Here is a 57671-nt window from a genome sequence, read left to right as displayed (position 1 = left end):
GGAAGCGCAATCCAGAATAATAATTTTAATAGGGGACGCGCCTCCTCATCCAAAACAACGTGGAAAAATTTCAAAAGAAATGGCGGAAAACGCCGCCAAAGAAAGAAATATAAAAATACACGCGATGATATTGCCATCAAAATAAAAAAACGGAGTTTAAAATGAATATTATTAACGCGATAATACTGGGTATTGTTCAAGGACTGACGGAATTCCTGCCCGTCAGCAGTTCGGGTCATCTTGTGCTTTTACAAAAAATATTTAAGATACAGGAACCTTCTTTGTTTTTTGACACGATGCTTCATGTTGGAACATTGCTCGCCGTTATGACTGTCCTATGGAAAGACATTTTTGAAATTTTAAAAAAACCCATTCAAAAACTGACGGGCTTCTTGATTTTAGCGACAATTCCCGCAGTAATCGCGGCTCTTCTTTTTAAAGACGCTATCGAAGAAATTTTTACTTCGGGGAAATTTTTAGGCTTTTGTTTTTTAATTACAACCGCACTTTTAGTTACAGCGGAATTGCTTTCAAGGCGAAATAAAAACGCGAATCCCGCCGCAGAACAGGACGAAACCGGCGCAAAGATGACTTGGCTTCACGCGTTATTTATCGGCGTAATGCAGGCGCTTGCCATTCCTCCGGGTATTTCGCGCTCAGGCGCGACAATTAGCGGTTCTCTCTTTTGCAAACTTGACCGAGGTTTTGCCGCGCGTTTTTCGTTTTTAATGTCCATTCCAGCCATTCTTGGCGCCGTTGTTATGCAAACTAAAGATTTGTTTAAAGGCGGCGCGGCGGACAGCATTAGTTTTGGGACTGCGGCTATTGTCGCCGGGACGATTACATCGGCGGTTGTCGGTTTTTTCGCGGTTAAATTTATGCTGAAGATTATTAAGGAGAAATCGCTTTTTGGGTTCGCTATTTATACTGGAGTGCTGGGAGCGCTTGTTTTAATTGATCAGATTTGGTTGCGCTTTTTCTTTTAGATGGTAGCGTTAAGATTTCTCACAAAGAACACAAAGGACGCTAAATAATAGCACGGCGAAGCCGGGTAGATGATTAATGCCACATAGCGTAGCACCAACAAATGCCGCTGTTTGTAATAAAGCAAGGGAACCTTTAGGTGACCGCCAGTGCGAACGAACATATGGCGAACCAAGAAAAGGATAAGGGGATATCCAAGAAATAAGAAAATAACCACGGAGTACACGGAGTTACACGGAGGAAGAGAATGTTTTCATACCAAAACTCCGTGAAACTCCGAATACTCCGTGGTTAATTCTTATAAAATTAACGCATATGCTAACTTACACTATGTTTTACTATTAATTAGCGTCCACAAGATCAAGGTAGAGACTGGCCCCGATTGAACCTTTGCTTGCGCTAGTTAAGACGCCTTTGACAGACAGTGAAGCGGTTTTACTCAACCTAATAACACTGTCTTGATTTGTATAGAATCTGCAGTACACATAGTCCCTAGATGCAAAATAAAAACTGGATTCGTTAGTTGTAAGATCCTGTGTCAATGTGACAACATACTTGTATGTAGTTCCATTGATTGGCTTTCCAAATTCTTTAACATCCGAAAGTTTTCCATCAATACCGAAAATAGAACCTTTTGCGTAGTTATTAATAAAATCTGAGAACTGCAAATCGGTAAAATTTTTCATTATTGAGTAAACAAACGTAATGTTAGCCATAGCCGCCTTTTGGTAATTGTCATATTTAGCAGGGTCATTGGCAATTTCAATCATTTTTGAAGAAAATTTTGCAGTTACGCCATCATAATCGTAAAAACCGAATGCTGTTAATTTAACCCATCTTCCATCTTTATCCTTTTGAATTAAATTTTCATAAGAATACTCCAATTCGCCCGCTTGGTTTTTCTTAATATTCAGTTCATATTGAAGCGGAGTCGTAAGCGCATAACCTGTTATACCAACTTTGTAAACATTATTGTAGAAATCTATTCCCAGATACGGCATATTAGGGTATAGTTCCGCCATTGCCCCATAAACTGCAGGGTACATCTCCTTTTCCTGTGGAAAAACATCTTTTACCGTCGCTTTTGACGCAGTAGCACCGCTGGCTAAACCTAATACAATAAAAACGATGAGAGCTCCTACCGCAATAATGTGCAGTGTACATTTTCCTTTCATACATATCTCCTTAAAATGAATTTTTTATATAGTAAGCCTTCTACGAAGGCTCCTATACACAAGAAAAATAAATCAAGCCAATCAAATGTTCCGGGGATTTTTTCCGATAACTGGCTTATCTCAAATGCAAATCCAATTCCATAGAAACACGTTATATAGACCGTCTGTTCTTTTGTTTTATAAAACCAGAGAAATCTTAAGAATAAAATTGCCGATACAAACCATAACATATCCGGAAGATGGTATTTTAAAAAGTCAGATGATATTGACGGCTTTAACGGTATTAATACGGTTTTAAGAAATTGATGATTTGGTATCCATGAAAAAAGAATAATATTATTTAAATCTCTAAATAAAAAATATATGACTATTCCTATAAAAAGGGTAAATAATGATAACAAACTATAAAACTCTCTAATTTTATTCATACACTTGCCTTGGGTATTTTTAAAGAAACTTTCTCATTCTTTATAAAATACCAGTTAATCATTACGTAATATATACTATATATTCCGATACGGATTTTGTCAATAGGTTAATCGTAGTGTTTAATAAAATAAATCTGCCAAAAGGTCATATAGGTATGGACGGAGAGGAATTAAAGTCTGCTTTAGGGCAAAATATCAAGAATTTAAGGGTTCTCAGGCAATATTCCCAAGCGGAATTAGCCGAAAAAGCTGATATTTCCATCATCTATTTAAGTAATATTGAAAGGGGGAAAAAGTTCCCAAAACCGGCTATTTTATCGCAAATAGCGGAAAGTCTTGACGTGGAAATTTACGAACTTTTTAAAACTAACCATATACCAGTAACTCAAAACGTCAATAAAAAATATATTAACCGCATCTCTAAAGATATTACCCAAAAAGTAATCCAAGCGATGGAAATTGGGTTTAAGAAATATATAAAATAAGGCAGAGATTTGGCGGAATTATAAATACCCACCTAAATTATTATCTTGAAATTATTTCTATTTTACCTTATTATTTATAAGTGAGAGTTTTCAAGAATACATGGTTTACTCGGTTTGCTGATAAAGAAGGTATCGCAGATGGCGAATTAAAAGAAATGGTAAACTATCTTGAAGCGGGACAGGCAGAAGCCGACCTCGGCGGTGGTGTGTACAAAGTACGAGTTGCAAGGTCTGGCGAAGGAAAATCGAGAGGGTATCGGGTAATTGTATTTTTTAAGAGCGAGGAACGGCTGTTCTATGTTTATGGTTTTTCCAAATCAGACAGAAGCAACATAGACCAAAAAGAAACAAGGGAGTACAAAGCACTGGCAAAAAAATATCTGAATTTATCCGATGAATTAATTGAGAAAGCAATACAATCGGGTAAATTTGTTGAAATTTAGGAGTTTATCATGGGGAAAAAATATTACAGTGAAGCGCTCAAAGCTGTTCACGAATCAGCTAAAGATTTATATGAAATAGGCGCTATTTCCGATAAAGAAATGAAGGAATTCGACGAAGGGTGCTTTGTCAAAGAACCTGATAAAAATTTTGAAACAGAAAAAACATTTGAAGTAAAACACGCTACGGCTTAAATTATTGAAAATTATGAATTGACTGCCGTTCACGGGTAAAGCTAAAATACAAATTCAGACCATAAGCCTAAATTTCATTTTCCCTTAAACTTCACCCTCAATATCCTCATACAATTAAGTATCGCCAATAAGCAGACTCCCACGTCGGCAAAAACAGCTTCCCACATTGAGGCAATTCCAAACGCGCCAAAAACAAGAAAAACAATTTTAACGCCTAACGAAAAAATAATGTTTTGCCTAACTATTTTACATGTAAATCGCGATATATCCACCGCCTGCGCCAACTTTGAAGGCTCGTCTGTCATCAGTACCACATCCGCGGCTTCGATTGCCGCGTCTGAGCCCAACGCGCCCATAGCGACGCCGATGTCCGCTATCGAAAGAACTGGCGCGTCGTTAATGCCGTCCCCTACAAAGGCAAGTTTGCTTTTCGCATTTTTCTTTTCTATTAATTTTTCCAATATTTCTACTTTTTCGTGCGGCAGTAACCCGCCGTAAAATTCATCTATTCCCAATTCAGAGGCGACATTTTGCGCGATGGACGGATTATCCCCCGTAAGCATTACCGTTTTTCGTACTCCCCTCTCTTTCAACGCCGATATTGCGTACCGGCTGTCGGGTTTAATCTCATCCGAAATAACGATAATTCCGGCAAATATCCCATTATACGCGATATAAACTTTTGTTCCCGGTTTATCACACTCATTAAACTTTATCCCCATTTTTTCCATCAGTTTTTGGTTACCCGCTAAAATGGTCTTTCCCTCTTTTACTACGCTTACTCCGTATCCTGAATATTCCGTATATTCTAAAAGATTTGATTTTTCCGCTTCTTTTCCGTATTCCTTCATGACAGATAACGCTATTGGGTGATTGGAAAACGATTCCGCGTTAGCCGTCAATTCAAGCAATTCGCCCTCGGTAAATCCCGCTTCAGGCTGAATTGACGTAACTTTAAAAACGCCTCGCGTTAATGTTCCGGTTTTATCAAACACTGCCGTATCAAGTTTGTTAAACGCTTCCAAAAAATTGCCGCCCTTAACTAATATGCCGTTTTTTGCGGCGGCTCCGATACCGGCGAAAAATCCCATTGGAACCGACAAGACTAAAGCGCACGGGCAGGAAATTACAAGGAAGACAAGGGCGCGGTGTATCCAAAGCGTCCACTCAGATGCAAAAATCAGCGGCGGCAGAACGGCAAGCAACACAGCAAGCATTACGACAACGGGCGTATAGTAACGGGCAAACCTTGTAATAAAGTTCTCTGTTTTCGCTTTTTTACTTGCCGCGTTCTCTACTAAATTAATTATTTTAGAGACGGTAGATTCGCCGAATGTTTTTGTAACTTCAATCGTTAATTTCCCGCTTAAATTAACGCTGCCGGATAAAACTTCGCTTTTTACCTCCGCTTTTTTTGGAACAGATTCACCCGTCAATGCGGACATATCAAGCATAGAAACCCCATCCGTAACAATGCCGTCTAAGGGAATTTTCTCGCCCGGTTTAACGATAATAAAGTCTCCTATACAAACGCTGTCAGGAGACGTTTTAATAATTTCGCCGTTCTTCAATAAATTAGCGTAATCAGGCCTTATGTCCATCAAACTTGTAATTGATTTTTTTGACTTAGCAACCGCCCTTTCCTGAAAATACTCGCCTATTTGATAAAACAGCATAACGCCCGCGGCTTCAGGATATTCGCCGATCGCGAACGCTCCTAGCGCGGCAACGCACATTAAAAAATTCTCGTCAAACACCTGTCCTTTAAACAAATTACCTAACGCCCTCAATATTATGTCAAATCCAAGCAAGAGATATGCCGCGGTTATAAGAGTAAAAAAAATATAACTATCCTGCAAAACTTTACTAAGGATAATTCCGGCAATTAAAATGACGGCTCCGGCAATCATTCTAATAATATTTTGTTTTTCATTAAGTTCAACGTTAAATTGTTTTTTCGCGGCAGGTTTGCAGTCATCAGCGCCACAACAGTTACACGCCATTTATTATTCCCCCTTTTTATAAAGCTAAAATACGACAGCAGGATATTCCCGTTGTTACTCCTTTATATGTTCAAATCCCTTCTCAAAAATATCTTTCACATGTTTGTCGGCAAGCGAATAAAAGACAATCTTGCCCTGTTTTTCATATTTAACAAGGTTTGACATCCGCAGTAATTTTAATTGATGGGAAACCGCTGATTTTGTCATGTCCAGCAAGAACGCCAAATCGCATACGCACATCTGTTTGCAGAAAAGCGCCCATAAAATCTTTAGGCGGGAATTATCAGAGAACATCTTATACAGATTCGCCAAATCATAAAAATCCTTATCCTTAGGCATTAACGCGCGAACCTGCTTTACTACCCCTTCATGGATAACGTCGCAATCGCATGTAAATTGATTATTCTTTTTCATTTTTACGCCCCCATCTTATCAAAATAACGCTTTAATGATTGAACACTTGTACAACTATTAAAATATATAAGATTTTAATATTCTTGTCAAGCTTTTTTATTATTTAAATGAATTTTTTAAGCAGATATTCGTTGTTCCAAATAACAAGATTTTAGCTAAAAACAGTTGAAAAATATAGTTTTTTATGATAAACCTTCATTTAGGATGGTTTATGGGACAGCAAATCATAGATTTTTGGGAAATTAATTCCGCCGTAATATTACCGCTTATTAAAAATTTAGCGGCGGCGGTGATTATTCTTATCCTCGGCTTGAATCTTTCCAAAGGGGCGCGCAAGCTGATACAAAAAGCCAATTTAAGGATGCCGCAAAGCGACGGGACGGCGCTTCCGCTTCTGCAAGCGGTTATCCACTACGGAATCATCATTATCTGCGTTATCATAATTCTCAATATTTTCGGGGTAAGCACGGCAAGCCTTATCACAGTCCTAGGAGCTGCGGGCGTGACAGTCGCTCTCGCGTTGAAAGACACTCTTGGAAATATCGCCTCCGGGATAGTCCTCATTTTTTTAGGAACTTTCCGCAAGGGGGAGTACGTTGAATTCGGCTTATTTAGCGGAACCGTAAAAGAGATAAATTTGTTCACCACGATTCTGGAAACCCCCGACGGCATTTTCATATCCGCTCCCAATTCCAGCATCTGGGGCAGCCCTTTAAAAAATTATTCCCGAAACGGAAAACGCCGCATGGAACTCTCAGTAGGCATAGCCTACTCAGATTCCGTTGACGCGGCTTTTCAGGTAATGCAGGGCATCATCGACGCGGAAAGCCGTTTCTTAAAAGACCCCGCCCCCGAAATTTTCCTGCAATCCCTTGAAGACAATTCAGTAAAAATCACAATCCGCGCCTGGGCGACAAATCAAGATTACTGGAATATCTACTGGAAAATGAATAAAATAATCAAATCAAACATTGAAGAAGCCGGCCTGCACATCCCGTTTCCGCAGCGCGATGTTCACATTATACCTAATACACCATAGCCGCTAAAACCGCGTCTATCCACTTGCTCGCTTCAGCGAAATGAAGCGGCCTTACTGACAAAAATTCCATCAGCGATTCGCGGTAGTTTCCCGTGTAGTACAGCGTCTGCCCTAAATAAAAACGGGCGCGGGCTTCTATGTCTCTTGAACGCGGCAGTGATAAATAGCGCTGTAAACTGATCTTGGCTTCTTCCCACTTAAATGTTACAAAGTACTCGGTAATTATTTGAAATAAAGCCGATTCCTCGCCGCCTGTGGGAGCGACCAAATCTACCGAAAAAACACGCGGCCTTTTTAAGTTTATAGGAGCCTTGGAAGGCATTTTTGTATCACGCAGTATATTTGAGGACGTTACGCTTAGAGGAATCTGATCGGGGATCTCCGTCATGAAATAACTGTCAGGGACAGTGTTGCGTAACGTAAGGACAGGCAGGGGAATCGGGCGCAAGGTACGCTCCGTAGGCTGTTCGCTTGTTACGGTAACAGGCGTTACGGTCGCGTTTACTCCCGGCTTAATTCCCATGTTGCCGCTCGCTATTTCATCTTCATAAATTACGGCGTAATACCACGTAAGTCCCGGAACTGGAACGGGATAATCAACAAAGGGGGAATCTATTCCCGACTGTACAAGAACGGCGTTGAGCAAGTCTTGGGAGCGGGTTATTGGCTGCATACTGCGGTAGAGGATCGCGTTTCTGCGCTGGCCTTCCCTGTTAAAAGTGATAATTACCCTTTCACCGTCCTGGCTTGCCTTTAAATTGGAAATACCCTGAACCGGTTCTGTTGCGGCTGAAGGAGTTTCAGGCGCGGCGGCAGTTTCTTCCTGAGACTGGACGGGATTAAGGCTCGTACTGTTTATTCTGGGAAGAATAATGTCGTAACGCTGGCCGGAAGTATCGCTTGCCGCGACATAGTAATAAAGGTTTTCCATGTCATCGGCGTCGTCAATATAATACTGCTCCCCGTATCTAACAATTACAGGCTTGATATTCGCGGGGATAGAACCTGTGAACGGGCGCGCGGAGCGGAACACGTAAACCGGACCGCGAGCGTCGGGGGAATCTACCCATGTAAGCCTTATCAGATTATTTCTGGATTCGACCTTTAACTGCGTTACATAGGGGGTATGATCCCTGCTTTGGGCGAAAATACCGGCACTAACCGTCAGAAACAGGGTAAAAATACTCAGAAAAAACCTTTTTTTCATCTATTTATATTTTAATCCTCATATTGCAATCTGTAAAGACCTGAGTAAATTCCATCTTTAATGATAAGCTCCTCATGACTGCCCTGCTCTACCAGACGGCCGCCTGACAGAACAAAAATACAATCCGCGTCCCTAATCGTAGAAAGCCTGTGGGCGATGACAAACGAAGTTCTTCCGGCTAATACCCTCTTTATCCCAAGCTGAATCAATCTTTCCGTTTCGGTATCAATAGAGCTTGTCGCCTCATCAAGAATTACTACGCGCGGGTTATGGGCGATTACGCGGGCGAAACTTATTAACTGCCTTTGGCCGGTGGAAATATTCGCGGCTTTTTCTGAAAGCTCAGTCTTATAGCCGTCGGGCAGAGCGGAAATAAATTCATGCGCGTGAACTGTTTTCGCCGCCTCAATTATTTCTTCCTGTGAAAGATCAAGCCCAAGACTGATGTTCTCCTCTATCGTGCCGGAAAATAAAGTTACGTCCTGAGTGACGGGCATTATGCAGCGGCGTAAATTATCAAGAGGGATATTTTTAATCGGCACGCCGTCAAGACGGATTTCACCGCCGTCAATGTCCCACAGGCGGGCAAGAACATTGATGATGGTGGTTTTACCCGCGCCCGTATACCCGACTATCGCCGCCATTTCCCCCGGCTTTACGGAAAATGTCAGCCCCTTTAAAACGTCTTCTCCCGCCTTGTACGCAAAATGCACATTGTCAAATTCAATATGGCCGCGGGCGGCCGTTATTTCCACAGTTCCGTTATCGGGGATTTGCTCATCCGTGTCCATCAGCTTAAAAACTTTTTCCCCGCCAGCCATAGCCGATTGAAGCATTGTGTATTTTTCGGCAATGTCGGTTACAGGTTGAAAAAACATTTGAACAAGATTGATAAAAGCGATTAACGCTCCAAGAGATATCGAGGACGAGAGCGCCATTTTCGCGCCGACTACAATAACGACCGCCATTGTCAACGTGGAAAGCCATTCGACTATCGGCCTGAACGTGGCGAACACGTACATCTCTCCAAGATTCGCGTCAAGAAACTCCTGATTGCCCTCTTTAAATTCTTTTAAACTTTTTTTCTCCTGCCTGAAAAGCTGCACCACCTGCATTCCGGCAAGCCTTTCGGCAAGATACGCGTACACTTTGGAAGACGCGGTTCTTTGCCTTCTGAACGCGTCACGCGCTTTTACCCTGCTTATTAAAGTTACAACAAGCACGGGCGGCAGAGTGATAAGAACGACAACTGCCATATGCGGCAAAAGCACGAACATGGTCGCGACAGCCCCGATCATTATCGCAATATCTTTTAAAAAAGCGACAAGCACGGTTGTAAAAAACTCGTCCATTGTTTGCACGTCGCTTGTCAATCGCGTAACGATTCTTCCGACTGGGTGGCGCGAAAGATAGCCCGTTGACTGGGAGAGAGTTTTTTTAAAAAGAGAAAGACGCATGTCTTTCATTACGCCCTGAGTCATCAGGTTTGAAGTCCATGTTTGCAAAAAAGTAAAACCAAAAACAAAGACCAGTATTATCAAATAAAGAACGCACCCGTGGACAAGAAAGGGAATATTTTTTTTAAGTATGGCTTCGTCAATAATCTTCTGGAGTAAAACGGGAATATATAGTTCTCCAAGAGTCGATATAACAAGCGCGGCAAGAGTGACGATTACGATTTTTTTGTATGGTTTTAAATACGACATAATACGCCTCACAAGGCGGCTGTCGTATTCTTTTGTTATATTGTCAGTTTCAAAATAACTGTCAGTCATTTGTTCCCGCCCGAGACTCCAGTTTTTGAAAAGCCGCCATCCTGCTGTAGAAGCCGCCCTCCGTTACAAGCCGCGACGGGCTTCCGTACTCAAGAACTTTTCCCTTATCCAAAACAAGCACATTATCAGCGTATTTAAGGGAGGAAACCCTGTGCGAAATAATAATTGTCGTCTTTCCCTTTCTTTCCCTTCTTAAAGCCTCCAGTATTTTTAACTCTGTTTCGTTATCAACCGCGGACAGGGAATCGTCTAAAATAAGGAATTCGCTGTCCATGATGGCGGCTCTTGCGATTGCAGTCCTTTGCTTCTGGCCTCCTGAGAGCGTTAAACCGCGCTCACCTACAAGCGTATTTTTTCCGTCGCGGAAAAATCCCAAATCTTTGTTTAAAGAAGCAAAGGAAACAGCGTTGTCAACCGCCGCATCTTTTTCGTTAGGCGTTTGAAATTGGCTGTCGTCCAAACCGTAGGCGATGTTATTCGCTATTGTGTCAGAAAAAAGATAGCTGTCCTGGGGGCTTACCGCGAAAAGTTTTCGCAATTCTTCCAAAGGCCAATCAAGCGCGTCAATGCCGAAAATTTTTACGCTGCCACGAGGCGGATCTATCATCCGCGTAAATGTTTTTATCAGCGTCGTCTTTCCCGACCCTGTTCTCCCCATGATTCCAAGCCACTGACCGCGCTCAATTTTTAAATTAATTTCTTTTAAGACAGTCTCTTCTTCACGGTACGAAAATTCAAGGTTTTTGATTTCTAGGGCGGGAACCCCTTGCGTACTTTGCGCGGTTGAGGTATTTTCACCGTCGCGGATAGAGGGCGTTGTGTTTAACACTTCGTTTATTCTTCCAAGACTGACGGCGCCGCGCTGGATCACGTTTACCATAAAGCCAGCCCCCATCAGCGGCCATATCAGCATGGACAAATATCTGAACATGGCGACAAGGCTTCCTGGAGTCATTAAACCGTTTATTACGCGCAGGCCGCCGATACCGAGCATGATTAAAACCGTAAACCCGGAAAGAAGACTGATAAAAGGAAAAAAGAAACCAAACAGGCGCACAAGCTCCATGTTCGCTTTTTGGTAGTCTTCATTTGAATCCGCGAATTTTTTAATGAACCACCATTCTTTAACAAAGGACTTTATCACGCTGATGCCGGCGAAAGTTTCCTGCGCGTTATCGCTCACTTTTGAATATGATCTCTGAACGGCTAAGAATTTTTTGCCTACCATGCTTCCAAAAAGAAGAATCAATACCGTAACTAAGGGCAAAGGGATTATTGAAACAAGGGCTGAACGAGCGTCTTGGATAAAAATGATTATTAATATGGAAGTCGCCATAAAAACAAAATCAAATAGGGCGACAATCCCCATTCCAATTGACATCCTAACCGCGTGAAGATCGTTTATCGCCTTCGCCATTAAGTCACCGATTTTATTTTTCTGATAAAAGTCCCAAGAGAGTTTTTGAAGATGTTCGTATAACGCTTCGCGCAATTCGGTTTCTATGCGCCTTGAAGATCCGTTGATAAAATAGCGCCATAAAAATCGGCCTAACGAGACAACCGCCATTATGGCGACCATCCACAGAGAAAGAATAAATATTCTACGCCACTGGAAATTACCGCTGGAAATAAGGTCTATTACGACGCGGATAAATTGCGGAATAGCTATCTGCGCCGCGTCTACGATTATAAGGAAAATAACGCCTGTAATATATTGCGCTTTATAACGCGATAGATACGGAAGAAGCGCCTTGTATTCCTTCAAAGAGATATTGGGACGGCTCATGGTCTCTTTTTAGCTTCTTCTTGCTTCTTATGATCTGTCTCAAGTTTGGCTGACCAGATTGCCAATTTCTTTTTTATTTCATTAGCTTCTTCACTTTCGGCAAGAACAATGTGCAAACGGCGTAACGCGCCAAGGAAGTTTATACCCGTTTTAAAATCAAGAATTTGCCCCGTAGAAAGTTCGTATTTTTCACGGTAACGGTCAGCCGCCTGCGCTATAAGTTTTTTTACTAATCTAAGATGATACACGGTGGAATCATAATATTCCGCGCCGGGAGCAGTGTTCTCGTAAACATTTTTTAAATTAATTATATTTTTCGCGGTTACGGCAAAACGGCCTTCAATATCGACAAATGTCCATCTCCATTTTGAATTGTCGCCGTAAGCCTGCTCAAGCATATCAATAGCAAGCCCCATTTTACAAATTAGGTTATATCTTTGATCCTGATTAAAAGATTCTATCATTGAAAGTTTTTCCTCATAATCGGAGAAGGGGGCGTCTATTAAATTAGTGACTACTTCTTCAAGGTAAATTACCGCCTTGTAAAGCGATTTTCTCGCGTCGTTTAAAGCTTCTTCATTTTTATTTTTTAAGACAGTTTGTGACATTCCGTTTATAACGATATAATATGAAGACAAATTTAGCATCTCGTCGCAAAGGGCAAGTTTTTGTATGGGTGAATTTGACGTGTTCTTTCTCGCTTCCACAAGAAGTTTTTTTTCAGTATCCAATAACGCCCGCGTCATTGCCACATAAATTTTTACTTTATCGTAGTATATCGACTTTTCCTGGTCGGTAATCTTCGCCATCAACCGCTCCGTTTTCCGTATTTACGAATCAAATCGTCAGCATGGGCGATTGCGGCTTCTCCCGCGTCCCCAGCCAACATCCTGGCAATCTCCTTTTTCCGTCCTTCGGCGCTTAATGGCCCGATTCCGGTGTAGGTTCTGCCCCCTTCGGTTCTTTTTTCTACCTTAAAATGATTATCGGCGCGAACAGCGATACTCGCTAGATGTGTTACGCAAAAAATTTGCTTAAATTCGCCGATTTTTGTCAGATATTCGCCGACTTTCAGGGCGACTTCCCCGCCAATGCCTGTATCTATCTCGTCAAATACGAGGGTTTCAACGCTTTCCGTCTCATCGCGCCGCGTATCGGACAAAAGGGCGGTTTTAATCGCCAACATTACCCTTGAAAGTTCCCCGCCGGAGGCAATTTTCGCGAGGTCTTTAAGCGGCTCGCCGGTATTCGCAGAAATTAAAAAGTCGATGTCTTCTGTTCCATAAGGCCCGTAAGAAGTCTGCCCTTCATTTTTCCTCGGTAAAACCGCCGCCTGAAAACGCGCGTTAGGCATTCCGAGGTTTTTTAAAATCTCCGTTATTAGTTGGCTTAATTTTATCGCGGCGGCCGTCCGTTTTTCTTTTAAAATTTGCGCCTTTGAAACAATCGCTTTTTCCAAAACGCCAATCGCCTCTTTTAACTTGCCCCTGTTTTCTTCCGCCCCGCTGAGGGCTTCTATCTCCGCCTGCGCGGTTGTTTTGTACAACAGTATCGCTTCTTCTTCATTCCCCGTCTGGCTGTCTTTGGCGTACTTCTTTTTTAATTTATTTAAAAACGCAAGACGTTCATTTACTTCATCCAGCCTTTGCGGATCAAAAGCGAGGCTCTCTTTATAAGAGCGGAATTCCCCGGCGATATCCTCCGCTTCATAGTACAGGTTTTCAAACCTTCTGTTTATTTCCCCAAGAGACGAATCAACAGCGGACGCGCCGTCAAGGGCGTTTTTCGCCCTTCGCGTAAGGCTTAACGCCGACTGCTCTCCCTCCATAAAACAGGAGGCCGCGGTATTGATAAAGCCCGCCAATTTTTCAAAGTCCGATAATTTTTGCGCTTCGTTTTCCAGTTCTCGAAACTCCCCCGTGTGAATAGCGGCTTTGGTAATCTCGTCCACCGCGTAATTTAAAATTTCAAGCCTGTCTTCCCTCTCGCGCTCGCTCTTTAGGGAAGCTTCCATAGTTTTGCGCTTGTCTGTCAGTTCCACAAAAAGCGCGGAAAATTCTTTAACATCGTTCTCAATTCCCGCAAAACTGTCCAAATAGCGGCGGTGGCTGTCCTTGCGAAGGAGGGACTCGTGGTTATGCTGACCGTGAAGATCGAATAACAGCCCCATGAACTCCGATAAATCCTGCCGCGTTACGGGAACATTTTGAATAAAAACAGAACCCCTGCCCGACGTTTTAATGCTTCTGCGCGCTATAACTGTGTCTTCTTCACATTCAATATCGCGCGCTTTTAGCCATTCATTCGCGTCGGCGTTATTCTTGCTTACTGATATTACTGCGGAAACTGCGGCTTCTTCGCATCCTGAGCGGATAACGTCAGTCTCCGCCTTCGCGCCCATTAAAAAACTTAAAGAGCCGACAATGATAGATTTGCCCGCTCCCGTTTCACCGGTAAGAACGTTAAAGCCGCGGCGGAAAGAAAGCGTAATGGAATCAATAAGAGCGTAATTTCTAATAGAAAGCTCTTCAAGCATTCGCGTCCCCTGACCAGAAAAGTTTCGTTCTTAACGCCTGATAATAAATCGATTGCCCGTTAAATATCAATTCAGCGCCAAAGGCGGCCTGCTTAATATGAACTTTATCTTTACATTCAAGGGGGAAGGTGTCCTGCCCGTCTACCATTAATATTACGCCCGATCTTTGCTCTTCGGCTACTGTTATTGTAAGCGTTTTGCGCGAATTAAGAACAAACGGCCTGTTTGTAAGGGGAAACGGGCAGATTGGGTTAAGTATCAGCGCTTCCATTTCCGGGTCTAAAATAGGCCCGCCCGCCGACATGGAATAGGCGGTTGAGCCTGTGGGAGTCGCGACAATCAGCCCGTCGCACCTGTAAGAGACCAACTGTGCACCTGTTACATGCGCGTTAAGTTTAATAAGTTTCGCTATCTCCTTGTAGGAAACAACGGCGTCGTTAAGGCAGAAATAATTTTTTATTATTTTAGAATCGCGCTCAACGGAAATTTCCATCATGCATCTGCGATTGGGGGCAATCTCTCCCTTTTCCCATCTTAAAAAAACGTCAAGCCAGTCATTTTTATTTACTTCCGCGATAAAGCCAAGCGTCCCAAGATTGATCGGCATAATAGGCACTCCCAACGGGGCGACGCTTCGCGCCGTATACAGAACAGTACCGTCCCCGCCGAGAGAAAAAGCTATGTCCCACTTGTCATTCGGAAGCGGGGATCCTTCTTCTGACAGGCTTGTAGATTTGTCCTTAATGTGAAATACGGTAACTTCCGCCTTGAGTTTTTCCAATTCAGTTTTTATTTCATCCGCGGCTAATACCGTGTTTTTTTTGACGACATTTACAAATAGAATTACCTTTTTACCCATAACAAGCTCCTATGGAAGAGTCATAATAAGACGCGACACACGCTCCACATCCCCAGAACGCAGCCGCGGATACATCGGGAAAAGAACCGTCCGCATTACAAGAGAGTTGCTGACAGGGCAGTTGTCGCAATGAGCGCGGCCTGCTATCGTATTTTCAAACGCGTTCTCAACTTCGATTTCTTTTTTTCTCGCGTAAGCGGTTACGTCTTTAAGCCCCGTTTCCAAAACAAGCGAGAACGCATAATTGCAGTATTCATTTTCATTAATCGGGATAAAACGTTTGTGCCTTGTCCTTAGGCTCGCCTGAATATAAACCTGCGCGATTTCATGTCTTCTTGTAATATTGCGGTGCAACTCTTTAAATTGAACAATGGCAAGCGCGGCATTAATGTCAGGCAGAAAATACTCATCGGCTAACCCGGCGAAATTACGCAGTAACATTCCTTCTTTCCTATTCATCGCAAAGAGCAAAGCGCCCCCGCCACTGGTGAGCATATCTCTTTCTTCAAGACCCAGTATGCAGAATACTCCGCTAAACTTTACATTTGGCTCTTCTTTTTCAGATTTGCCTGTTGAAGAAGGCGGCGCGTCGTCCTGCTGTTTGTCTTTTTTTATAGGTTTAAGCCAGCTTCCGTAACTTTGCGAAATATCTTCTATTACGGGAATGCCCAATTCGGCAATGGAGGCTGAGTCGGGAGTAAAGCCTAAAGTGTGATGAAGGACAATGGCGCAAACCTCAAGCCCTTGCGGTTTTTTGGCGACTGTATTTTCGATTAGTTCCCTGTTCATGCACGGGAAATCATAACTCACGTCGCAGTACAAGGGCGTTATGTTTAAATCTTGTAACACCTGCAAATAATACCTCGGAGAAAGCGCGGAAATCACCGCCGCTTTGTTAGCAGCCGCTTGTCCTTCCGCGGAATTATCCTGCGGGTTGCCCGCGGGGTTGCCCGAAAGGGCTAACGCTTTAAGCGCCGTAAACAAAGCGACGGCGGGGCTTCGCAGGGCGAGGGCATAATCAAAATGAAGCTGTTCTTTCGCGGTTTGAATCAGCAGGCGGCTACGCTCTCCCGGACCGATTTTTTCTTCCACCATTGCCGTTAAGACAGAATCCATTTCTTTGCGCCTGATTGTGGGAGAATAAATTTCTATTTTCATGCGTTACCCGAAATCAAACCCGTATTGAGCTATCTTCTAAGTTCGGAAATTTTCTTAAGTTCTTTCGGATTAAAGAGGTCTCTTATGTCAAGAATAATTAAATATCCTTCTTCCTGGTGAACAACGCCCTGAATATACTCAGCGCCAATGCCTGAAAACATCTGAGGCGGCGGCTGAATGTCGTCTTTTTCTATTGTTACTACCCGTGAAATCCTGTCAATAATGATCCCTAATTTAATCCCGTCTATATCGACAATAACAAAGCCTGACAATAATTCATCTTCTTCGGAAACCGCCAATTTCTTTAAATGGAACCTTTTATGCAGGCTGATAATTGGAATAATTTCGCTTCTAAGGTTGAATATTCCCTCCACATAAATTGGCGCGTTGGGAATAGAACGGATTGCCTGTACGCGGACAATTTCCTTAACGTCCATTATATTAACACCGTATAGTTCTTCTCCGAGGTGAAAAGTAACTAATTGACTAGACTCTGATTTATTAATTTCTGCTTTTGTCGCCACTTGGAATATCCTCCATCTTTATTCTAATATATCATACATTTGCATTAATGATCAAGTAGAAATTTATTCTTTAACCCAAATCTGGCCAAATCCCAAAGAACCCAGCCTGACTGACGCTGAATATACGTCGGCAGAGGAAATTTTAACTGCAAAAACACGATAAATTGCCCCAGAATACTCAATTTCCACGTTAAAACCCGAATTTTTAAGAAGCGCGGCAGTTTTATTTGCGGTATCTTGCGATGAAAACGCCCCAATTTGCAACTTATAAACCTTGCCGGAGTGTCTGTCAGGAAGACATGGAATAATCTTTAAAGCCTCCGGTTTTACAGGCTCAAGCCTTGCCTGCCGCGTTTCCTGATTTTGGGCAGACGGCTGATTTTGAACAGTCTGCGACTGGTTGGCGGAAACTCTTAAATCTGAAGATGGAGCCGACCTTCTGGAAACAGGTTCATTCATATCCGGATTTAACGGCCATATATCTCTTTTTGGCCTTTCTGTGGAAGGCAAATTTATCACAGGCTGATTCGTTTGAGTAGTATCCGCAGGAGCGCTTGCCGGAGCCTGATCGGATTGGGCTGGTTGTGCAGATGTTTGAACTGCCTGTGCAGACGCTTGAGCTGCGGCTTGAGCCTCTTTCTGAGCCGCGGCTTGAGCTTCTCTCTGAGCCGCGGCTTGAGCCTCTTTCTGCGCCGCAGCCGCTTTAGCAGCTTCACGCCTTTCTCTTGTCTCTCTTGCCTCCTTTGCTTCTCTTGCCTCCCGCGCTTCCCTCGCCTCGCGGGCCTCTCTTGCCTCTCTTAACTCCCTTGCCTCACGCGCTTCCCTCGCGATCCTTGCTTCTCTGATTTCACGTTCTTCCCTAATAGCCCTTAATTCCCTTGCTTCACGCGCTTCCCTTGCCTCTCTCGCGTCACGCGCTTCCCTAGCTTCAACAGTCATAACCATTAACCATGCGAGGAATTCAGGATCATTGCCGTTAGCGCCGGAAATAAACGCGTCTCTGGCAGTTGGATCATTTACAAAAAATTCAGGATAGTAACCATCACTGGGTTTCGCGTCCGGCGAAGTTTGAGCGCTTGCGGTTCCATTATCGCCTGTACCGGCCTGCTGATCTCTGACAACAGGCTCCTGTCCGGTTAAAGGCGTTTGTGCTGCTGTCTGCGCTGCGGCCTGTCCGGCTGATTGCGGAGTCGTCTGCGTAGCGGCTTGCCCGGCTGACTGCGGAGTCGTCTGCGCGACGGTTTGTCCGGTTGATTGCGGAGTCGTCTGCGCGGCGGTTTGTCCGGTTGATTGTGGAGTTGTTTGAACTGCCGCGTCAGGTTGTCTTGTTTCTCTGGCAATAATAGCAGGTTCCAGCAAATCAACTATTGGTTCCTGTTGGCGCGGCGGCTGTGTCACAGGGCGCGGCGGAGCGTTTACGGTAAGAATTACCTGGTCGCCGGCTTTTATCTGTAAAGCCCCCGCGGCAGCCGCCGAAATATCAATCATTCTGTTTAATGAAGGATCGATGCGCTCAATAATAGTTATTTCTATTTCTTTGCCATTTTTTGGATTTGAAATTTTTACCTTTGAATTAAGCGGAAGACTTGGATGCGCCCCTACAAATCCCTGTTGAGTCATCTGTTGGCTGGCAACTCCGCGCACGGAATAATCACCCAGATTCGTCTGAGCTGAAAGATGGGATACTATTGACGCGCATAAAAAAGCAAAAAAAAGCCGTTTCATCGTGATAACTCCTGTTATTAAGCCCTCCATATATATTTTAAGGAATATTAATTTCTTTTGCAAGAAAATACCCCTAACTCCGCCATAACTAAATTAAAACTCTTCCAAAGCCTCGCGAGCTTCCCTTGCCTCACGCTCTTCACGAGCAATCCTCGCTTCACGCGCTTCTCTTGCTTCCCTTTCTTCTCTCGCCTCACGAATTTCCCTTTCTTCACGCTCTTCGCGGGCAATCCGCAATTCACGTATTTCACGCGCTTCCCTAGCCTCGCGAATCTCACGTTCTTCACGCGCCGCTCTTGCCTCGCGCGCTTCTATAGACATCGCCATTAGCCATGCCAAATACGCTCCATTACTTTGCGGTGTAGATGCGGCAGGCGCGGTTGCTTGTGCAGGCGCTCCCTGTACTGGCGCAGGCGCCTGTACTGGCGCAGCCGCCGGTGCGGGCGCAGTTGCCGGTGCGGACGCAACCGTCGGTGCGGACGCTGGCGGCGGATAATATACAGGGTTAGGATTTGTGTTAATTACAATTATTCTGTCACCGTTATATGGTTCGTTTCTTGAAGAAGCGGGAGGATAAGGATAACCGGGAGTATACGTTGGAGGATTAACGGGAGCGACGGGAGTGGTAATTGGAGTAGAATTTGTAACCACGACATTTATCCCAGGCAACTGGCTTGATGTTACGGTGGTACCAGGCGCGGTAGTTGTTTGTACAGGAACTGACTGCGAAACGCCCGGCTGAACGACAACGACTCCTGGCGTTTGACCCGAGCCAGTTTGACCTGAGCCAGTTTGACCATTTCCCGGATTCGCCGTCGCGACTCTCGACGCTGACGTGCTAGGCGCCGACGTACTTGCCGCCGCCGCATTTACAGAAATTGTAACAACTCCGCCTTTTTTTAACTCCAGCGCTTTAAACGCCGCCGCCGAAAGATCGATAATCCGGCTTGGCGAATTGCTTATTCTATTTGTAATTTTTACGTCTACTTCCTTGTTAGCGGCTTCATTTTTTACTCTTATGATTGTATTTAACGGAAGCGAAGAATGCGCCGCGACAAGTCCGTCGTCTTTCATTTCCTGAGTTGCGACTCCAGATTGGGTAAAATTTCCCAATCTTACCTGCGCCCCAAGTGGTAAAAACAGGGTAAAAATAAGAAAAAATGTAAAAAATAACTTTTTCATCATAATTTTTTGTCCATTAACTTAAGTTTAAGGAATTAAAACGCGGATTTCAAGAAAATATCTAATTTTTTGCAAAAATCTTGAGAAATTATTCGCCAAGACCTCACACTAAGATCACAAAGAGACAAAGAACACAAAGGGGGAAAAGGGGTTTATGTCCGTTATCTTATCGTGAAGTCCACGCCTAGCCTTCGGACAAGAACCCCCTCTTCCCTCTTCTTTGTGATCTTCTCTTCCTTAGTGCTCTTTGTGAGAATCTCTTCCCTATTCTCCCTTTGTGAGAAATATTTTCGAAAAATTTTTCAAAAACGGTCAAGCAAAACCGCCACCTCGCGCCATATATAGGTATGTCAATTTTTGATATAAAACCTTGTTTCCGGGAGTAAACTATGCCGACAGAGAAAAGTAAAATGAACACGGAAAAGAGCATTGATTCAGACTCAATGCGTACTTCGTGGCACCCTGCTTTTGTGGAAGCCCTGCAAATGGAGCTTCAAGAGTATCAGGACGTTCTTGAATTCCATCCTGAATACCAGCTTACTAGTGAACCTTTACGGATAGACTGCGTTGTCATAAAAAAGGCAAAAAATATCGTTATTAAGAAAAACATCGCAGTCATATTCAGAGAATGGAATCTGCTTGAATACAAAAACCCGGGGGATTATGTTTCGGTAGCCGATTTCTACAAAGTCTACGGTTACGCCTGCCTTTACGCGTCGTTTAACAAAGTGCCCATAACCAGTCTGACAATCTCTTTTGTTGAAAGCCGTTACCCTAAAAAACTGCTGGAACATTTAAAAAATGAGCGGGGTTATAATGTTGCGGAAACCGGTTTAGGGATATATACTGTAATCGGGGACATAATACCCATACAGTTAATTGACAGCAGCAGGCTTTCAGCGGAAGAAAACCTGTGGCTAAAAAGCCTTAGCAACAAACTGGGGTATGAGGAATTTTCGCGGGTAAGCGATGAAATAGAACGGCAAGGAAAAGCGGCGCGGTTAAGCGCGTATTTTTATGTAATATCCGGAGCAAATAAAAAGGCGATGAAGGAGGTAATAAAAAAAATGAAAAATACGTTTAATCAAGTGATTGAAGAAACGGGCTTGGCCGCCGAATGGGAGGCCAGAGCCGAAGAACGAAAATCGTTAAGTATTGCGCAAAACATGATTAATATGGGTTTTCCTATTGAAACCGTTATATCGGCTACACAGCTTGATCCTGAAAAGGTGAAAACTTTGTATCAACAGGCGTAATGCGCCAAAAATTCGCCAAGAAGTTTCACACAAAGGACACAAAGGTACAAAGAACACAAAGAGAAACAATGAGCAATGTTGTTGTTCGTTATCTGTGCGTGAAGCCCGCGCATAGTCTTCGGACAATGATTCCCTCTTCTTCGTGCTCTTCTCCTCCTCCGTGTTCTTCGTGTGAATTTCTTCCCTAATTCTTCCCTCCCCTTCCCTATTCATAAAAAAAGCCTGACCGTCTGACCACTCCAGAGTGGTCAGATGGCCAGGCTTCGCGCTTTTTTGAAAGCGTCCGGCGCCTAATTTAGACGCCGGATGTTATCCGCTATTACCATGTATGCGCAAATGTAAATGTCACACTCGCGTTAGTATCTGTCTCTAACGTAATAGTAAAATCTCCTGCCTGCCACCAATCAAAGTCTGTAGCAATATTAAGGGTTTTTGTAAGGGTACTAACAGCTCCAGTTTGTATTGGAGTAGTTTTATTTGTATCAAAATACCAGGTAAAGGTATTAGCGCCGGCTTCACTACTCAATGTTACTTTTATATCAAGAGTGCCAAGTGATGGGTCATAAGTTGCATAAGTATTTGCAAGAGTAGTGTTAATTACTGGATCACCATTATCAGGTTTGTAATCAAAAGAGATATTGAATAATCCGGTAAGAACTAGCGTTCCGGCTGAGAAGCCTGTTGCAGCGCTCCAACCAGTTGCCGCCGCTACGTCAAATGTTACGGCGTAGGTTCCAGGTGTTGAGGGAACTGTGGTACTAGACGCGTATGATGTGGGAGCTATACCTTCGTAATGTATAGTTATCGCGCCTGGGGATGTAATATCAAGATCACTGTCTGTCCTTGTTATGCTTACGGCGATAGCACTGTCTGCCTTCTGCACAAGGTGGTCAAAAGTGTAATGGGATACTAATGGGGTCTTATTAAGACTAAGTGTTAGCGTTCCGCCGTCTAGACCGGTTTTCGCTTTCCAACGATCAAGATCCGCCGCTATGTCATAGGTTACAGTGTATTTTCCTTCAGCATTGGGGAAAGTTTCCTGTTTTGTGTATGATGTGCCACCTGTACCTTCGTAATAAATCGTTATTGTACCTTGAGATTTAGCAGTGGAGATCGGGGCTATTTCTACCTCCTGAAAGGGGATACTTGTTTGGGTCAGGTGTGAAACAGTAAAGTCAGTCTCTGTTGGGGTTGAATTTTCAGTCCATGTCGCGTATAAGGTATTCGGTCTTAATACCACGTCGGAAGAGACCATTGGCGTAGTCGTGCTAGTTTTAGAATTATAGAGCCATTCATTGAAATGATATTCTGCGCGATTAGAATGTTTAGGAGAGCCTGAAATATAAGTATTATCACCATACGTAAGACCGTGATTAATTGTTGTAGATGTAATACGGTCAGTAGCCGTCTCTCCTTCATCATCACCATAATTAAGGGTTATTGTGTGTCTGTTACTTCTTAGCGTAGGCAATGTCGCAGGCTCGTATTTGCTTTCAAAACCGGCATAAATATGGACTATTTCCTGTACATAAACAGTCTGGAATCCGTCTTTTCCCAGTTCAAGAGACATTTTGTAATAACCGGAAGGAATAGTCGCGTTTGTGCCGTTATTATTATTACCAGTTAGTAGATCTTCAGTTAATTTATTAAAATTTGCAAAAGTATCAAGTTTTAACGTAGCGGTTTCATATCCTCCTGTTGTTAACGCTGCTGTTGGCACTTTCCATGAAAACGTACCTGTACCCTCATAACCAAGTACATCGCCAACAATTTGGTGTAGTACAATAGTTACATCGGTTTCCGAGGTAGTGTCTATAGTACCAGTTCCCCATGCCAAATAATTTGTGGTTGAAGGATTATTGGTAGAACAAGCGGTAACTGTAATAATATATTCGGTATCGATATCTAATGTTAGATCATCTGCAAAAGCGGTATACTCAAAATATCCCTCAAAAGGCGTATTATCAAGGTCCATATTAACACCAGAACCTGCGCTAGTGTCGTGGACTGTCATTATAAAGTAAGGAAAATCACTCACTTGGCTAATGCCTGTGGTTAAATCAGGCCTAATCGTCCTTGCGTTTGAATTCTCATCCACAGGATTCAACCGAACCAATACTTTTCCATCAGGCGCGGGCTGCTTTACCTTTACAACTTCAAGGCTTGTATCGTCCGGCAGAACATTACAACCTATCATTAACGCCGTAACCAGCGCCGCCGTAAACACGGCAAATAAAATTTTTTTTGTCTTCATTTAAAACTCCTCTTTACTAATTTTTTACTACTTGTAACACAAGTAATTATACGACATTTTTTAAAAAAATACAACTCATTCTCTTTACTCCAATAAAACCTCCTAAAACCAACGCCTAAATTAAGCGCCAAATCATATAAAATACACCGTTAAGGTGCGAAATAAAGTGGAAATTGATATGAATAGCTATACATATTATCTACTATTAAAGTAATAGTATGTATTCCGGGCTGCCACCATATTTGATCACCCGGAGTATTAAGCGAATAATTGTTGTTTATGTTGTTTCCGGTTCCTAATTCAACCTTATCATCTAAATACCATTTATAAGTAGATTCAGAAGCGGTTATTCCCGTTACTGACAGCGTTAATGCCATTGTGTTAGCTGGTACGCTATATTGAGCCTGAGAATCGGTAAAATCCGCCGTATCCGGCGCATCTGTCGTCCAATTTAGGTCTAAATGTATAATGACCGCCTCTTGTTCACTAATGGTCAGCGTCCCGGCGGATAGCCCGGTTACGCCATTCCAGTTTACTGCCGCATCTACGTCAAATGTTACGTCGTATTTTCCTTTACCGGAGGGAAGCGCGGTATTCTTGGGGTAAATTGTGCCGTCTATGCCTTCGTAATAAATCGTGATTCCCCCGCTTGACTTGCCATCTTTTGGCGTTATGGATACGGCGGTAATATTTCCCACTGTCTGGCTCAAGTTGTCAATGTCATAATCGTCGGCGGTTGGGGTAGCCTCGCTAATGATCAGCGTTCCGGCGGATAATCCGCTTGCGGCGGTAAAGCCGACAGCCTCTGCTACGTCAAATGTTACGTCGTATTTGCCGGCATCTGTCGGGAGGGTATCACTCTTGTCATAAGTTGTGCCGTTTGCACCTTCGTAATAAATTGTGATTTCACCGCTTGACTTGCCGTCTTTCGGCGTTATTATTACGGCAGTAACATCTCCGTATGTTTGAGTTAAGTTGTCAAATGTAAAATCGGCGGCTGTTGGTATTAGTTTTACCTCGACTCTTAAAAAAATAAATTTCGTTATATTATAATCTTTGTCGTATTCGATAAAAACATAATCGCTTGGCGGAGTACCTGCCTCTGGACATTCAATAATGCTCTTGCCTCTAAGATTAATACTACCGGTATTAACCGCGTCAGGGTATTGGTACATCCCAATCTCCTTTCCGGAAGAAACATTATATTGTTGATATGACGAGCCTACACTTGGAAGATTACTGGCAAGCGAGCCTTTATAATAGGCGGATAAACGTGAAACAGTACCCCATGCTCTTGTACTTGGAACCATCATTATTTCGTAATTTTTACTAACATCAATTTCATTGGAAAGATCAAGGTAATATTTGCCGGTTTCATTAATTGCTATTACCGCTGTTGTTATGCCGACATTATTTGATACATCAGCTTCTAACGCGCTATTACCGTTTCCAAAAGTAAAATATTCATACGTACCCTCACCAAATGGCTGTGCCGATTTTATTTTATAGGTATAAAAATTTGTCAGCTTCCCAATTTGATTCCCCGTCAAAGGGCCAATGTCGCCTAGAGTTCCCACAAGATCGCCGTTAGCCTTTATAAAACGACTTCTTTTAAAAACCATTTCTTTATCATACTCATCCACTCTGAAATATTTGCCCGGTGTAAGACCGGAGATTTTACCGTTTCCGGCTATTAAATTGGCGAAATCATCTGAATCTTCATGTATTTTAACTTTTTCTTTAGTTGCCTCAACAATCACTTGTACCTGCGGATCATTAAAAAACGCTTCAATATCGACAGGAACCATACAGGCGCACAGGCCTATAACGACCGTACACAAGAGAAAAATAGCACTTACTGTTTTTACAGAGTTTTTTCCCGCCATTAAATTAATTATATATCAAATTGCGTATTTATTCAAATAGAACAATTATTTTATAAAATAAATTAAAATCTAGATATGTAACAAAAAACCGACATATACATCAAAATATTCGCCTTAAAACGCCAATTTCTCCAAACATATTGACAAATTCAACCGTTTTGTCAAAACATTTCACACACGAGTTTCTTCGCGAGTTTCTTCTCTGACAACTCTCATTTCCACTTCAGGGTCATATTCACCGTATAGAAAACCGCGTTTTTCAGAACAGCGTTTCATTAAGAATTTTTTTCTCCTGTTGAATCCGCTCTTTAATTTCCTCTTTAGTCAAATCTTGATCTAGCAATTCAAGGAAATAATCTCGTTCTTCTTCGCGGATTACTCTCTTTTCCACTTCCGGGTCATATTCACCGTACAGCATATTTATTACCTCCGAACCATGCCTCTTTAAGAAATCCTTTAAGATATTATTCTTTATACAATAGTTTATCGCGGATTTGAACGCTTTATCAAGTATTTTTTTCTTCTCCTTCTTATCGGGATACGGGTTTACGCAGTTGTACAAAACGATAAACTCCGGCTTTGGGATTTTCCCGAGCTAAGAAACAAAGATCACAAAGAGAAATCAAAGGTTTATGTCCGTTATCTCATCGTGAAGCTTCACGCTAAATCTTAGGACAAAAACCCCCTCCTCCCTCTTCTTTGTGTTCTTCTCTTCCTTTGTGTTCTTTGTGAGTCTTTGGGGAAAAAAACCTTGACATTTCGTGATTAATGCTTGAAAATTCCAATATAATGGAGGAATTTAGACATGGCTAATAAGGATTTAATAGAAAAAACATTGCAAAAAGGAGAGGGCATTTTCCGCCTGAATCCCAATTTTATACCTCGGCCATTTGGCGTTGAGGGCAGACGGCTGAGGCTTCATCCCGATGATTATTTCGCCTACGGCCTTGAGCGCGGTTCAATAAAAGAACGGTGGATGTCTTCCACTAACATCGCCCAAAACGGGCCGTTGGCGGGGCCGCAAGAGGGATTGAGTTTTGTCGCGGTTGATTATGGCAGCGATGAGAAATTCAGCTTGAAAGAAGCGGTTGAAGTTCTGGGGGAGGCAATCATCGGGAAAGAACTTATGGCTAAGTACAAAGGGTTCCCCGTCTTTTCAAAATTCTACGACCTTAAAACCCCGCTTTTCCACCACCTTCATCTTGATATGGAAGCCGCGGCGCGAGTAGGCAAACTCGGCAAGCCCGAGTGCTACTATTTCCCGCGCCAGTTCGCAAGCCACACTGGAGAGATAAACGCGACTTACTTCGGCTACGACCCGGACACAAAGCCGGAAGAAGTAAAACAGCGCCTGAGAGATTACAACAAGGGCGACAACCGCATTACGGAACTTTCCCGCGCCTGGCGCATTGAGTTAGGTTCGGGCTGGTACTCCCCCGCCGGAGTCATTCACGCCCCCGGCTCCGTAATGACCTACGAACTTAACTGGAACGGCGACGTAAATTCTGTACATGAAAACGTTGTCTCCGGCGTAACCTACCCCCGCGAATTTATGAACGGCGAATGTCCCCCCGACAAAAAAGACGACATCGACTATATTTTCAGCCTTTTGGATTGGGAAAAAAATACCGACCCCCACTACAAAAAACGCTTTGGCCGCCCTCCAATCACCATTGTTAAAAACGCCGACTACGAGGAGAAATGGATTTCCTACGCCAATGACGGATACTTCAGCGCGAAGGAACTTTCAGTTAATCCCGGCAAGAGCGTTACCGTTAAGGAGCCTGCGGCGCACGGAATTATCTTCATACAGGGACACGGCAAATTCGGCGCCTACCACTGCGAAGCGCCAGGAATGTTGCGCTTTGGCCAACAAAGTGCCGACGAATTCTTTGTAAGCGAAGACGCGGCGAAGAAAGGAATTGTGATCACGAACACAAGCCCGGTTGAGCCTCTGGTACTGCTAAAGAGCTTCGGGCCAAATCACCCCGACGCGCCTAAGAGTACGAAGTAAATAGAAACTCTGCTTAAAAAATTTTACAACGAAGACCTCACGCAAAGGCGCAGAGACGCAAAGGACGCAAAGTTGTTGTTTGCAAGATCATCGTTTTTCCATCAAGATTTGTAGTCAAAATTATATATCTTGATCAATAATGGGTTATCGGACATAAACTTTGCGCCTTTGCGCCTTTGCGAGAGAAAATTTGAGAATAATGTTTTGTAAATATTACTTAGTCTTAGTCTTCTCGCAGTAAAACTCCCACGCTTCTTTGTCGGTGTATTTGTTATGCACAATTTTCCCGATAGCGTCTGCCATTTCGGCGGGGTGGTAACTTTGAAAAATATTTCTGCCCATGTCTAGGCCGCGAGCGCCGCCTTGCATTGACTGGTACGCCATTGTAAGCGCGTCTTTTTCGGGCAGTTTTTTGCCGCCGGCTACTACGATGGGAACGGGACAGGCGGCGGCAATTTCCTCGAACTTGTCGCAGTAGTAAGTTTTAACGATGTTCGCGCCAAGCTCCGCCACGATGCGGGTCGCAAGTTTAAAGTAGTGATCGGTGCGTTCCATGTCTTTACCTACGGCGATAACGCCTAAAACGGGTATGCTGTAACGGGCGCCCGCGTTTATCACTTTGGAAAGATTATCAATGCTTTCAAGCTGGCCGTCCGCGCCGATAAAAGTTTGAACAGCCATGCAGTCGGCGTTCATGCGGATAGCGTCTTCTATATCTACAGAGACAATCTCGTGGCTGAGGTCGTCGTTTATCATTGAAGAACCGGCGGACACGCGCAGGGCGATTCCTTTTCTGAAATTCGGCTTTACGCAGGTTCGCAGCGCGCCGCGCGTAGCCATTAGCACGTCAATATGATCGATTAACTGCGGGATAAGAATGTCCAGCCGTTCAAGGCCTGAGACCGAACCCATGAAATAACCGTGATCAAAAGCGAACATCACAGTATTGCCGCTTTTGGGATTGAAAATATTGGTTAAATGTTTTTTCATCCCCCAATCAAGATTCCCCGCGCCCTTTACATGAAAATTCCCGTTTGTCTTAAAAGGTACGTCAATGTGGTAGTTTTTCTCTACTTTTGTTCCTTCAACATCTGCCATAATTATCCTCCATATTATATAAAATAAAATTGTATGATAAAATAATAAAAATAAAAAGGGGGATTTATGTCCGGCGAATATTTGATGGCGGTTGACGCGGGTACGGGAAGCGTCCGAGCCGTTATTTTTGATGCCAACGGCAATCAAACGGGTTGCGTTCAAAAAGAGTGGAGACACTTGGAAGACCCGCGGTATCCTGGCAGCATGGATTTTGATTGGAAAACCAACTGGGACATTACCCGTTCCTGCATCAGGGAAGTCATGGCGGAAACGGGCGTTAAACCCGCCCAAATAGCGGCGCTGTCCAGCACGTGTATGAGGGAAGGGATTGTTCTTTACGACGCGGCGGGAGCGGAAATATGGGCGTGCGCCAATGTTGATGCCCGCGCCGGAGATGAAGTCGCCCAGCTAAAACGCATTGACCCGAATCTTGAGAAAGAGTTATACATGGAATCCGGACAAACCTTCGCGTTAGGCGCGCTGCCTCGGCTGTTATGGGTAAAGAATAAACTTCCCGACGTATACAAAAAAATCTCCCGCATCGGAATGTTTAACGACTGGATCATTTTTAAACTTTCAGGAGTACTCGCCGTGGAACCCAGCAACGGATCAACAACGGGGCTTTTCGATCTTAAAACAAGAACATGGGACAAAAGCATAGCCCGCCGCTGCGGCTTGCGCGATGACATTTTCCCCGACGTAATGGAGTGCGGGACTGCGGTCGCGAAAGTATCCAAAACAGGAGCGGAACAAACCGGCCTGCTTGAAGGCACTCCCCTTGTCATTGGCGGCGGAGACTGCCAGTTAGGCACAATAGGAGTTGGCGTTGTCGGTACTAATGAGGCGGTAGTTTTCGGCGGCAGTTTCTGGCAGTACGAATACAACACCGACTCAGGCTATTGTTCCCCCAAATGCGACGTGCGCGTAAACTGCCACGCCATTGGCAGCCTGTGGCAATACGAGGCGCTCGCCTTCAATCCCGGACTCGTTATGCGATGGTACAGAGACGCTTTCTGCGCCGAAGAAAAGCGCATCGCTCTCGAGCAGCACGCCGACCCCTACGCTCTCATGGACAAGGCGGCGACGGAAATTCCCGCTGGAAGTTACGGCATGATCTGCGCGTTCTCCGACGTGATGAACTACATCAACTGGAAACACGCCGCCCCCAGTTTTATAAACTTCGAGCTTAACCCCGAAAAATTTAACAAATTTACTTTTTACCGCGCAATTATGGAAAACACCGCCCTTGTAACGCTAGGCCATCTTCGTCTTGTGGAAGCCGCGACAGGCAGCCGCCCCCAAAAAATAGTCTTCGCGGGCGGCGCGTCAAAGAGCGCTCTCTGGCCTCAGATACTGACCGACGCTCTAGACATTCCGGTAGAAGTTCCGATAGTGAAGGAAGCCACGGCGTTGGGAGCCGCCATCATGGCAGGGAAAGGCATCGGACTGTACTCTGACGTAAAGGAGACCGCCCGCAAACTGGCTAAAATTGAAAAGGTATTTTCACCTAACAAAGAAAACAGCGAAATCTACGAAAAGGCGTTTGAAAAATGGAAAGCCGCTTACGCGCCACAGCTTAAACTTAGCGATGAAAAAGTAACCAAGTACATGTGGCTTGCGCCGGGTATGTGATAAAGGAGGACGATATGTTTATAGTAGATGAAAAAGAGAGGGAATACAGATTCGGGGACTCAGGCCCCAAGTACCTCATGCAGGGGCCGCGCAGCAATTTCGCGCTGGTGCAGTTCATGCCCGGGCAGGATTTTCGCGCCCATTACCATGAAGTGATGGAAGAAAACTTTTTTATCCTTGAGGGAACAGTTACCATCGTCGTAGACGGTACGGCGCATACCCTCAGCCCCGGACAGTTAATTCACATAGAACCTAAAGAGGTTCATTATGTGATCAATAGATCTTCCGCCGTGGTCCGCATGATTTCTACCCTCGCCCCTTTTCAGAAGGTCGATAAAATTGAGGTTGATAATCCCGTAATTGAGTAGGAACGGAAAGCGGGGCAATTTCTTTAATATTGAAGGGTAAAAATAATTGACGAAAATTTATTACTTCAGCGGCACCGGCAACAGTTTATGGTCGGCAAAAAAAATGGCGCAAATAATCGGCGAACCTTGCGAATTGTTTAACATCGGCGTTGAGGTTGAAAAAGACGAAATAATAATTGACGCGCAAGCTGTGATATTTGTCTACCCTTCGTATGCCTACGGGCTGCCGTTAATTGTGCGCCGCTTTACGAAAAAAGCGCTTTTTAAAACTCCGTATTTTGCCGCATTTGTAACCTACGGCTCTGACCCGGGCGGCACGCAGGCGGAATTAAGCAGAATACTAAAAAAGAAAAAGATAGACTCTCTTTACTTTGGCAAAATTCCCGCGATGGAAAATTATATTCCTTTTTTTGGCCCGCCTGATGAGAAAAAAATCGCAATACGCGCCGCCATGCAGGAAAAAGCAACTGAAAAAGCCGCGCGTTATGTGATCGAAAGAAAAACAAACAAGATTAACACATTCCGTCCGCTGTCCGTTTTTGTTTCGTTTCTTTTTTCGCTGGGAGTAAAAATATTTTACAAGTGTTACAAAGTAAGCGGCAAATGTAACGGCTGCGGTACTTGCGAAAAAGTTTGCCCGGTAGCCGGTATTAAAATGAAGGGAAACCGCCCGTCATTTAGCGGCAAGTGCGAAAATTGCGCCGCCTGCATCGACATCTGCCCGTTACGTGCCATTCAGTTCGGGCGCGCGAAATTCGGCGCGCGGGGGTATCGCCATCCGGAGATTGATATTAGGGAACTTGGAAGGGGACAGATGTAAAAATCAACTGATGACAGACGCCTGTATCTGTCTTATAATGATTCTAAAGGAGTATAATTTAGAAAATGTATTGTATTAAAAAAATTACTGATGATTTAGTATGGGTCGGCGCGAATGACAGGCGGCTGGCGTTATTCGAGGGCGTTTATTCCGTACCGGCTGGCGTCTCGTACAATTCATACCTTTTGACCGACGAAAAAACCGTACTGTTTGATACCGTCGATAAAGCGGTACGGCAGAGATTTTTGGAAAATATTGAAGAAGCGCTTAAAGACAGAAAATTGGATTACCTCGTGGTACAACATGTCGAACCCGACCATTCCGCCGTGATTTCTGAATTGATTCTTCGGTACCCTGAAATAAAAATTATTTGCAGTGCAAGGGCGTTAAAAATTATCAAACAATTCTACAATTTTGACATGGATTCGCGCGTCCGTGTGGTCGAAGCAAACGAAACTTTGAATACCGGAAAGCACACCCTTCAATTTATTATGGCCCCGATGGTACATTGGCCGGAAGTCATGTTTACTTATGATTTAACGGCTAAAATTCTTTTTTCAGCGGATGCGTTTGGCTGCTTTGGCGCGTTGAACGGCGCCCTTTTCGCGGATGAAGTGGATTTTGCGAAGGATTATATGGACGAGGCAAGGCGCTATTATTCAAATATAGTCGGGAAATATGGGACTCAGGTTGAATCGGCGCTTGATAAAATGTCCGCCCTCAAAATAGAAATGATATGTCCGCTTCACGGCTTTGTATGGCGTACAAATCTAAATGAAATTATTTCAAAATATATGCTTTGGAGCAAATACGAGCCGGAAGAAAACGGCGTAATGATCGCCTACGCGTCCGTTTACGGGAATACGGAAAACGCGGTGGAAATTCTTGCCTGCCGCCTGCGCGACAAAGGGATTAAAACAGTTATATTTGACGTTTCAGTTACGCCGGCCTCGGAGATAGTAAGCGCCGCGTTTAAATGGAGCCACCTCGTATTCGCGTCTACAACCTACAACGCTGGAATTTTCGTAACAATGGAAGCCTTGATTAACGATCTTGTAGCGCATAATATTAAAAACCGCCGCGTCGCAATAATCGAAAACGGTTCATGGGCGCCCACAAGCGGCGGCTTAATTCGTGAAAAACTTAGCAAATGCAAAAATATTGATATTCTTGAAAATAAATTAAGCATACTGTCCGGCTTAAAAGCCGCCCAGCTTCAAGATATTGAATCAATGGCGGAGGCGATAGGCGCGGATTTCACCGCTCCCACAGGAATTAATCAGAATAATCCGTCAACGTTAAATGCAATTGATCCCGACACAATGTTCAAACTGTCCTATGGTTTATTTGTACTAACAGCCAGAGACGGCGATAAGGACAACGGCTGTATTATAAATACCGTTATGCAAATAACCGCCTCTCCCGTGAAGATAACAATTGGAGTGAACAAAACCAATTATACCCACGATATGATACTAAAGACGGGAAAATTCAATATTTCCATTTTAAGCGAGGGCGTGCCTTTTCGCGTTTTTCAACATTTTGGCTTTCAAAGCGGAAAAAAGACGGATAAATTTGCCAATTACGGGGAAGCTTTACGTACTGAAAACGGCGTCCGTTATGTGTCAAAATGGACAAATAGCGTAATTTCAGCGGAAGTGAAAGAATCTTTTGACTGCGGCACGCATACGCTGTTTATCGCCGAGGTGAGCCAGGCCTTTTCGCTGTCACGTGACGCAAGCGTAACCTATCAATATTACTTTGATAATATAAGACCTAAGCCCCAGCCGCCTAAGGGAAACAAAAAAGGATTCGTCTGCAAAATATGCGGATATGTTTATGAAGGCGACACTTTGCCGGATGATTTTATTTGTCCTCTGTGCAAACACGGCGCTAAGGATTTTGAACCAATTTGACGCAATAGCGCCAGTAGTAGACTGTAACAGCTAGAACTTTACAAAACATTATTCTCAAATTTTCTCTCGCAAAGGCGCAGAGGCGCAAAGGCGCAAAGTTCCTATCCGATGACCCATTATTGATCAAGATATATAAGGTTGACTACAAATCTTGAAAGAAAAACGACGATCCTGAGAACAACAACTTTGCGCCTCTGCGCCTTTGCGGGAGGTCTTTTTGTAAATATTTAGCTATTACAGACTACTAGGACAGCCTCTTTTTTCGGCTAAATAATTTTGTTTGTCGCCTTTTTGGCGACCTTTTCCATCTGAAAAAAACATATATTTAAACAAAACGAACAGGAGGTTCATTATGAATCAAAACTTAACGGAATTGTGTATTATCCTTGACCGCAGCGGTTCTATGGAAGGGCTTGAAAATGACACGATTGGGGGCTTTAACGGATTTGTCAAAAAACAGGCAAAAGCAGGGCAAACCAGCCTTACCACCGTGCTTTTTGACGATAAATATGAGATTTTGCATAACGGCGTTGACGCGGGGAAAGTTGTTCTAACAAACGATGAATATTTCACACGCGGCTCTACCGCCCTGCTCGACGCCGTGGGCAAAACCATCAACGATGTTGGCAAGCGGCTCGCTGAGACGCCGGAAGATTCAAGACCCGGCAAGGTTATCTTTGTTATTACCACAGACGGCCTTGAAAACGCAAGCAGAGAATTCAGTTATGACGCGGTTAAAAGAATGATCACCCATCAGACTGAAAAGTACGGCTGGGAATTTATTTTCATGGGCGCTAACATTGACGCCGCAAAAGAAGGCGGAAGAATGGGAATCAGCGTCGGGCGTTCTTTCAACTTTAATGCAAGTTCCGAGGGACTTTGTTGTATGTATAGCAAAGCCGCGTTGTTGTGCGACACTATCAGGGCTCCAAAGCCAAAACACAAAAAGACGGCAACAGCATAGAAAAATCCATGCCCGGAGAATCATTTCTTCGGGCGCTATGCTATACTATTAGCAGGTAGAAATTATGATTGACGAAAAAATAATTGAAGGCTTGCGGGAATACATTAAAGACCATTATGTCCCGATTGGTAAAATACTTGCTTCTCCAATTGCCCCTGTATTATCTGTCCGCGCGATGCGCGTCACGGGACAGATAGCTGATGAGGCCATGTCCATGTCTTTTCGTAATATTTCCAATGAGGCGACCAAATACATAAAAAAGCATCGGAAACCCGAAGGTTTTGCCCATACCCTTGAAAGGCTACGGAAAGAAAAAAGTCTTAAGCCCGCTGAATTATATAAAAGGGCTAATGTTGACCGCAGGCAGTATTCAAGATACATGGGGCCGGAAGGAAGGCACCCTTCCATGAATACCGTCATAAGTTTCGCCCTCGCTTTAAAACTGGAACGCGCGGAATTTGACAAGTTCCTTCAAACAGCCGGCTATTCGCTCAGTAACGCGTCCACCCGCGACGTATGCGTCATGTACTGCCTTGAAAAAGGCATTTATGATATTGACGAGGTGAACGCTTTGTTATTCGCTATTGGCATTGAGCCGCTGTCGAAGGATAGTAATGCTTAACAGTACATTTATAATTATTCCGTATGAAAAACGCTTGACAAAGATAGAAAGATTTTGCATATTTAAAACATAAACTTTTGCCATAGGAGGCCCAAAATGACTGTAAAAACAAACCTAAAAAACCAAAAGGCGAGAGCCTCCGATTTCTGGTAAAGGCCTCAACTAACCATAGACCTGCCTTTTATCCCTAATCCTGCGAGGCTCTAATTTAAGTATTGGACGTTAATTTTTAACGGCCATTATTCTCAATGTATTCGTATGTTTTTAATAGCTTTGCTATGAAAAACATATATGGTAAAGGATATAACAGTGTCAAGAAGTTTTGGGAAAATCCGCAAGCGTGAATTACGGGACGAGTACCGCGCAGGACGCCTGCTTTATGAACAGGGAAAACGTGAATATAAACAAAAGGAAAAAGAAACGCAAAAACGGAGTAATGAGGCAATACCAGAAATTTTTCGGGAAGATAACAGGAAAGCGGGAAAACCTGATAAAAAGCCCGGAGCGGAAACATTTCTTAGAATGTATTCCTATATCGCCCGGACAAAATTTGACAAAAGGGATTCTATCCCTTCCAACTGGAAACCTCATTCATTCAATAGCTGGAAACAGCACGTTGAATTTTTAAGGAGTTTTGTCTGCCCTTACCCGCTGCCGGAAATCCTAATCATGACCGCGCATATGCCGGAATTTACCGTTAACGATAAAGGGGAAAAGGTCAGTAATACCGGTTCCGGTTTAATACGTCTCGCAAAAAAGTGGATAAACGAAATAACGCACGGCGAATCGTTTTACAAAAAGAATACGAAATTTTTCACCAAAGCGGAATCGCATTTCTTCTTGTCATCAGAACTGGTTTATGAGGATTGCGATTCCATTATCAAACTGTATTTTTACGCTAAATGCAGGGCAAGGGCGATAAACCACAAATTAAGCGTGATGATAGCTGACGTGTTCAGTATAAAGTTTCTCACTTGTTTTAAAAACAAAATAGTTGAAAGTTTTTTTGATTTGCTTGCCAGAACGCCCGATTACCGGTATGACAGGGGGACGCTTGGGGACATCTGCGATTTTGTTCTGGTAAAAATACGGGAACGGGAAAAGAACGCTTTTTCTTTTAGCGGGCGTACTATTTACAGCGTTATAAGCCTTTCAAACGAATGGCATGAATGCCAAAGAAGAGAGGCGCGGCAGGCCGCCGCCATGAAGGATAAAAATCTTATCGATACTTCGTGCTGGAAGGGATTAGGGATAACGCGCTTCAGGCATGAAACGGATGAATTTATCTGGACGGTAACGGAACTCAGGACGGCTCAAGAATTGGTAAACGAAGGGCGGAAAATGAGGAACTGCGTAGGTGGCTACGCGCATAAGTGCGCTTCAGGCAATTCGGCGATTTTTTCAGTTGAGCGCGCCGTTAAATCGAAACAGATTACGAACAATGTCGCCACTGTGGAAGTAAATGTTTCAACACGCGCCGTAATACAAGCGAAAGGAAGCTGCAACACCGCGCTTTCATCCCAAATTATGCGGTTAATTACACGCTGGGGTGAAAGCAACAGGATTAAAGTACGGGTACTGGTTTAACATGAAGCTATGAAACGCAATAATTGTGATAATATTTAATAATGCTTTAAGTATAGTGGTATGGTAAAACAGCGAGGGTCAGCCACTTTAATCCCCTTAGACTTGGCAGTTGTGTAAGACTGAACTGCTTTATTTACAGGAAAATTCTATTCAGGATAAGCAGAGGAGAAACAATCGCGCTTATTGAGGGGGGCTTATCTGAATTATTGTAATTTCTTTTCCCTTATGTAACCTGTGATGCCGCTCAAGCACCTTTTGCTCTGCTTCTGCTGCGCTGTTCGCTCTTTCGGTAGTACATATAATACTGCCATTACCTTCCACTTTCAGCTTGATAGAATAAGTGATCATGGTTTACCTCCAAAAATATTTTTGAAAAAAATAAAGTATATAATTCCACAAATTATTGCTAATACAACAAGTATTTTAAAAGCAAATATCTTTTTTCGTCTTGCGATACGTTTTTTACGTTCTATTTCCAGCCTCAGAAGTTCTTGACGTTCAGCTTCAGCTTTCCGTTCACGTTCAAGTCTTTCCGCTTTAAGCCTAGCCGCTTCAGCTTCCCACTTTTTTTGCTGGCGTCTATCAAATATCCCTTTAATTCCACTAAAAATAGCTCCTATTGCATCTGTGGCCATATCAGAAAAAAGATCATTGACTGCATTGTATTTTTTTTGTCCTGAATAGGTATCAATTTTTTGAATTTTATCCTTGTAGTCATTAATTTTATTCATAGTCTAAACCTCTAAATTTTATTATATGTCATTTGTATTATAGCGTTTTTTTTCTGACAAAAAGTTCCAATTAAAGGTTCGGGCGTTCTTGACATAAACAACATCTCCTTTTTTTGGGGATTCCTGCACGATAAACGTGCAGTGCCATTTAATTCGGGGATACTGTTAGAAATGTCATTCCGTAATTCCTTATGTAGTAAGGAATTAGTTGCTCCCCTGCGCAGATTTGAACCACGGACCCAGTGGTTAACAGTCCGGAGGATGCCTTATTTTCTCTATCTAACGCTTCACGTAAGTGCTTATAATATATAGACTTACATGCATAAGCCTGATTTTATTATCTCAAAAAACTGCTAAAAAGTCAATCATTTTGTTGACCATTTGCAGGGAAATGGGTTTGACGATATATGCGATACACGTGATGTCTCACGTAAAAACATAATTATTGAGACATAGACATTCCAGATATTTAGCTATAATATATACTTATAAATATCGGAACCAAGATTTGGGGGATTTCGATGAACATGGCTTCTCGCAGGCTGTCAAAGCCTGTTTATAAAAGGCAACAATTTCTTCTCTCTTTTATAAAAGTATTAAATGAGCCTTTAACAGCCATTGATTTCCAGAAATTGTTATTTCTATATATTACCGAAAATAATCTTACTTATTACGAATTTGTACCCTATCTATATGGCGGTTATTCAATACAGGCAGGAGAGGATATCAATACTTTACAGGCTATGGGTTGGCTGTCGGATACTAACGGAAAAATACAATATACAGGGAGAGATGAGCTTGACGGCATAAGCCTTCCTTTTGAAGGGATTGGAAAATCCATTTCTGAGCAATTACCGAAAGTCAGAGGCAATCGGCTTGTAAAACTGGTTTATGAACAATACCCTTACTATGCGATAAACAGCTGTACAGCGGCATCCATTATGGACACAACAGGTATCGCCCAAGTTAAAACGGCAAAGGAACAGCTTAAACAAACAGAACGCGTACTTTTTACTATTGGATATGAAGGAATAACTGTTGAGCGTTACCTTAACCTTCTAATCAAAAACGATGTTCAAGTGCTATGCGATGTACGAAATAATCCCCTTAGCCGAAAATTCGGTTTTTCCAAGAATAATTTACAGAAATATCTGGGAAATATAGGAATTGAATATATCCACTTTCCTGAGTTAGGTATAAAATCGGAAAAAAGAAACAATCTTAATTCAGATGAGGATTATCAGAATCTCTTTAAGGAATACAAATCATCGCTTCCCAATTGCCGGGAGTTTCTTGAAAAACTTTATCTATTATTAGAAACCAAAAACCGCATCGCCCTTACCTGTTTTGAGCATGCGCCTTTACATTGTCATCGCCATGTAATTCGGGATTATCTTAAAAACACTTATAATGTGCAAACTATGGATTTATAATGGAACGAAAGAAGATTTATATCACTGTAAAAACGTATCCAACCATCTCTGAAAAATATGATGAATTGGTATGCACCGCAGGAATTATCGAAGACGGTTCGTGGGTACGGCTTTACCCGCTTCCCTTCCGCAAATTGGATAATGAACAAAAGTATAAAAAATATCAATGGATAGAGGCGGATATTGAACGGAACACTTCGGACTTTCGTATTGAGAGCCATAAAGTGTTAAATATTGATACCATCAAAGTTATTGAGCCTGAAAACACAAAAGTTAATTGGGAAGAAAGGAAGCGTATATTATTCAAATCCGAGAAGGTATATACAAATTTGGAAGAAATAATAAATCTTGCGAAAACCCCACCCTATCGTTCCCTTGCTATTTTTAAGCCTACAAAAATTTTAGATTTCTACTCTGAACCTACCGAAAGGGATTGGCCTCAGGATAAACTTGATCAAATACGGGAAAAAGCCAAACAACTTTCTTTATTCCAAACACCCGATGAATTAATTGAAGAATTTAAAGTTGTCCAAAAGTTACCCTATTTATTCAAATATAAGTTTGAAGACGATCAGGGCAAAGTATCCAACTTAATGATAGAAGATTGGGAAATTGGCACTTTGTATTTGAATTGCCTGCGAAATGCCAATGGTGATGAAGGAAAAGCCTTGGAAAAAGTCCGAGAAAAATATTGGGACGAGTTTTTTACCAAGGATATATTTTTCTTCCTTGGGACAAGAAAGAGCGATCATCACTTGGCTCAAAATCCTTTTAGCATTGTGGGAGTGTTCTATCCGCCTGTTGACAGGCAGGGGAAGTTGTTTTAAGGACTGAATGGAAAAGAAGGAAAAATTATTTTGTTAGATTTTTTAGATGAACCAAATAGGAAATTATGGAATGAAAGAAGTGATTGGATAGAAAAATTAATTGATGATAGATCAAGAAATGGTGAATATGATGTATCAGAACAAGCAGGAGCTTTGGCGATTGATTTGCAAATTGCATATTGTGCTGGTGCTTGGGTTGCTGTCATTATTTTGTCTATTGCAATTATTGATGCCCACTTACGAGAAATAGAAGTTCCAGAATTTCAAGGTAATACTGAAAAGTTGCTTAAAGAGACTGGACTAACTAATGAGTTGGATTGGCTTCGTAAACGAAGAAATAAGCTAATCCATTTGAATATTGATAATCCTGCAATAACAGTAGATGATCAATGGGAAAAAAGAGAGCTATTAGAAGTTGAAGCTAGAAAAGCAATAGAATTAGTCTTTGATGTCTTATTTTCCTCTCATTGGGTATAAGACGCTAAGACCTATGGTTTTTTGTTGTTATCATTTTCACTAAAGTATGTTTCGTTACATTCAGGATTAGGTTGCAAATCATCCTTTAACAAAATGATATTATTTTGTTGCATTAGCTTTGGTTCCATTCTTTTCCTATACGCATTTATTTGATTACATTCGTCCTGACTTAAATAAAATTCCAGTTTATATAATAATTCTATATCGGAATAATATTTTTTTGTATTAACTTCAACTTCATTTTCCATTTCCAATAATTCTCTAATAGTTTCATATATTAAGTTATGTGAAATAATAGGTCTAAGATATGGTATAAAATCAACCATCCCGTCTTCGGATACAATAATAACGGCAATGCTAGTATATTTTTTTCTTTGTTCATAATAACGAATAGAACTGTTATACCGTGATCCTCGTGATGAATCACCCTTGTCAGTTGCGATGCCGTCTAAAATAGCACCTATTGAATAGCAAATTCCGTTTTCATCAATGAGTATTGCCCCATCAATGTTTGAGAATTTCTTTACAGTATTTTCATCAATGGCAAATGGTTTCAATTGCAAAGATTGATTTTTCAATCTTTCCGCCTCTTCTTTTGCATCACTACAAATAACCAATATTGCCCCATGTTTACATTGGAGCATTGAACAAACAAGAGTATATAATTTTACAATTTCATCTTCTTCAATGTTTTTGAAAATTCTCTTTATATCGAATGAGAAATTATCGCGTCTAAATTCAATAGTAGGAAGAAATGGATTAGTATATTTTACATTTATAACTTGTTTATTATCATGTAAAAGCTTCCATGCATAATGACCAGTGAAATATATATTGAATAAATCTTCTGCTATAGGATTATATTCACCGATTATATGTCCTAATCCATAAGCAACACCCGCATCAGAAATTAAATATAGATTTTCCGATGTCATTTCCAATATTTTTCTGATTTTTCGGCATTCTGATATAGCTATTGGATTTACAAAAATAATATCATACTTAATGTTTTCATGATCTTTCTTGCAAATAATCATACGTCCATAATTATCTTGACTCTCGTATGGCAATGATGATATGATATTGAGGTTTTGATAAAAATAATAAGATGCTCCTAGATTAAGGCCTTTTACAGAGACAGCAAACATAAAATCATTGCCTGCTTTACGAATTAAATCATCAGCGTCAATACGTGCGAGATCAAATGCTGTGTTATCTCCCACCATTTCTCGTATAGCTACTGAAAAGAATTCCTTAACTAGGGAATCAATAATGGATCTTGAGATATGTAGTTTTGGAATTTCAGTAAAGTCTCTATTTAGCTTATAAAAAGAATCATATATTTTCCTATTCAATTGCAGACATATATGTACGTTATATTTTGCAATATTTACAGCAGATGAGACAAATGTTTTATATTCGTTAAAATAATCATTTTGTTCTATACACTTTAATACGGCATCTTTATGTGCAACGGCTGTAACTCTTCGATTATGATTTTTTTGTGCTTCTGGAAGTGAATGGAGGACATGTTTTTCTGGAGATACTGCCTCTAATTGAGCAGCCATTTCTGTTACATTATTGAACATTGATTGCTGGTATTTAGAATCCTCCGGTTCAATACAAATAATATTTTTATCTGTTTCTCCTGATCGTAATATCCCAACAAAAAATAAATCATTAAAAATACCATCTGCTAACTTATTAAAACATCGCTTAGCAAGAGATTCTAATGATACTCGGCAATCTATTTGATAGCCCCACATAAATTGATTAATAGTATTTGACAATCTTTCATCTCCTTTTATTTTGTTAAATACGCGTTAGTATGGATCGCTACAGAATATAAAAATTTATCATCCATTCACTACTAATAATGGTATATTATGCTTTTTATATTATTAATAGTCAATCTTACCTCTAATTGCTAAATGGTCATATTATATATAAATTATCTCATAATGTCAAATCCTTGTTATTATGAATAATAATTGTTTATTATATGAGCGTTTTCTATGCAAATTTCTTAATTAGCCTTTTCAAATGTCTCATTAAACAAGGCTCTTAACAATTCTTTGCTGTGTTTTTTCATGTTTTCTATCTTGTCTTGTAATTGATTGCATTTTTCTAACAAGGCTTCAAGTTTAGATACTATGATCTGTTGCTCAGGAAGTGAAGGTAAAACTACTATAATATTACTTAAAACATCTTTTGTTATTTGATTTATACCTGTGCTTTTTACATCATTTAGTTGTTTTCTAAAAATTTCTGATAATAAAAAATTAAAAAGATAATTATGGTTAATATCGGTTCGTATTACCCTCATAAATGAACCAAACGATAAATCATCAACATCAATAAGAGCAACTTTTCCAATTAATTTTTTACTACCATTTGCTACACAAATCAAAATATCATTCTTCATAGCCATTTTTAAAGAAGGTACTTCTGATTTTACTTTAACCAAATTGTTCAATAGTAATTTATTATCTTGAATATTATTGGAACGTAAAACCGGAATTCCTATCTCTACAACATCAGTTGGTTTGTATGTTAATCCATTTAACGATTGTGCTATATCTCCCAATCTGCACCACACCCACCCCTGCGGTAATTCAAATGGAATTTCGTTTTTTGAGATTGTTGATAGAGGCTTCTCTTTCTTGATTTTCTTTTCCTTAATTAATTGCTCTTTCTCTGCTTTTATGCGTTTAAGCAGTTCTGTGGCGGGTTCTATGTTTGTATTTTGTTCACGCCATTCTGCTGTTAGCTTACCTTGTATAGCTTCTTGTAAAATTGATTGACGAAGATAAGAAAGAAGTTTTATTTGATTTTCAAATTTATTTACAAGTTTCTCATTATTAATAGATATTATTTTTTCTAATTCAATTATTTCAATTTGTCTTTTCATGCTTGGTATTTCAACTTCAACATTATCTAATCTTTTAATCGGTAAACTTACATTTGCTGCTCCTTTCATCAATGAAACAAGTAAATTTTCTCTATTTTCATGTAAAAAAATATGTAAATATTTTGCATTAACTTTTTTTTCATCTTTTGGAATTACAGCACATAATATATTTCCAAGTGCAAATTTACCTTCAAAATATTTTACCCTTTTCATACTTGCATGTCCGTGACCTGTTGATGAAACTAAAGGGACTATAACTGCTTTTGCGTCAAATTGATATTCATTGTGGCTTTTATTTTCTTCTCCCAAGGTGATCATAGCATATTCGCCAGGTACAGCCTTCATTATACCGATATCACCTTTTGTAATTGTACAAATATCTGATAATTTATAAATCATTATTTTATCATACTTTTTAAGTCATTTATAATTTCAATGATTTGACTTTGGTTTTTATCAATTTTTGAAACAATTGATCTTAAATCATAGTCTATCATTTCTTCTTGCTTATTCGGATTCTTAATATCCAAATCCCAATTATTCAAATCTTTTACTTTCACTTTCCATGCAACATCACTCGTTTTTCTGTTATTCCACCATTTTATCAGCGGTTTGAATTCATCAAACTGTATGGGCTTGGTTTTTGAATAAGATTTTTGTCCTTCGGGCAGGCGGTGTTCATAATACCATATTTCTTTTGTTGGTTCCCCTTTTTCAAAAAACAGTAAATTGGTACTTACAGTTGCGGGGAAAAATGTGCTTTGAGGCAGACGTACAATGGTGTACAAATTACAGTCAGTTAATAGTTTTTCTCGAATACGGGCTTTTACACCTTCGCCTGTAATGGAGCCATCTGGTAATACGATTGCGCATTTGCCGTTTGGTTTTAGTAATTGCAACATCAATATTACGAATAAATCGGCGCTTTCTTTACAACGAAAAGAAGCGGGAAAGTTAGTCTCAACACCGTCCGCTATGGTTGCTCCAAAAGGCGGATTGGCAAGGATTTTTTCAACCTGATCTTTTTTACCAATGCTGTTGTATTCTTTCTTTAAACTGTCTATGTAGTGATAGTCAGGCACTTCTATTTCGTGGAGAATTAAGTTTGTTAATCCTAATACATAAGCCACGGGTTTTAATTCCCAACCAATTATGGAACTCTGTAAAATTGTTTCATCTTTAACCGTTTTTATATAATTTGTTCTTATGTGGTCAATGGCGGCTGTCAAAAAGCCGCCTGTACCTGCCGCAGGATCAAGAACCTTATCTCCTAATTTTGGGTCTGTCATTTGTGTCATTAATTTAGTTATGGCTCTCGGCGTATAATATTCACCTTTGTTTCCCGCATCCCTCAATTCTTGCAATATAGTCTCGTATATAGTCCCAAAGATGTCTTTATCTTCCTTTTTTGTAAAATCAATTTCATTTAGTTTGTTTATAACTTTACGCATTTCATAGCCGCTTTTCATGTAGTTGTTTGAGCCGTCAAAAACCTCTTTTACTACCATTGCTCGCTTGGGATTTTCTTTATTGGTTATGTTTCGCATTGTTAGGAAAAGCCCTTTTTTAGTCGGCTCCGTGCTATCAATGAAATTTAATAATTCATCGCCTGTTATCCCTTCAGGGTTTGCAGCCCAATTTCTCCATTTAAATTTTTTAGGAATTACAGAGACATAATTTTCTTTCGTTACTTCCAGTTCCTTGTCTTTGTCGTCCATTATTTTAAGAAATAACATCCACCCTAATTGTTCCAATCTTTGTGCATCGCCTGAAATACCGCGATCTTGTCTCATTATGTTTCTTATACTGCTTATTACAGCCCCTACATTCGACATATTCTATGCCGCCTTATAAAGTTCGGTTTCTATTTCGCTTAACACTTTTAAATAACTTTCTTTTCCGCCGAATATATTAATTATTTCCAATGGTCTGCCGTGCTTGTTTAACGGAGACTGGTCTAATACTTCTAAACTTTCGATAGATAAAATATCACTGTCAGCGTATTTATCTAAAAGACTTTTAATAACCGCTTGGGCTTTCTCGCCATATTTAGAAAAATAATTGCGTTTTATTACGTTATTTGTCCTTTCCTTTCTTGTAAGAGGCTTAGCGTCAAAAGCAGCATGACAAATTAAATCGAAAGGGTCAAAATCTTTTCCTATTTCTTCTTTTAAGGCGTCAAAGAAAACTCCCTGTTGTTCTAATTCATCTACAATGGCTTTCTTTTTTTCAGAGTTATTCCAAGATTTTAAAAAGCTATCAAGAGTAGAATATTTTGTAAGAACATTTTTCTTTGTATAATCTATTAAAGTTTCTGTAATTATTCTGCCATCATTATCCAAATATTGCACTCTTTCATTTAATATTTTCACAATAACGCCATCAACACGTACTTTTTCCCGTGGGTTTGGCTCTGCCACAATATCACCGCCACCTTGCACAGGTTCGGGATATGGAAACTTAATTTCTTCACCGTCCAATATATCAATTATTGGTTCTCCGTTGTTTTCATCATCGGTAGCGGAAATATCGTCATTTTGACCAATATTTTTTATCATTACAGGGTCGCCATCAAAATCCGGGTCTGCAAAAAGATTGGTTACATTTCTAAAATCCATTATCGTAAAATAAAATTTATTGTATTCTTCTTCTATTCTTGTTCCTCTGCCTATAATCTGTTTGAATTCGGTTATAGAGCCGATATTACTGTCTAAAACGATAAGTTTAGTTGTTTTTGTATCTACGCCCGTAGTCAATAATTTGGAAGTTGTAGCGATAACAGGATAACGCTCCGATTTACTTATGAAATTATCCAACTCCTTTTTGCCTTCATCATTGTCGCCCGTAATTTGCATAACATATTTATTATTTTTTAAAACCATATCGGTATTGACGTTTGCCAATTCTGTTCTCATGCCTTCGGCGTGTTCAATATCTATGCAAAAAACAATTGTCTTTGCTAGTCGGTCATTGCCCTTCAAAAATTCTGTAATTTTATTGGCTACCAATTTCCTGCGTTCATCAATAACTATATTTTTGTCAAAGTCTATTTTGTTGTATATTCTATCTTCAACCGGATTTCCGTTTTTGTCTAAAAAACCTTTTGGCGGTCGCCAACCTTCTACGTCTATATCAAGCGTTATTTTTATTACTTTATACGGCGCAAGGAAACCGTCATCAATACCCTGACGCAGAGAATATGTGTAAATAGGTTCGCCAAAATACTCAATATTTGAAACTTCGGCAGTTTCTTTTGGCGTGGCTGTTAAACCCATGTGGGTAGCGTTTTTAAAATAGTCCAGTATCTCTCGCCATTTACTGTCCTCTTTTGCGCTACCTCTATGACATTCGTCAACAATTACTAAATCAAAAAAGTCAGGGCTAAATTGTTTATAAGCGTCTTCCGATTTGTTATCTGACAGCCCTTGATAAAGAGCTAAATAAATATTGTAGGCTTTGTCAATGTTTTTGTGCTTTATAATAGTCATTGCTTCTTTGAAGTGTTTAAAATCGCCTCGTGCTGTTTGGTCAATTAACGCAGTTCTGTCCGCCAAGAATAAAATGCGTTTTTTTGCCCCGCTTTTCCAAAGACGGTAGATGATTTGAAAAGCGGTATATGTTTTTCCTGTACCTGTAGCCATTACCAAAAGAATTCTATTTTGCTTTTTTGCAATGGCTTCTATGGTACGATTAATTGCAATTTGTTGATAATATCTTGGCGAATAACCGGAATTGTCTATAAAATAATCGGTTGATACTATGTTTTCAATTTCTTTATTGTCAAGCCCTTTATATTTTTGATATTTACGCCAAAGCATTTGAGGACTTGGAAAATCGTCAAGAGATATTTCATTTTCAATTTGACCGTCAGTTACGGTTTTATCGTGGAAGTAAAAAGCGTCTCCATTACTGCTGAACACAAAAGGTACATCCAAAGTGTTGGAATAATCCAATGCCTGTTGAATACCGGCTTTCACAGAATGGTTATTATCTTTCGCCTCAATAACGGCAATAGGAATGTTTGGTTTATAAAACAAAATATAGTCGGCAAATTTCCTCTTTCCCCTTGTTGTAATTTTCCCTTTTACATAAATACGACCATCTGTAAAATAAATTTCACGACCAATTTGAGACATTTCGTCCCACCCCGCTTTTATCATTGCAGGTGTTATAAATTTCTCTTTTATATCCGCCTCGGACAGATCTTTTTTATTCATAGGTTATACCGTGATAACAAGGAATTATTAATTTATTTGCTTTTTTGGTCAAAATTCGAATTTTTCCTCTTTATTTCCCATAAGTAAATTAAATATAGTTAATTTTCCCTACAGTAAATTGTCAATACCTCACAGGCAATTATAATCAAGATAATTCCCTATAGGGGTGATTCATGACAAGTTTGAGAGAACTATTGGCTTTTAATATGAAGGAACACAGGCGAATCCTTGGCATATCTCAGGCTAAGCTTGCGGAACGAGTTAATACGACAACCCACTATATAGCGATGATAGAATTGGAACGAAAAACACCGTCGCTCTCTATGATCGAGCGTATCGCAGGAGCGTTGCAAATAAACCCGCCTGAATTGTTTTCAGTTAAGGCGGTTCCTGCGGTATCCTTAAGAAATTTGCAAAAATCGGTTTTGCAGGATATTGAAAAAGCGGTTAGTAATGTTATTTCAGAGCTGATAAATGAAGTTGAGACTGACGAGGAATATACGGATTAAACCATAGATAATACATGATAAACATGGATTTTGATGCTATTATAAACGTTTTAGTAGCATTAGGTTGATTTTTTCATCTACACGCCTTCGGCGTGCGGTTAATTAGTACTGAAAAGTTTCGCTATTTTGTTACATTAATAAAAAGCGGCGAGTACCTCGCTTTGACCGCGGCGTGGACGCCTGACCACTAAAACAACATTAAAAAAGTACCTTTTTTTAATGTTTCTTATGTTGTTTTAGTGGTCAGGCTCATTTTCTTCGTCGTGGGGAGCTGTTCGGCGCCGGAGCGTTTGGGGTTTTTTCATCTACACGCCTTCGGCGTGCGGTTAATTAGTACTGAAAAGAATCGCTATTTTGTTACATTAATAAAAAGTGGCGAGTACCTCGCTTTGACCGCGGCGCGGACGGCGGGATAAATCCCGCCTCATTTTGTTGTCGTGGGGGACTGATTCGGCGCCGGAGCGTTTGGGGTTTTTTCATCTACACGCCTTCGGCGTGCGGTTAATTAGTACTGAAAAGAATCGCTATTTTGTTACATTAATAAAAAGCGGCGAGTACCTCGCTTTGACCGCGGCGCGGACGGCGGGATAAATCCCGCCTCATTTTTTTGTCGTGGGGGACTGATTCGGCGCCGGAGCGTTTGGGGTTTTTCATCTACACGCCTTCGGCGTGCGGTTTATTGCTCCCCCGCGCGGATTCGGACCACGGACCCAGTGGTTAACAGCCACTTGCTCTGCCAGCTGAGCTACAGGGGATATTTGTCTCAATCTATTAAATTTCGGGAAAAATGTCAATATGTCAGAACTTTAAAATAGGCAAAAAAAACCCCGGAGAAAGGAGTTACTCCGGGGAAAAGGAGAAATAGGAGGAACGTGAAACAAAACTAGTATGTTGACTATATAACCATTTAGGGGGGGAAAGGTTACATAAAAAATGATTTATTTAGACGCAATTAAGAGCCGACTGAACATTAACAAATTGCAGTAAAAGGTTACATAAAAAAAGAATTTATTGCGCCTTTGCCTTCAATTTGGCGATAAAATGTTCGTAGGCGGCTATGGTGGCGGCCATTATTGTGTCTTGAAGAGTGCCACGTCCGCCAATGTCGGCGCCTTCCATTATATACAGGCTTTTTAAAATAGCTTCCAAATCTTCCGCTTTACAATTGGGATCAGAATTGAGACGGCGCGTGAGGCCTGTCGTTTCCTGCTCAAATACTTCCTTGTATTTAATTTCCTGCCAGCCGTCGCTAAGAGCCATTTTTGTCTCCGGACTGGGAGGGAAGCTTTTTCCCTGGGAAATACTTGTTCAACGTGTCCTTAAGGCCGTTTGGCTGTAATGTAAAGGTAAGGGCGATGGGCAGAATCAACATCTGATCCGTCAGATTATCCTGATAAAAACCGGGCAGCAGCTTAATTAACATTGATATAAATACGCCTAAAACAGATAAAAGCCAGATTAATCTTAATAACTCGCCGTAAATTTTCTGCTTTTTTTGATTTTTTGTTACGGCATAACTAATTCCAAAAGGGACTGAGGCAAGAAGAATGGGGGTGCAAAAAATCATGTTCGTATTTTGATAGGTGTAGTCGTGATTTGTAAAAAGACTCATAAAATACAGAAGAAGACCGACAGCGCCGAAAAAAAGGCCGCTTAAACTCATGCTGATTCCGGCTAATACCCTGCCGGCCTTTTTATTTTTTGCCTGTAAAAAGAAAAAGAAACAAAAAATAGCAGATAACACAAGGCTGAAGGCAAGTTCCCGCGGCCATTGTTTTCGCGGCCTTTCAAGAATAGCGGGACGGTTTTTTGCCCTATTTACAATTTCAACAGACGATACAAGTTTTCGCCTATTGCCATTAGCGTCGGTATACCAATAGTTTTCTATTACTTTGCCGACTTCCGCGGGAAGAAACATATCGTCCCAAACAGTGATTCGCGTATCAATAACCTGTCCCATTAAAAAATTTAAAAACCAGTCCGCTACGGGCGAAAACCACGTGTGGCGTCGCACATGATTCCGTAAAGTAAATTCACTCTTTGTATTTTCAAATTCTTCTTTAAACTGCCCGTCTGTCGCAAGGTCAACTATATCCCTGATCCTTGTTGAGCAATTATCCCTGAAATGATGGTAATAATAATCACGGTTTTCAGGAAGAACATTGCGCGCGGCAAAATTCCTGATTTTTATTTTAGTTTCTGGAGGAATATCTAACGTATAAATCGTTACATCGCGGTTGTTTCTTACGTAATTATCAATATTTCTATCAGATTGAGAAACGCCGCAGCTGTACAACAGTCTGCCAAAAGCAAAGTTATAAAAGAAATTATCATTATCAAATGAAAATAATCCGTAATCAAAAAAATAACTGGTATTGTCGGAAGAATCTTCAACAATTAGGGCGATATGCCCCCACCAAAAATAAAGTTGATCTCCGGGCCCCATTACGGCAATTTTTAGAGTTAGATTGTCGCCCGGCGCGGAAAAAGCCGAGCCAACTGCAATGACAAACAGTAAAAATAAAAAAGCTGTTCTTTTAACCATATAGTAAGTGTGCCTTATCATTTAAATTTTTTCAATATATTATCGTTTTGTACGGCGTAAATTCATTGCAAGATTTACCTGCGCGATGCTTATATCAAGACGGGACGCTATTTCTTCCGCGGGAAGGCCATCATTGGCAAGGAGGTCAATAGCGCTGCGGAGTTGTTTTTTTGAAGGAGGCTTGTTAACGACAGGCGCGCTTTGAGCCGTTTTATTTTCAAGTTTAACGGGCGTTTCAGGAAATTGAGCTAATCTTTGAAACTCAAGCGGTAATTTAGGCGATTTCAGCGGATGTTCGGCCTGTAACTGAGGCGGCGGCAGTTGCTCAGCGGGATTTATTAACGCCGCGCGGACGCCGCGGCCAAGATTCGTATAAAGAGCGTCGCTTGAAGGCTTTATTTGAATCACATCCTTATATTCGGCAATCCGCTTTTCGGCGTCTTCCAAAAATTTTTTAAGTTTGGAAATACTGTCTTCTATAAGCTGCAAATTTCTATCCGTAACTGAATTGATATCAACAATTAATTTGGCGACTTCAGCCCTGTGTTCCTCAAGTCCGGAGGCGGACGTGCGTTTTGTAACATACCATTTTAAATAAAAAAACATTATGAAACAGACGGCCAGACAAATAATTGATACTGCAAAAAAAATATTCATTGCGCTCCGATTAAAGGCTTATGTCAATTTTCTTGCCCAAATATGGGTCTTGTAAAACAGAAAATTGCTTTTCTTCCGTATCAGCATCTCTTTCATCGTTTCTGCCGCCCTTGCCGCCAGAGTTACGTTTCTGTTTACGCTCCGCCTCGCGATCCTTTACTTTTTCCGCCCCTTCTCCGGTATTCTGAGCTTCATTCACCTGCTGTATATTTTCTTCGGTCTTGCGTTCAAGCTGCACGCCCACAATCGCCTGATGAAGCGCCTGCCCCTCCCTCTGCGCGGCCTGGGATTTCCCTACCTTGTCAACTTGTGAAAAAATAGCCTGCAGATCAATCGGAGCTATAGCCATCTAATCCCTTCTTAGCAAGATCATCAGGTTCCTCATATTTGCTCGCCCTGATAAGCCCGTTTTCAAGAATAAAAGTTGTCGCGCGATATTCCTTTTTTACGTCTTCTCTAACGTCCCGTATGCATATTTTTACGCCTGGCCATACTTTTGTAGACGCCGATACCCGTCCGCGAACTTCTATTTGATTCATAAATTCCTGGACTTTTTGAATACTGTCATTCGTGTCTTTTAATTCATCGCTTAATATTTGCCGCCGTTCCATTAATTCCTGCATATAGGCTTCTTTATCTTCAGGCAGGGTTTTACGTTGTTTTTTTGTATTGATTAATGTTTGCAAATCCAGCCTGATTGTTTCCAATTCCGTTTCAGACGACAATTTCATTTCAAGAAGGCGTTCCAGTTCCAGCTTGCTGTGGGGATCAAAACCGACTTCGCAGATTGTCTCAGTTCCGCTTGTTTCATTGCCAAGAACCTTGGCGTTTATTTCCTCTCCCGCGCGCAGGCGCCCGCCCATGATTTTTGCTTTTTTGCCCATGCAAACAATGCTCTTTATCGCGTCAACATTTGAATTGATTATTCCTTCGGTAACAACAACCATATTCCCGGATTCTACAGTCGCGTTTTCGATAAAGCGCGACCAGATTGAACGCCCAGCGCGAATTTTTTTCTCTCCGCTCTTTCCGTTAATGCCCTGATAAATAAGTATATCGCCTTCCGCGTCAAGTTCCGCTTTCGCGACAGTTCCTTTTACTTCAATATTACCGGCTGCTTTTACCGAGAAGCCGTCTTCAACGTTGCCTGTAATAATAACGTTTCCAAGGAAAATAATATTTCCTGTTTTCAAGTTCACGTCGCCTTCAATATTTAAAATCGGCTCTACATTGATTTTTCCATTCGCGATTATTACCTGTCCGTTTATTTCGGAAAGAATGGTATCGCCATCGTCGTTTACGCGCACGTTTGTTCCGACAGGCATCGGTATATCGCTTCCGGCTCTCGCGGGAAGAAGCTTTCCGGTTACCGTTTTCCCGTCTATGCCGTCTTCGGGAGGTATCTTTTTAGCGAGAGGCTGATTTTGAACGACATTCTGAATTATATTCAGCTCTTTAAAGTTTACCCTGCCGTTAGTTCCTTCTTTTAATTTTATTCGAGTTTGATCCGTCTCAAAGAAATAATGAATATACGCGTCTTTTCCGTTTACAGGTTTTGTGCCTTCCGCTATTTCTACTTTTTCCCTATAAGAAGGTTTGTCAACAAATTTTTCAAGGAATTCCTCTTTAACTCCATAGTATACCCTGTGCTGTACAAGAATGCTTTTAAATGATTCAAGCGTTAAATCAGCGCCGCCGTCGCCCGGAGGAATAACGGTAACAAAGACTTTCATTTCCGGGTCGTCAACTTCGATGTTAGCCATACTGTCGTTAGCCGGATTATGCTTAAAGTCAGCCACTTTTACATACATTCCAGAAGCTTTATTTACGAGGGTGTCAACAAGGTCGTTATCAAACTCCAGAACATTCTTGGTGTGAAGCGCCTGTATCGCGTGGGTTAAAAATACCTTTTTGCCATTGCCGACAGGCGGCATAACTTTTAGGAAAACTCCTTCAGGCCAGCATTGTATAAAAACATCCCCGTCTTTATCCTGAATAACCTGAACCGCTTCGTCATCTTCGCCAACAATATCCTCTTGCGCCTGTTTCGCTTTTTTAACCTGAGTGCGCTCGTAGGCGCGTATTACCCAGTCTTTTTTTCCCGCGCCCATAAAGCCGGACGAGCCTCTTTCAAGGATTTCATATTCAAGGCGGCGGATGGAAGTATCAAGAAGGGTGGCGGCTTCATTTACGGCGGCTTCCAACGTGGGGCCTGACGCGTCCACGGACCGAATCGCCCTGTCTTGCTCCAGATGCTCTTTTACAATTTCCTGCAGCTGGATAAAATCGATCATACGATACCTTTTCTGATATTCGTCAACTTTGATCTTAAATGAAGAACGGCTTTCGTATGCAGCTGCGAAACCCTGGATTCCGTTACCTGCAATACGCGCCCAATATCTTTTAAAGTTAAATCTTCGTAATAATAAAGAACCAGAATTTTCTTTTCCTTGTCGGGAAGCTCGTTTATCGCTTCGACAATAACGCGGCGAATTTCTTCATTAACCACCACCACGTCGGGATTTAAGCTGGAGGGAGATTCAATGCTGTCGCCAATGGACACTTTGTCGTTATCGTCGCCCGAGTACCATAAATCGTTCAAAGAAATTATTGAAGTGCCGGATATTTTTTGAATCACTTTCATGTATTCCTGCTCGTCTATGCCCAGGGCGCCGGCTATTTCCTGATCTGACGCCGTTCTTCCCAACTGCGCTTCCAAAGAAGAAATAGTCGTTTCTATTTCGCGGGTTTTTTGCCTGACGGAACGCGGAACAAAATCAATTAAGCGCAACTCGTCAAAAATAGCGCCTCTTATGCGCGTAACGGCATAAGTTTTAAATTTTACGTTTTTTTCCGGATCGAATTTATCAATCGCGTCAATAAGGCCAAAGACACCATAGCCTACAAGATCGTCAAATTCCACATTGTTGGGCATTCCAACGGCGACTTTTCCAGCCACGTATTTTACAAGCGGGGCGTATTGTTTTATGAAGGCTTCCCGTATCGCAGGATCCCGATTTTTTCGGTACTGCTGCCAGAGTTCCTCTTCTGTTTTTTCTTCCGGCATTCCCAAACCTTTCCCTCTTAACTCTTACTTAACACTGTTCTAATGCCCTGCGCCAAACTTTTTGGGTCATAATTACCCTCTAACGTCTGAGGCTTATTGCCCTTATACTGGCTGCGATCCGGCTCATCCTCAACGGGACGTACTGCCGGCGCTGATGCCGCAGAAGGCGCTGAAGGAGCGGGGGTGCCTGAATAATTTGACGAAAACGCCATCGCCATCATATCCAAATCAGGCAATCCGCCCAACCCTGAATCATCCCCAAAACTTGGGGTAAACTGCGGCTGGAAAGCCGCCGGCTTACTAGCATCAGTTTTATCAAAACCGGCCGTTTCAGAAAAATCCGAATCTCCGGCCGCGCTTTCAAGAAACGAATCATCCTGATCGCCTCCCAAATTATTATAACCTGCTTCTTTCTTTCGGTCTATACCCTCTCCTGCCCCTGAGTAGTCAAAATTCTGATATTCAGACTGATTTCCGCCCAAATTGAAGTCATCCTGTACTGTACGGGGTTTAAAAGCGCCTGAAATAAGGTCTTCTACATTGCCTAATTCTTCAGGATTCCCGTGTTGATTGAATAATTCAGGCACGGCATATTCACCCATGCTATCAATGGTTATGCTTTCATGTCCGTCGGCATCAACGCTTTCGGGAGAAACGGCCTCTTCATTTGCCGCTAAAACCTCCGGAAAGAAACTGTCCAAAACAAACCGCAAGCCAAAACCAATACCGAAAAAAACAACGGTAAAAATCAAAGCCCTAAGAATTATATGAACTATGCCTACTCCGGCAACCATGCCAAGAAGGATTGAAACAGATAAAGCGCAAATTGCCGATATTGAACCCCATTTTAAATTAGCCATACCCTGCCCCTTTATTGTTTATACGGCGTTTTCATGCGGCGAAGACTTGAAAAGCCTTTTAAACATCGCGCCAAAACCGCCGGTTTCTCCCGGTTTATTCCTGTCCATGCGCTCAACGATATGTTGAACGCAGATGCTTGCCTTGCAATTTGGATCCACTACCATAAAAGGCTTTTGCCTTAAAACCGCATGGGAGACTGACACGTCGTCATAAATAAATCCCAGATAATCAAGTTTTAAGTTTAAAAATTGGCCCGCGATATTGATCATCCTGTCGGCGACGCTTTTTGCCTGCGCGGCGCCTTTCGCGCGGTTTACTACAAGTTTTAAACCCATATTAACCGAGTCATACTCAGTGGCGATGATTTTAATAATTCCGTAAGCGTCCGTAATCGCGGTCGGCTCTGGAGTAGTGATAATAACGGCGTCGTCCGCGGCGGCGATAAAATCCAAAACATTACTGGAAACGCCCGCGCTTGTGTCAATGATGATTATATCCGCGTTTGATAATGAATCAAGCTCGGCGATAAAATCTCTTCTGTCCTCTTCGCTCATGTTGGCTATCTGAGAAAAGCCCGAAGCGCCGGCAACAATGGAAATGCCGTATTCCGTCTCCACGAGAATTTCGCGTATTGTTTTTTGCTTTTTAATAACATGGTACAGATTGTATTTGGGGATCATATTGAGCATCACATTGACGTTGGCAAGCCCAAGGTCGGCGTCCATTACCACGACTTTTCTTCCCAACCTTGCAAACGCGAGGGCCATATTAACGGAAAGATTGGTCTTTCCCACACCGCCCTTGCCTGAAGTGACGGTAATAACGCGGGCCTTATCCGCCGGTTTTACATTCGACTTTGAAGACGAAGCTCTTGAGGAGCCTGTGCCGTCTTTTTTCCGTTTCATAATTTCCCGCAATTTCTCAGCCTGATCTTCCATAATAACCTCTACTTCGCGCGGCTGTCAGGCCGCGCATTAAAATCTGAAATGAAACATAGTTTCATAATTATCTCCATTTAAATTGATCCGCCCCTCCCGAAGGAAAACGCTTTTCAATTTTATCACGGTCTATTTTAAAACCGTCAAGCTCAATAAGAAAACGCACGACAGACGCCCTTCTTATATCCTCAGGAACCCCTTGCCCGTTAGTAATAAAAGAAATACTTTTTTTCTTTTCAGACAGAGCGGAAATAATATTTCCAAAACTACTGGTCTCGTCCATTTTTGTAAGTATAATTGATTTATAATTAAACGGCTCAAACTGCCGCATTATAACCTCTATATCGCTTGTTTTAGTCGCCGCGCTTATAACAAGATGATATTCCGCGCTTTTAGGGCATCCGTCAAGAATCTCTTTCATTTCGCCTATCATTATTGAATCTTTGGGGCTATTGCCGAAAGTATCGATTAAAATTAAATCAATGTCTTCCCCGCAAAGCGCGATTTCTTTTCTTATATCCTGTTTATTCAACGCGCATGAAACAGGAATACGCATAATAACCCCAATTTGTTCAAGTTGTTCTTTCGCGCAAATACGGAAGGTGTCAATTGTTATCAGTCTTACGTCAATAGCGGGAATTTCATCCGTCCCTATGCCGTATATGGCCGCCAGTTTTGATATTGTAGTTGTTTTTCCGGATCCAGTAGGGCCGATAAGAACCATAATTCTTGGTTTGCGCGTAACGGCTTCTTCTTTATAAATGCTGATGCTCTCCCCTATCCATTCAAGAATACGGTCCTGCACAATTTTAAAATTATCCAACTGTTCAAGAGACAGCTCTTTTCGCAATCTTTCCAACATTCCATTAATGTATTTTTCCGAGAAATCATTGGTTTTTAACATTTCTGTAATGCGGACAAAAGAGGGATGCTCTTCTTTTTTGCCTGAGCTTTCAACTTTTTCCTTTATTTCTTTAATTCCTTCCTTTAGCAGATCCAAAATTTGCTGGGAAGTTTCCCTTCCGTTAGCTGATATTTCGCCAATGTTTTTTCTGGCAGTCTCAATAACTTTCTTTTTTGCCTCTTCAAGATTTTTATCGGAAAACGGATCGACGCCTGCCGCATATTGCATGCCGGACTGCTGTGAAAATGGAAGCCGCGGGTTATAATCAAAGATTTGAGTATTTTGCCTTTGCGGCGTAAGATAAAATTCTACCTGAACGCCGGATTTTGTAAACAAGCCTAAAAAACCTCCAAGCCTTATATCCTTACGGCTTTGAATATGGAAAGGCTGTTTGTATTTTTCAGAAATCTTTTGTTTGCATTCCATCAAGGTTTCGCCTTGTTCAATTAATGTTTCCATTTTATTGCTCCGCCATATTATCTTCTAATCTTATCATCCCTACAGCTTCGGGAATAATTCCCGTGACAATTTCGGGAACGGAAATAACCGCCAAATCAGGCAATTCGCGATCCGTAGAATTTTTAACAAGGAATCGCGCCTGTTCAGAACAAAGAATAACGGGCATCCATCCCTTTTCTTTAACCGCCGCAACCGCTTTCGCAACCGATTTAATCCACGCTTTTTGCGTCGGCGGATCAAGGGCGCACACTATTCCAGAGGCGGTCTCATACTTTGCGTCGATTATTCTTTGCTCAAAGGCGGGGTCAATTGTAAGAACGCGCAATCTTTTGTCTTCATCGGCGTATTGGGCGCAAATCTGATTAGCCAGCGCCTGCCGCGCCTTTTCAGTAAGGAACCAAATATTTTTGGAAAATGGCGCGTAATTCGCGATAGCTTCAAGAATTGACACCATATTGCGGATAGATACCCTTTCCCTCAGCAATCCGTGAAGTATTTTCTGGATTTCCGTTACGCGCAACCCTTTGCCTTCCCTCAGCGCTTCTTCAACAACGGCGGGGTAATCCTTCTTTAACGTATCCAGAATCACCTGGGTATCCTGCAAGCCAAGAATGTCAGCCGCGTGACGGCGTATAATTTCCGTTAAATGAGTGGCGATTATCGAAGGCGGATCCACTACGGTATAACCTGCGCGTTCGGCTTCGTCCCTCCTTGACTGTTCAATCCAAATTGCCTGTATCCCAAAAGCGGGATCCACTGTTTTTTCGCCTTCCAATTCCGCCGTAACCATTCCCGGATTAATG

General features: G+C 41.8%; 53 protein-coding genes and 1 tRNA gene (1 of these 54 running past the window's edge). 19 read left to right on the top strand and 35 right to left on the bottom strand.

Features of this window, described 5'->3' with window-relative positions:
* Nucleotides 1-145, top strand: the final stretch of a protein-coding gene (locus tag ACYVRA_RS06990; RefSeq protein WP_461252027.1) for a vWA domain-containing protein. 968 nt of this gene lie to the left of the window's left edge; only the last 145 of its 1113 coding nucleotides appear in the window; its start codon lies beyond the left edge, outside the window; the stop codon is at nt 143-145.
* Between the two features lie 16 nt (nt 146-161).
* Entirely contained in the window at nt 162-986 is an 825-nt protein-coding gene (locus ACYVRA_RS06985) for an undecaprenyl-diphosphate phosphatase (RefSeq protein WP_461252026.1), read from the top strand.
* Nucleotides 987-1325: 339 nt separating this feature from the next.
* Here the strand turns inward: ACYVRA_RS06985 and ACYVRA_RS06980 are convergent, their stop codons facing one another.
* Both ACYVRA_RS06980 and ACYVRA_RS06975 read right to left on the bottom strand, forming a co-directional pair.
* Nucleotides 1326-2159, bottom strand: a complete 834-nt coding sequence (locus ACYVRA_RS06980) for a hypothetical protein (protein ID WP_461252025.1) — start codon at nt 2157-2159, stop codon at nt 1326-1328.
* A complete protein-coding gene (locus ACYVRA_RS06975) occupies nt 2156-2587 on the bottom strand; it encodes a hypothetical protein (protein ID WP_461252024.1) in 432 nt (143 codons plus the stop codon). Before ACYVRA_RS06975 ends, ACYVRA_RS06980 begins: the two co-directional genes overlap by 4 nt.
* Nucleotides 2588-2703: 116 nt before the next feature.
* Here ACYVRA_RS06975 and ACYVRA_RS06970 point away from each other — a divergent pair, with 116 nt between their 5' ends.
* The 3 genes from ACYVRA_RS06970 (at nt 2704) to ACYVRA_RS06960 (ending at nt 3707) form a co-directional block, all read left to right on the top strand.
* Nucleotides 2704-3072: a helix-turn-helix domain-containing protein gene (locus ACYVRA_RS06970; RefSeq protein WP_461252023.1), complete on the top strand. Its 369-nt coding sequence runs from the start codon at nt 2704-2706 to the stop codon at nt 3070-3072.
* An 80-nt stretch (nt 3073-3152) separates the two neighbouring features.
* Nucleotides 3153-3515, top strand: a complete 363-nt coding sequence (locus tag ACYVRA_RS06965; RefSeq protein ID WP_461252022.1) for a type II toxin-antitoxin system RelE/ParE family toxin — start codon at nt 3153-3155, stop codon at nt 3513-3515.
* 9 nt (nt 3516-3524) lie between these two features.
* Nucleotides 3525-3707, top strand: coding sequence for a hypothetical protein (locus ACYVRA_RS06960; protein WP_461252021.1), 183 nt, complete (start codon nt 3525-3527; stop codon nt 3705-3707).
* A 74-nt stretch (nt 3708-3781) separates the two neighbouring features.
* Here the strand turns inward: ACYVRA_RS06960 and ACYVRA_RS06955 are convergent, their stop codons facing one another.
* Both ACYVRA_RS06955 and ACYVRA_RS06950 read right to left on the bottom strand, forming a co-directional pair.
* Entirely contained in the window at nt 3782-5710 is a 1929-nt protein-coding gene (locus tag ACYVRA_RS06955; protein WP_461252020.1) for a heavy metal translocating P-type ATPase, read from the bottom strand.
* Between the two features lie 54 nt (nt 5711-5764).
* On the bottom strand, nt 5765-6124 hold the full coding sequence (locus tag ACYVRA_RS06950) for an ArsR/SmtB family transcription factor (RefSeq protein WP_461252019.1): 360 nt from the start codon (nt 6122-6124) through the stop codon (nt 5765-5767).
* Between the two features lie 211 nt (nt 6125-6335).
* Here ACYVRA_RS06950 and ACYVRA_RS06945 point away from each other — a divergent pair, with 211 nt between their 5' ends.
* Nucleotides 6336-7163 carry a mechanosensitive ion channel family protein gene (locus tag ACYVRA_RS06945; RefSeq protein WP_461252018.1) on the top strand — a complete coding sequence of 276 codons (828 nt, stop codon included), beginning with the start codon at nt 6336-6338 and terminating at the stop codon, nt 7161-7163.
* Here the strand turns inward: ACYVRA_RS06945 and ACYVRA_RS06940 are convergent.
* From ACYVRA_RS06940 to ACYVRA_RS06895, 10 genes are all read right to left on the bottom strand, one after another.
* Nucleotides 7150-8370, bottom strand: coding sequence for a tetratricopeptide repeat protein (locus tag ACYVRA_RS06940; protein ID WP_461252017.1), 1221 nt, complete (start codon nt 8368-8370; stop codon nt 7150-7152). The two genes, ACYVRA_RS06945 and ACYVRA_RS06940, sit on opposite strands and share 14 nt — an antisense overlap.
* A gap of 11 nt (nt 8371-8381) precedes the next feature.
* Nucleotides 8382-10145, bottom strand: a complete 1764-nt coding sequence (locus ACYVRA_RS06935; protein ID WP_461252016.1) for an ABC transporter ATP-binding protein — start codon at nt 10143-10145, stop codon at nt 8382-8384.
* Nucleotides 10138-11931 (bottom strand): ABC transporter ATP-binding protein, encoded by a 1794-nt coding sequence (locus tag ACYVRA_RS06930; protein ID WP_461252015.1) that lies wholly within the window; start codon nt 11929-11931, stop codon nt 10138-10140. Before ACYVRA_RS06930 ends, ACYVRA_RS06935 begins: the two co-directional genes overlap by 8 nt.
* Nucleotides 11928-12740 (bottom strand): hypothetical protein, encoded by an 813-nt coding sequence (locus tag ACYVRA_RS06925; protein ID WP_461252014.1) that lies wholly within the window; start codon nt 12738-12740, stop codon nt 11928-11930. The genes ACYVRA_RS06930 and ACYVRA_RS06925 overlap by 4 nt, the downstream gene beginning before the upstream one ends.
* Nucleotides 12740-14467 (bottom strand): DNA repair protein RecN, encoded by a 1728-nt coding sequence (gene recN / locus ACYVRA_RS06920; RefSeq protein ID WP_461252013.1) that lies wholly within the window; start codon nt 14465-14467, stop codon nt 12740-12742. Before recN ends, ACYVRA_RS06925 begins: the two co-directional genes overlap by 1 nt.
* Entirely contained in the window at nt 14460-15326 is an 867-nt protein-coding gene (locus ACYVRA_RS06915; protein ID WP_461252012.1) for an NAD(+)/NADH kinase, read from the bottom strand. Before ACYVRA_RS06915 ends, recN begins: the two co-directional genes overlap by 8 nt.
* A gap of 9 nt (nt 15327-15335) precedes the next feature.
* On the bottom strand, nt 15336-16484 hold the full coding sequence (locus tag ACYVRA_RS06910; protein WP_461252011.1) for a DegT/DnrJ/EryC1/StrS family aminotransferase: 1149 nt from the start codon (nt 16482-16484) through the stop codon (nt 15336-15338).
* A 29-nt stretch (nt 16485-16513) separates the two neighbouring features.
* On the bottom strand, nt 16514-17008 hold the full coding sequence (locus ACYVRA_RS06905) for a chemotaxis protein CheW (RefSeq protein WP_461252010.1): 495 nt from the start codon (nt 17006-17008) through the stop codon (nt 16514-16516).
* Nucleotides 17009-17071: 63 nt separating this feature from the next.
* Nucleotides 17072-18733, bottom strand: a complete 1662-nt coding sequence (locus tag ACYVRA_RS06900; protein ID WP_461252009.1) for an SPOR domain-containing protein — start codon at nt 18731-18733, stop codon at nt 17072-17074.
* Between the two features lie 93 nt (nt 18734-18826).
* On the bottom strand, nt 18827-19918 hold the full coding sequence (locus ACYVRA_RS06895) for a septal ring lytic transglycosylase RlpA family protein (protein WP_461252008.1): 1092 nt from the start codon (nt 19916-19918) through the stop codon (nt 18827-18829).
* A gap of 386 nt (nt 19919-20304) precedes the next feature.
* Here ACYVRA_RS06895 and ACYVRA_RS06890 point away from each other — a divergent pair, with 386 nt between their 5' ends.
* Complete coding sequence (locus ACYVRA_RS06890) at nt 20305-21171, top strand: hypothetical protein (RefSeq protein ID WP_461252007.1); 867 nt, start codon at nt 20305-20307, stop codon at nt 21169-21171.
* A 319-nt stretch (nt 21172-21490) separates the two neighbouring features.
* Here ACYVRA_RS06890 and ACYVRA_RS06885 read toward each other — a convergent pair whose 3' ends face one another.
* From ACYVRA_RS06885 to ACYVRA_RS06875, 3 genes are all read right to left on the bottom strand, one after another.
* Nucleotides 21491-23425 (bottom strand): hypothetical protein, encoded by a 1935-nt coding sequence (locus ACYVRA_RS06885; RefSeq protein WP_461252006.1) that lies wholly within the window; start codon nt 23423-23425, stop codon nt 21491-21493.
* 149 nt (nt 23426-23574) lie between these two features.
* On the bottom strand, nt 23575-25311 hold the full coding sequence (locus ACYVRA_RS06880) for a hypothetical protein (protein ID WP_461252005.1): 1737 nt from the start codon (nt 25309-25311) through the stop codon (nt 23575-23577).
* A 259-nt stretch (nt 25312-25570) separates the two neighbouring features.
* Complete coding sequence (locus tag ACYVRA_RS06875; RefSeq protein WP_461252004.1) at nt 25571-25729, bottom strand: hypothetical protein; 159 nt, start codon at nt 25727-25729, stop codon at nt 25571-25573.
* A gap of 387 nt (nt 25730-26116) precedes the next feature.
* Here ACYVRA_RS06875 and ACYVRA_RS06870 point away from each other — a divergent pair, with 387 nt between their 5' ends.
* Nucleotides 26117-27325 carry a hypothetical protein gene (locus ACYVRA_RS06870; protein ID WP_461252003.1) on the top strand — a complete coding sequence of 403 codons (1209 nt, stop codon included), beginning with the start codon at nt 26117-26119 and terminating at the stop codon, nt 27323-27325.
* 213 nt (nt 27326-27538) lie between these two features.
* Here ACYVRA_RS06870 and lsrF read toward each other — a convergent pair whose 3' ends face one another.
* Nucleotides 27539-28423 (bottom strand): 3-hydroxy-5-phosphonooxypentane-2,4-dione thiolase, encoded by an 885-nt coding sequence (gene lsrF, locus ACYVRA_RS06865; protein WP_461252002.1) that lies wholly within the window; start codon nt 28421-28423, stop codon nt 27539-27541.
* 66 nt (nt 28424-28489) lie between these two features.
* On the opposite strand from lsrF, the gene lsrK reads away from it, so the two are divergent.
* From lsrK to ACYVRA_RS06830, 7 genes are all read left to right on the top strand, one after another.
* Nucleotides 28490-30055, top strand: a complete 1566-nt coding sequence (lsrK, locus tag ACYVRA_RS06860; protein WP_461252001.1) for an autoinducer-2 kinase — start codon at nt 28490-28492, stop codon at nt 30053-30055.
* Nucleotides 30056-30069: 14 nt separating this feature from the next.
* A complete protein-coding gene (locus tag ACYVRA_RS06855; RefSeq protein WP_461252000.1) occupies nt 30070-30423 on the top strand; it encodes a cupin domain-containing protein in 354 nt (117 codons plus the stop codon).
* Nucleotides 30424-30469: 46 nt separating this feature from the next.
* Nucleotides 30470-31243 (top strand): EFR1 family ferrodoxin, encoded by a 774-nt coding sequence (locus tag ACYVRA_RS06850; RefSeq protein WP_461251999.1) that lies wholly within the window; start codon nt 30470-30472, stop codon nt 31241-31243.
* Nucleotides 31244-31308: 65 nt separating this feature from the next.
* Entirely contained in the window at nt 31309-33159 is a 1851-nt protein-coding gene (locus ACYVRA_RS06845) for a flavin reductase (protein WP_461251998.1), read from the top strand.
* 352 nt (nt 33160-33511) lie between these two features.
* Entirely contained in the window at nt 33512-34123 is a 612-nt protein-coding gene (locus tag ACYVRA_RS06840; protein ID WP_461251997.1) for a vWA domain-containing protein, read from the top strand.
* A gap of 64 nt (nt 34124-34187) precedes the next feature.
* Entirely contained in the window at nt 34188-34745 is a 558-nt protein-coding gene (locus tag ACYVRA_RS06835; protein ID WP_461251996.1) for a helix-turn-helix domain-containing protein, read from the top strand.
* Nucleotides 34746-35036: 291 nt separating this feature from the next.
* Nucleotides 35037-36332, top strand: coding sequence for a PcfJ domain-containing protein (locus ACYVRA_RS06830; RefSeq protein WP_461251995.1), 1296 nt, complete (start codon nt 35037-35039; stop codon nt 36330-36332).
* Nucleotides 36333-36512: 180 nt separating this feature from the next.
* Here ACYVRA_RS06830 and ACYVRA_RS06825 read toward each other — a convergent pair whose 3' ends face one another.
* Both ACYVRA_RS06825 and ACYVRA_RS06820 read right to left on the bottom strand, forming a co-directional pair.
* Complete coding sequence (locus tag ACYVRA_RS06825; protein WP_461251994.1) at nt 36513-36680, bottom strand: hypothetical protein; 168 nt, start codon at nt 36678-36680, stop codon at nt 36513-36515.
* Nucleotides 36677-37063: a hypothetical protein gene (locus tag ACYVRA_RS06820; protein WP_461251993.1), complete on the bottom strand. Its 387-nt coding sequence runs from the start codon at nt 37061-37063 to the stop codon at nt 36677-36679. Before ACYVRA_RS06820 ends, ACYVRA_RS06825 begins: the two co-directional genes overlap by 4 nt.
* Before the next feature lie 521 nt (nt 37064-37584).
* On the opposite strand from ACYVRA_RS06820, the gene ACYVRA_RS06815 reads away from it, so the two are divergent.
* Genes ACYVRA_RS06815 through ACYVRA_RS06805 form a run of 3 tightly spaced genes read left to right on the top strand, consistent with a single transcriptional unit; the run spans nt 37585 to nt 39800 of the window.
* Entirely contained in the window at nt 37585-38496 is a 912-nt protein-coding gene (locus ACYVRA_RS06815) for a DUF488 family protein, N3 subclade (protein WP_461251992.1), read from the top strand.
* On the top strand, nt 38496-39323 hold the full coding sequence (locus ACYVRA_RS06810) for a hypothetical protein (protein ID WP_461251991.1): 828 nt from the start codon (nt 38496-38498) through the stop codon (nt 39321-39323). The genes ACYVRA_RS06815 and ACYVRA_RS06810 overlap by 1 nt, the downstream gene beginning before the upstream one ends.
* A 30-nt stretch (nt 39324-39353) precedes the next feature.
* The gene (locus ACYVRA_RS06805) at nt 39354-39800 is read left to right on the top strand and encodes a hypothetical protein (protein ID WP_461251990.1); all 447 of its coding nucleotides are present in this window, start codon (nt 39354-39356) and stop codon (nt 39798-39800) included.
* Between the two features lie 11 nt (nt 39801-39811).
* Here ACYVRA_RS06805 and ACYVRA_RS06800 read toward each other — a convergent pair whose 3' ends face one another.
* From ACYVRA_RS06800 to hsdR, 4 genes are all read right to left on the bottom strand, one after another.
* Nucleotides 39812-41590, bottom strand: a complete 1779-nt coding sequence (locus ACYVRA_RS06800; RefSeq protein WP_461251989.1) for a diadenylate cyclase — start codon at nt 41588-41590, stop codon at nt 39812-39814.
* Nucleotides 41591-41826: 236 nt separating this feature from the next.
* Nucleotides 41827-43110 (bottom strand): restriction endonuclease subunit S, encoded by a 1284-nt coding sequence (locus ACYVRA_RS06795; RefSeq protein WP_461251988.1) that lies wholly within the window; start codon nt 43108-43110, stop codon nt 41827-41829.
* Nucleotides 43110-44546 carry a class I SAM-dependent DNA methyltransferase gene (locus ACYVRA_RS06790; RefSeq protein ID WP_461251987.1) on the bottom strand — a complete coding sequence of 479 codons (1437 nt, stop codon included), beginning with the start codon at nt 44544-44546 and terminating at the stop codon, nt 43110-43112. The genes ACYVRA_RS06795 and ACYVRA_RS06790 overlap by 1 nt, the downstream gene beginning before the upstream one ends.
* Before the next feature lie 3 nt (nt 44547-44549).
* The gene (hsdR, locus tag ACYVRA_RS06785; protein ID WP_461251986.1) at nt 44550-46928 is read right to left on the bottom strand and encodes an EcoAI/FtnUII family type I restriction enzme subunit R; all 2379 of its coding nucleotides are present in this window, start codon (nt 46926-46928) and stop codon (nt 44550-44552) included.
* A 173-nt stretch (nt 46929-47101) separates the two neighbouring features.
* Here hsdR and ACYVRA_RS06780 point away from each other — a divergent pair, with 173 nt between their 5' ends.
* Nucleotides 47102-47437, top strand: coding sequence for a helix-turn-helix domain-containing protein (locus tag ACYVRA_RS06780; protein WP_461251985.1), 336 nt, complete (start codon nt 47102-47104; stop codon nt 47435-47437).
* Nucleotides 47438-48119: 682 nt separating this feature from the next.
* On the opposite strand, the gene ACYVRA_RS06775 is transcribed toward ACYVRA_RS06780, so the two are convergent.
* The 11 genes from ACYVRA_RS06775 to ACYVRA_RS06725 all read right to left on the bottom strand — a co-directional run.
* Nucleotides 48120-48192 (bottom strand) — tRNA-Asn (locus ACYVRA_RS06775).
* A gap of 253 nt (nt 48193-48445) precedes the next feature.
* Nucleotides 48446-48697 (bottom strand): hypothetical protein, encoded by a 252-nt coding sequence (locus ACYVRA_RS06770; RefSeq protein ID WP_461251984.1) that lies wholly within the window; start codon nt 48695-48697, stop codon nt 48446-48448.
* Nucleotides 48687-49982, bottom strand: coding sequence for a lipoprotein N-acyltransferase Lnb domain-containing protein (locus tag ACYVRA_RS06765; RefSeq protein WP_461251983.1), 1296 nt, complete (start codon nt 49980-49982; stop codon nt 48687-48689). Before ACYVRA_RS06765 ends, ACYVRA_RS06770 begins: the two co-directional genes overlap by 11 nt.
* 39 nt (nt 49983-50021) lie before the next feature.
* The gene (locus ACYVRA_RS06760; protein WP_461251982.1) at nt 50022-50639 is read right to left on the bottom strand and encodes a hypothetical protein; all 618 of its coding nucleotides are present in this window, start codon (nt 50637-50639) and stop codon (nt 50022-50024) included.
* Between the two features lie 10 nt (nt 50640-50649).
* Nucleotides 50650-50988: a hypothetical protein gene (locus ACYVRA_RS06755; RefSeq protein ID WP_461251981.1), complete on the bottom strand. Its 339-nt coding sequence runs from the start codon at nt 50986-50988 to the stop codon at nt 50650-50652.
* On the bottom strand, nt 50969-52933 hold the full coding sequence (locus ACYVRA_RS06750; RefSeq protein WP_461251980.1) for a FapA family protein: 1965 nt from the start codon (nt 52931-52933) through the stop codon (nt 50969-50971). The genes ACYVRA_RS06755 and ACYVRA_RS06750 overlap by 20 nt, the downstream gene beginning before the upstream one ends.
* Nucleotides 52930-53706, bottom strand: a complete 777-nt coding sequence (gene whiG / locus ACYVRA_RS06745; RefSeq protein ID WP_461251979.1) for an RNA polymerase sigma factor WhiG — start codon at nt 53704-53706, stop codon at nt 52930-52932. The genes ACYVRA_RS06750 and whiG overlap by 4 nt, the downstream gene beginning before the upstream one ends.
* Before the next feature lie 17 nt (nt 53707-53723).
* Nucleotides 53724-54566 carry a hypothetical protein gene (locus ACYVRA_RS06740; RefSeq protein ID WP_461251978.1) on the bottom strand — a complete coding sequence of 281 codons (843 nt, stop codon included), beginning with the start codon at nt 54564-54566 and terminating at the stop codon, nt 53724-53726.
* A gap of 18 nt (nt 54567-54584) precedes the next feature.
* Nucleotides 54585-55505 (bottom strand): MinD/ParA family protein, encoded by a 921-nt coding sequence (locus ACYVRA_RS06735; protein ID WP_461251977.1) that lies wholly within the window; start codon nt 55503-55505, stop codon nt 54585-54587.
* 67 nt (nt 55506-55572) lie between these two features.
* Nucleotides 55573-56868: a flagellar biosynthesis protein FlhF gene (locus tag ACYVRA_RS06730; protein ID WP_461251976.1), complete on the bottom strand. Its 1296-nt coding sequence runs from the start codon at nt 56866-56868 to the stop codon at nt 55573-55575.
* 1 nt (nt 56869) lies between these two features.
* The coding region (locus ACYVRA_RS06725) for an FHIPEP family type III secretion protein (RefSeq protein ID WP_461251975.1) at nt 56870-57671 on the bottom strand (802 nt) is incomplete at its 5' end.

This window comes from Treponema sp. R8-4-B8 (assembly GCF_054786175.1).
The sequence above is the reverse complement of the archived record's forward strand: the minus strand, read 5'-3'. Positions and strand labels throughout refer to the sequence as shown.

What these genes read in the sequence shown, in the direction of transcription:
- ACYVRA_RS06845 (WP_461251998.1), top strand. Translation starts at nt 31,309, where the DNA reads ATGTATTGTATTAAAAAAATTACTGATGATTTAGTATGGGTCGGCGCG.
- lsrF (WP_461252002.1), bottom strand. Translation starts at nt 28,423, where the DNA reads ATGGCAGATGTTGAAGGAACAAAAGTAGAGAAAAACTACCACATTGAC.
- recN (WP_461252013.1), bottom strand. Translation starts at nt 14,467, where the DNA reads ATGCTTGAAGAGCTTTCTATTAGAAATTACGCTCTTATTGATTCCATT.
- ACYVRA_RS06885 (WP_461252006.1), bottom strand. Translation starts at nt 23,425, where the DNA reads ATGAAGACAAAAAAAATTTTATTTGCCGTGTTTACGGCGGCGCTGGTT.
- ACYVRA_RS06765 (WP_461251983.1), bottom strand. Translation starts at nt 49,982, where the DNA reads ATGGTTAAAAGAACAGCTTTTTTATTTTTACTGTTTGTCATTGCAGTT.
- hsdR (WP_461251986.1), bottom strand. Translation starts at nt 46,928, where the DNA reads ATGAATAAAAAAGATCTGTCCGAGGCGGATATAAAAGAGAAATTTATA.
- whiG (WP_461251979.1), bottom strand. Translation starts at nt 53,706, where the DNA reads ATGCCGGAAGAAAAAACAGAAGAGGAACTCTGGCAGCAGTACCGAAAA.
- ACYVRA_RS06870 (WP_461252003.1), top strand. Translation starts at nt 26,117, where the DNA reads ATGGCTAATAAGGATTTAATAGAAAAAACATTGCAAAAAGGAGAGGGC.
- ACYVRA_RS06835 (WP_461251996.1), top strand. Translation starts at nt 34,188, where the DNA reads ATGATTGACGAAAAAATAATTGAAGGCTTGCGGGAATACATTAAAGAC.
- lsrK (WP_461252001.1), top strand. Translation starts at nt 28,490, where the DNA reads ATGTCCGGCGAATATTTGATGGCGGTTGACGCGGGTACGGGAAGCGTC.
- ACYVRA_RS06825 (WP_461251994.1), bottom strand. Translation starts at nt 36,680, where the DNA reads ATGATCACTTATTCTATCAAGCTGAAAGTGGAAGGTAATGGCAGTATT.
- ACYVRA_RS06930 (WP_461252015.1), bottom strand. Translation starts at nt 11,931, where the DNA reads ATGAGCCGTCCCAATATCTCTTTGAAGGAATACAAGGCGCTTCTTCCG.
- ACYVRA_RS06875 (WP_461252004.1), bottom strand. Translation starts at nt 25,729, where the DNA reads ATGCTGTACGGTGAATATGACCCGGAAGTGGAAAAGAGAGTAATCCGC.
- ACYVRA_RS06925 (WP_461252014.1), bottom strand. Translation starts at nt 12,740, where the DNA reads ATGGCGAAGATTACCGACCAGGAAAAGTCGATATACTACGATAAAGTA.
- ACYVRA_RS06980 (WP_461252025.1), bottom strand. Translation starts at nt 2,159, where the DNA reads ATGAAAGGAAAATGTACACTGCACATTATTGCGGTAGGAGCTCTCATC.
- ACYVRA_RS06900 (WP_461252009.1), bottom strand. Translation starts at nt 18,733, where the DNA reads ATGAAACGGCTTTTTTTTGCTTTTTTATGCGCGTCAATAGTATCCCAT.
- ACYVRA_RS06910 (WP_461252011.1), bottom strand. Translation starts at nt 16,484, where the DNA reads ATGAAAATAGAAATTTATTCTCCCACAATCAGGCGCAAAGAAATGGAT.
- ACYVRA_RS06880 (WP_461252005.1), bottom strand. Translation starts at nt 25,311, where the DNA reads ATGGCGGGAAAAAACTCTGTAAAAACAGTAAGTGCTATTTTTCTCTTG.
- ACYVRA_RS06895 (WP_461252008.1), bottom strand. Translation starts at nt 19,918, where the DNA reads ATGATGAAAAAGTTATTTTTTACATTTTTTCTTATTTTTACCCTGTTT.
- ACYVRA_RS06795 (WP_461251988.1), bottom strand. Translation starts at nt 43,110, where the DNA reads ATGATTTATAAATTATCAGATATTTGTACAATTACAAAAGGTGATATC.
- ACYVRA_RS06730 (WP_461251976.1), bottom strand. Translation starts at nt 56,868, where the DNA reads ATGGAAACATTAATTGAACAAGGCGAAACCTTGATGGAATGCAAACAA.
- ACYVRA_RS06840 (WP_461251997.1), top strand. Translation starts at nt 33,512, where the DNA reads ATGAATCAAAACTTAACGGAATTGTGTATTATCCTTGACCGCAGCGGT.
- ACYVRA_RS06760 (WP_461251982.1), bottom strand. Translation starts at nt 50,639, where the DNA reads ATGAATATTTTTTTTGCAGTATCAATTATTTGTCTGGCCGTCTGTTTC.
- ACYVRA_RS06955 (WP_461252020.1), bottom strand. Translation starts at nt 5,710, where the DNA reads ATGGCGTGTAACTGTTGTGGCGCTGATGACTGCAAACCTGCCGCGAAA.
- ACYVRA_RS06945 (WP_461252018.1), top strand. Translation starts at nt 6,336, where the DNA reads ATGGGACAGCAAATCATAGATTTTTGGGAAATTAATTCCGCCGTAATA.
- ACYVRA_RS06780 (WP_461251985.1), top strand. Translation starts at nt 47,102, where the DNA reads ATGACAAGTTTGAGAGAACTATTGGCTTTTAATATGAAGGAACACAGG.
- ACYVRA_RS06975 (WP_461252024.1), bottom strand. Translation starts at nt 2,587, where the DNA reads ATGAATAAAATTAGAGAGTTTTATAGTTTGTTATCATTATTTACCCTT.
- ACYVRA_RS06855 (WP_461252000.1), top strand. Translation starts at nt 30,070, where the DNA reads ATGTTTATAGTAGATGAAAAAGAGAGGGAATACAGATTCGGGGACTCA.
- ACYVRA_RS06960 (WP_461252021.1), top strand. Translation starts at nt 3,525, where the DNA reads ATGGGGAAAAAATATTACAGTGAAGCGCTCAAAGCTGTTCACGAATCA.
- ACYVRA_RS06915 (WP_461252012.1), bottom strand. Translation starts at nt 15,326, where the DNA reads ATGGGTAAAAAGGTAATTCTATTTGTAAATGTCGTCAAAAAAAACACG.
- ACYVRA_RS06810 (WP_461251991.1), top strand. Translation starts at nt 38,496, where the DNA reads ATGGAACGAAAGAAGATTTATATCACTGTAAAAACGTATCCAACCATC.
- ACYVRA_RS06830 (WP_461251995.1), top strand. Translation starts at nt 35,037, where the DNA reads ATGGTAAAGGATATAACAGTGTCAAGAAGTTTTGGGAAAATCCGCAAG.
- ACYVRA_RS06820 (WP_461251993.1), bottom strand. Translation starts at nt 37,063, where the DNA reads ATGAATAAAATTAATGACTACAAGGATAAAATTCAAAAAATTGATACC.
- ACYVRA_RS06790 (WP_461251987.1), bottom strand. Translation starts at nt 44,546, where the DNA reads ATGTCGAATGTAGGGGCTGTAATAAGCAGTATAAGAAACATAATGAGA.
- ACYVRA_RS06735 (WP_461251977.1), bottom strand. Translation starts at nt 55,505, where the DNA reads ATGGAAGATCAGGCTGAGAAATTGCGGGAAATTATGAAACGGAAAAAA.
- ACYVRA_RS06985 (WP_461252026.1), top strand. Translation starts at nt 162, where the DNA reads ATGAATATTATTAACGCGATAATACTGGGTATTGTTCAAGGACTGACG.
- ACYVRA_RS06755 (WP_461251981.1), bottom strand. Translation starts at nt 50,988, where the DNA reads ATGGCTATAGCTCCGATTGATCTGCAGGCTATTTTTTCACAAGTTGAC.
- ACYVRA_RS06890 (WP_461252007.1), top strand. Translation starts at nt 20,305, where the DNA reads ATGCCGACAGAGAAAAGTAAAATGAACACGGAAAAGAGCATTGATTCA.
- ACYVRA_RS06750 (WP_461251980.1), bottom strand. Translation starts at nt 52,933, where the DNA reads ATGATCGATTTTATCCAGCTGCAGGAAATTGTAAAAGAGCATCTGGAG.
- ACYVRA_RS06770 (WP_461251984.1), bottom strand. Translation starts at nt 48,697, where the DNA reads ATGGCTCTTAGCGACGGCTGGCAGGAAATTAAATACAAGGAAGTATTT.
- ACYVRA_RS06935 (WP_461252016.1), bottom strand. Translation starts at nt 10,145, where the DNA reads ATGACTGACAGTTATTTTGAAACTGACAATATAACAAAAGAATACGAC.
- ACYVRA_RS06740 (WP_461251978.1), bottom strand. Translation starts at nt 54,566, where the DNA reads ATGGCTAATTTAAAATGGGGTTCAATATCGGCAATTTGCGCTTTATCT.
- ACYVRA_RS06950 (WP_461252019.1), bottom strand. Translation starts at nt 6,124, where the DNA reads ATGAAAAAGAATAATCAATTTACATGCGATTGCGACGTTATCCATGAA.
- ACYVRA_RS06940 (WP_461252017.1), bottom strand. Translation starts at nt 8,370, where the DNA reads ATGAAAAAAAGGTTTTTTCTGAGTATTTTTACCCTGTTTCTGACGGTT.
- ACYVRA_RS06815 (WP_461251992.1), top strand. Translation starts at nt 37,585, where the DNA reads ATGAACATGGCTTCTCGCAGGCTGTCAAAGCCTGTTTATAAAAGGCAA.